We start from the raw sequence: 57671 nt of genomic DNA on the forward strand, positions 1-57671 counted from the left end.
TCGCCGAGAAGACCCTGGTCGCCGCCGGCCAGTGCACCAAGGTGGACTCGACCGCCTCCGCCGCCGCGGCGGGACTGCTCGGCTGCGGCGTGATGGCCGGGTTCGGCGCCGCGGTCAACACCGGCGGCGTCGGCCGCGGGGACTCGATCGCGGTGATCGGCTGCGGCGGCGTGGGCATGGCCGCCATCGCGGGCGCCAAGGTGGCCGGCGCCAGCCGCATCATCGCCGTCGACGTCGACGAGCGGAAGCTGAGGTGGGCCGAGGGATTCGGCGCCACCGACACCGTCGACTCCTCCAAGACCGACGCCGTCGAGGCCATCCGCGCCCTCACCGGCGGCTTCGGCGCCGACGTCGTCGTGGACGCGGTGGGCCGTCCCGAAACCTACAAGCAGGCCTTCTACGCCCGCGACCTGGCCGGCACCGCCGTCCTGGTCGGCGTTCCCACCCCGGAACTGACCGTCGACCTGCCCCTGTTGGACGTCTTCGGCCGCGGCGGGTCAGTGAAGTCCAGCTGGTACGGCGACTGCCTGCCCTCCCGCGACTTCCCCGCCCTGATCGACCTCTACCTGCAAGGCCGCTTCGACCTGGCGGGATTCGTCAGCGAGAAGATCGCCCTCGACGAGGTGGAAGCGGCCTTCGCCAAGATGCACCGCGGTGACGTCCTGCGCTCGGTGGTCGTCCTGTGACGGCGCGGATCGAGCACCTGGTCACCTCCGGAACCTTCCAGCTGGACGGGGGCGGTTGGGAGGTGGACAACAACGTCTGGCTGATCGGCGACGACCGGGAGGTCCTGGTCATCGACGCCGCGCACGACGCAGCGGCGATCGCGGCCGCTGTCGGCGACCGGCGCCTGGTCGGCATCGTGTGCACCCACGCCCACAACGACCACATCAACGCCGCCCCTGCCCTCGCCGCCCGCACCAAGGCGCCCATCCTTCTCCACCCGGCCGACGCAGTCCTGTGGAAGGAGGTGCACCCCGACCGGGAGCACGGGCACTGGGAACTCGTCGACGGCGAGCTGCTGACCGTGGCAGACACCGGACTGTATGTGCTGCACACTCCCGGGCACTCTCCCGGGGCGATCTGCCTGTACGTACCCGAGCTGGGAGTCCTGTTCTCCGGCGACACCCTCTTCCAGGGCGGTCCCGGAGCCACCGGCCGCTCCTACTCCGACTTCGACACCATCATCGCCTCCATCCGCGACCGGCTGCTCACGCTCCCCGCCGACACCACCGTCCACCCCGGTCACGGCGCCACCACCTCGATCGGGGCCGAAGCCCCCCATCTCGACGACTGGATCGCCCGAGGGCACTGACGCGCCCGTCACAGAACACGAATCTGGAGGAAGGCCATGGCGGCACAGCCGAAGGTGGTCATCATCGGTGCAGGCATCGTCGGGTGCGCACTCAGCGACGAACTCGCCGCACGCGGCTGGACGGACGTCACCGTCCTGGAGCAGGGCCCGCTCTTCACCACGGGCGGCTCCACCTCGCACGCCCCCGGTCTGGTGTTCCAGACCAACGGGTCCAAGACGATGACCGAGTTCGCCCGCTACACGGTCGAGAAGTACAGCGCGCTGACCCTGGACGGGCAGTGGTGCTTCCAGCAGGTCGGCGGGCTGGAGGTGGCCACCAGCCCCGAGCGGCTGGCGGAGATCCAGCGCCGGCACGGCTGGCTGAGCTCCTGGGGCGTCGACAGCCGCCTGCTCACCCCCGAGGAGTCCGCCGCACTGCGCCCCCTGCTGGACGCCGAGCAGATCCTCGGCGGATTCCACATCCCCAGCGACGGCCTGGCCAAGGCCCTGCGGGCGGGCGAGGCGCAGGCCCGCCTGGCGATGTCCCGCGGCGCCCGGTTCCTCGGCCACCACACGGTGACCGGGATCGAGACGAGCGGGGACCAGGTCAGCGCGGTGGTCACCGACCAGGGGACCTTCCCGGCGGACATCGTGGTCTCCTGCGCCGGCTTCTGGGGCCCGAGGATCGGAGGCATGGTCGGGCAGGACGTGCCGCTGGTACCACTGGCCCACCAGTACGCCCGCACCACCGCACTGCCCGTGCTCGCCGGACGCAACGACGAGCGCACCGAGGCGTCCCTGCCCATCCTGCGCAACCAGGACGCCGGCCTGTACTACCGCGAGCTCGTCGACCGGATCGGCATCGGCTCCTACGCCCACCGCCCGATGCCCGTCTGCCTGGACGACGTCGCGCACCCGCGCGACACCGTGATGCCGTCCTCGCTGGAGTTCACCGAGGCCGACTTCGAGGGCGCCTGGGCCGACTCGGTCACCCTGCTCCCGTCTCTGGCCGACGCGAAGGTCGAGGAGGGCTTCAACGGCATCTTCTCCTTCACCTCCGACGGCATGCCGCTGATGGGCGAGTCACCGACCGTGCAGGGCTTCTGGCTGGCGGAGGCCGTGTGGGTCACCCACTCCGCCGGCGTGGCCAAGGCGATGGCCGAGTGGCTGGTCGACGGCCGGCCCGGCACCGATGTCCACGAGTGCGACGTCAACCGCTTCGAGGAGGTGCAGCTGGCTCCCTCCTACGTGCACGAGCGCAGCTGCCAGAACTTCGACGAGGTGTACGACATCCTCCACCCGCTGCAGCCGGTCGAGGCCCCTCGCCCCCTGCGGATCAGCCCCTTCCAATCCCGCCAGGAGGCACTCGGCGCAGTCTTCCTGGAAGGCGGCGGCTGGGAGCGGCCCCACTGGTACGAGGCCAACGCCGACCTGCCCGAAGTGGCCAAGATCCCCCACCGCAACGACTGGGCCTCCCGCTACTGGTCGCCGATCGCCGGCGCCGAGGCCCTCGTCACCCGCGAGCGTGTGGCCCTGTACGACATGACCCCGCTGAAGCGGCTCGAGGTCACGGGCCCCGAAGCGCTCTCCCTCCTCCAGGTGCTGACGACCAATCAACTCGACAAACCGGTCGGCTCGGTCACCTACACCCTGCTGCTCGACGACGCCGGCGGCATCCGCAGCGACCTGACCATCGCCCGCCTGGACACCGAGCGCTTCCAGATCGGCGCCAACGGCAACCTCGACCTGGACTGGCTGCGCCGCCATCTGCCCGGCGACGGCTCCGTGCAGGTGCGCGACATCACCGCCGGCACCTGCTGCCTGGGCGTGTGGGGTCCGCTCGCCCGCGACCTGGTGCAACCGCTGACCGAAACCGACTTCTCCCACCAGGGCTTCGGCTACTTCAAGGCCAAGCAGGCCTACCTCGGCGACGTCCCGGTCACCGCGATGCGACTCAGCTACGTGGGCGAGCTCGGCTGGGAGCTCTACACCACGGCCGATGTCGGAGCCAAGCTGTGGGACACCCTGTGGGAGGCCGGGCAGGAGCTGGGGATCATCGCTGCCGGCCGCAGCGCCTTCAACAGCCTGCGCCTGGAGAAGGGCTACCGCTCCTGGGGCCATGACATGACCACCGAGCACAACCCCTACGAGGCCGGCCTCGGCTTCGCCGTCCGCCGCAAGAAGCCGCACTTCACCGGACGGCCCGCACTGGAGGGAGTCAGCGAGGAGAATGTCGGCCGCCGGCTCACCGCCCTGGTGATCCGGGACCAGCAGGCCGTGGTGATGGGGCACGAGCCGGTCTACGTAAACGGCCGGCCGGTCGGCTACGTGACCAGCGCCGCCTACGGCTACACGATCGACGCGCCGATCGCCTACGCCTGGCTGCCCGCCCAGCACACCGCCCCTGGAACGCCGGTGGAGATCGAGTACTTCGGCACCGGAGTCGCGGCCGTCACGGCCGCCGAGCCCCTGTTCGACCCCGAGATGTCACGCATCCGGCGCTGAACCGGCCGCGGGCACGCGCAGAACCAACTCAACGACAGCAAGATTCCCAGGAGATGGACACATGGCCACTTCGTACGACGTGATCGTCGTCGGTCTGGGCGGGATGGGCAGCGCAGCCGCCTACCACCTTGCCGCCCGCGGTCAGCGAGTGCTCGGCCTGGAGCGCTTCGGCCCGGCCCACAACCTCGGCTCCAGCCACGGCGGATCCCGCATCTACCGGCAGGCCTACTTCGAGGACCCCGCCTATGTTCCACTGCTGCTCCGCTCCCACGAGCTGTGGGAGAAGCTGGCCGTCGACTCCGGCCACGAGGTCTTCACCGAAACAGGGGGCCTCATGATCGGACGCGAGGACAGCCTCGCCTTCGCCGGCACACTCGGCAGCGCCCAGCAGTGGGGCCTGGACCACGAGGTCCTTGGCGCCGCCGACATCCGGCGCCGCTTCCCCACCTTCAACCCGGCCGCCGAGGACGTCGGCTTCTACGAGCGCAAGGCCGGCGTCGCCCGGCCGGAGGCGACCGTCAACGCCCACCTGGACCTCGCCCGCGAACACGGCGCCGAGCTGCACTTCGCGGAAATGGTCCTCGGATGGGAGGCCGACGGCCCGGGCGGCAAGGCCTGGGCGGTGACCGACCGCGGCGCCTACATCGCCGACCGGCTGGTCATCGCCCCCGGCGCCTGGGCTCCGAAGCTCCTGTCCGACCTCGGCGTGAGTGTGACGGTGGAGCGGCAGGTCATGTACTGGTTCCAGCCAGAGGGCGGCGTCGGCCCGTTCACCGCCGACCGGCACCCCGTCTACATCTGGGAGGACCCGGACGGCACCCAGATCTACGGCTTCCCGTCCCTCGACGGCCCCGACAAAGGCGCCAAGGTCGCCTTCTTCCGCAAGGGCGTCCCCAGCGACCCGGACACCCTCGACAGGGAAGTCCACCCCGAGGAGGTCGCGGCCATCGCCGAGTACCTGCGTCCGCGGATCCCCTCACTGCCCGGCCGCTTCCTCAAGGGCGCGGCCTGCATGTACAGCAACACTCCGGACGAGCACTTCGTCCTTTCTCAACACCCCGAGCACCCGCAGGTAACGGTGGCCTGCGGATTCTCCGGCCACGGCTTCAAGTTCGTGCCCGTGATCGGCGAGATCATCGCCGACCTCGCCACGGAAGGCTCCACCGAACACCCCATCGCCCTGTTCGACCCCCGCCGTGTGCGCGTCTGACCTCTTTTCGAAGGTGACACGATGACCATCACGAATCTGCCGCCCAGCCTGATTGCCACGCTGGCCGGTGAGTACTACACCGATCCTGGGGTTTTCGCTCGGGAGCAGGAGCGGGTTTTCGAGGCCATGTGGTTCTGTGTGGCCCGTGCCGCCGATCTGGCCAAGCCGGGTGCTTTCCGCACCTTTCAGGTGGGGCGGGAGAGTGTGCTGGTCTCCCGTTCCCGGGACGGTTCGGTGAGGGCGTTCTTGAACATCTGCCGGCACCGTGGGGCGAAGTTGTGCACGGAGGAGTCGGGTGAGGTGAAGCGGGCGTTCCAGTGCCCGTATCACGCCTGGACCTATGGTCTGGACGGCAAGCTGGTGGCGGCGCCGAATCTGACGTCGATGCCGGACGTCGACCGGACCGGGTACGGCCTGGTCAATGTCCATGTGCGGGAGTGGCTGGGGTATGTGTGGGTGTGCCTGGCCGAGACGCCGCCGTCGTTCGAGGCGGATGTGCAGGGTGCGGTGGTCGAGCGGTTGGGGGATCTCGAGTCGATCGAGCGCTACGGGATCGACGATCTGCAGGTGGGCCGACGGATCACGTATGACGTGCAGGCCAACTGGAAGCTGATCATCGAGAATTTCATGGAGTGCTATCACTGCGCGACCATTCATCCCGAACTCACCGAGGTGCTGCCGGAGTTCGCGGACGGTTATGCGGCGCAGTACTACGTCGGGCACGGGGCGGAGTTCGGTGAGGAGGTGAAGGGGTTCACGGTCGACGGGTCGGAGGGTCTGGATCGTATTCCGGGTGTCGCGGAGGAGCAGGACCGCCGTTATTACGCGATCACGGTGCGGCCGCAGGTGTTCATCAATCTGGTGCCGGACCATGTGATCTTCCACCGGATGTATCCGATGGCGCCCGGCCGCACGATCGTGGAGTGCGACTGGCTGTATCTGCCGCATGTGGTGGAGAGCGGCAAGGACGTGGAGCGTTCGGTGGAGTTGTTCCACCGGGTCAACCAGCAGGACTTCGACGCGTGTGAGCGCACGCAGCCGGCGATGAGCTCGAGGGCGTATGCCAAGGGCGGTGTCCTGGTGCCCAGCGAGCACCACATCGGCGAATTCCACACCTGGCTGCAGGACAAGCTCGACGCGCGGCCCACTGACTGACCCGCCCCACCCAGTACAGCCCGTCCACCTGCCGTGCGGCCCCTCCGGCAGGTGGACGGGCCCATCAGCCACCCGCTCCGGCGATCGCCGAGGTGCGGCCGCACCTTGCCGTGAGGGCGCCGGATCCGCAGCCACCACGGTTCGGTCGCGCAGCGGCCGTGCTGGCTTACCGTGGCCATCAGTACTAGAAGTATTGATATGCGCACATTTTGGCGATCCTCCGTATCGTCTTCCCGGCTTTTCGCCGGGTGGCGTACGCGGGATCGGCGTGAGGCCCGGCGCCCGGGGCCGGGCAGCCGGCCGGATCCGAGGGCGACCACGAGGCCCCGCCCCCGCCGGTCCGTCTCCCCTCCGTGCTGAGCGTGCACAGCGTCGCAGGCCAGGTCTTCGTCCTGCAGCTGGCAGTCGTCATGCTGCTCGTCGTCGCTGCGGTGGTGGCCCTCGTGCTGCAGGCCCGCAGCGCAAGCCTGCAGGAGGCCCGTGAGCGCTCGCTCGTCGGCGCCCAGACCTTCGCGCACGCCCCGGGGACGCTGGCGGCCATGGAATCCGCCGACCCCAGTGCGCTCCTGCAGCCGCGTGCGGAGAAAGCCCGCAAGGAGTCCGGGGTCGACTACATCATCGCGTTCAGTCCGGCAAGGCTTCCGCTGGACCCACCCGGACCCGGACCTGATCGGCAAGCATGTCGTCGGCTCCTACGCGGACGCGCTCGCCGGCAATGTGCACCAGGAGACCTACGACACGCCGGGCGTCGGCCGTGCGGTGGACACGATGGTTCCCGTCTTCGACGCCGGAGGCTCGGTCGTCGGGCTGAACTGGTCGCCGACATCGACCAGAGAGAGGCCGCCGAGGGCGAGAGCGCAGGCGTCACGGGCGCCACCTGTCTGGTCGCGATTTACGACCCGGTCTCCGGTCATTGCAGCATCGCCCGGGCCGGCCATCCCGGGCCCGCCCTTGTGCACCCGACGGCATCGTCACCTTCCCCGACGTGCCCGTCTCCCCGCCCCTCGGCCTGGGTGCGGGCCTGCCCATCGAGACCGCCGAACTGCAGCTGCCCGAGGGCTCCCGGCTGGTCCTGTACACCGACGGGCTCGTCGAGAACCGCGACCGCGACATCGACACCGGCCTCGAACTTCTGCGAGACGCCCTGGCGCACCCCGACCATTCTCCGGAACAGGCATGTCAGGCGGTACTCGACGCCCTGCTGCCCGCCCGCCCCAGCGACGACATCGCCCTGCTGGTGGCCCGCACCCGGCTGCTGGAACCGGACCGGGTCGCCGGGTGGGACGTGCCCTCCGATCCTGCCGCGGTGGCCTCTGTCCGCGCTGCCTGTGTCCGTCAGGCCTGGACGAGCTCACCTTCACCACTGAGCTCATCCTCAGCGAACTGGTCACCAACGCCATCCGCTACGGCACCGACCCGATCCGGCTGCGCCTGCTGCACGACCGGGACAGCCTGATCTGCGAGGTCGCCGACGGCTCCAGCACCTCCCCGCACCTGCGCCGGGCGGCCACCACTGACGAGGGCGGCCGGGGACTGTTCCTCGTCGCCCAGTTCGCCCAGCGCTGGGGCACCCGGTACACCGCCCGCGGCAAGGTCATCTGGACCGAACAGTTCCTGGACGATCACGCGGCCGAACCTGGTTCCGGCGTGGGCGACATCCTGCTGGACGGGGGCATCTCCCAGGCGGAGCTCTGAGGGAGGGACGAGCCGGACCTGTGACCGCAGGCCGTCACCTCCTGGGCCGGACCGTCCCACGTAGCCGCCTGCTGGATGCCGACGGTGGCAGCCCCGTGCCTTCCCCCAAGCCTCTGCCGCGGCGGCTCGAAGGACCGGATCGCGATCACCTGCAGTGTTGAGCATGGCGCAACGCCATGCACCATGGGGGACTGATGTGGCCCTCTCTCTTGACAACCCCTGGGGCCAACCGAAAGCATGTTGCGCATAGTGAATTCGGTTGTGTTATTCGAGATAGCCTTGTCGCTCCCGCTCCGTCGACGAACCGGGTGTCACCCCCGGCCGACGGCTTCCCAACCCAGTCGGGCACCGCAACCCGGAGGTTCCCCATGATCACGGTGTGCCGGATCCAAGACCTGCCGCCTGGCGAGTCCAGCCGCGTCACCCGCCCGCCGGTGAAGGGCCCGGTGGGTACCCGCCAGGTCCTCCCGGCAGGCGGCCATGTCCAACTCCACGTCACCGTCGGGGAGCCGGCATGAAGAGCATCACCGTCGTCGGAGCGTCGCTGGCAGGCCTGAGCACGGTCCGCGCGCTGCGCGCAGAAGGCTACGACGGCGACCTCGTCGTCATCGGGGAGGAGCGCCACACCCCCTACGACCGCCCGCCGCTGTCCAAGGACTTCCTCAAGGGCGACCTCGACGCCGAAGCGCTCGCGCTCGGCGACGCGGACGAGTACGAGGACCTGAACGTGCAGTGGCTGCTCGGCGAGCGCGCGATGCGGCTCGACACCGCGGCCCGGTCCCTCACCCTGGCCGGAGGGCGGCAGTTGCGCACCGACCGGGTCGTCGTCGCGACCGGCGCCAGTCCCCGGACGCTCCCCGGCACGCAGGGTCTGGCCGGTGTCCACACCCTGCGGACCCTGGACGACGCCAAGGCCCTGCGCGCCGAGCTGTTGGACGGCCTGCCCCGGGTCGTCGTCATCGGCGCCGGCTTCATCGGCGCCGAGGTGGCGTCCACCGCTCACCAGCTCGGGCTCCACGTCACCGTCGTCGAGGCGCTCGACGTACCACTGGAACGCCAACTGGGGCGCGAGATGGGGCTGGTGTGCTCCTCGCTCCACACCGATCACGGAGTGCGCCTGCTGTGCGGAACCGGCGTGGCCGGACTCGACGGCGACGGCCGGGTCACCGGCGTACGGCTGGCCGACGGGCGCCTGCTGCCCGCCGACATCGTCGTGGTAGGGGTGGGGGTACGGCCCGCCACCGACTGGCTCGCCGGTTCCGGCGTTCAGGTGGACGACGGAGTGGTGTGCGATGCCGGCTGCGCGACCAGCGTCCCGGGCGTGGTCGCCGTCGGTGACGTCGCCCGCTGCCCCAGCCTGTTCACCGGGCGGCACGCCCGCATCGAGCATTGGAGCAACGCCACCGAGCAGGCGAAGACCGCCGCCCGCACGCTGCTCTCCGGCGTGTCGGCCCCCGCCCCGTGCACCGCGCCGTACTTCTGGTCCGACCAGTACAACGTGCGCATCCAGCTCGCCGGACACGTCGCCCCCGGTGCCGAGCCGCAGGTCGTCGAGGGCGACCTCGACAGCCGCTCCTTCACGGCCGTCTACCGGCACGAGGGCAACCCCGTCGCCGTGCTCTCCCTGAACCAGCCGAAGCTCTTCAACCGGCTCCGCCGCACCCTCACCCCGGCCGTCGCGGCCGCCGCCTCATGAGCTCCCCGCCCCGACTGCCTCTGCGGTCCTCGGGAGATCTCCATGAGCGTTCCGCAGCACCTGCGGTACACCTGGGACCACGAGTGGCTGGTCGTGGACAAGGGCAACGCCACCGTCGGCATCACCGCGTTCGCGGCCGACGCGCTCGGCGATGTCGTCCACCTCCGGCTGCCCGAAATCGGCACCCACGTCGAGGCCGGGGAGAGCTGCGGGGAGATCAGGTCACCCACAGCCGTCAGCGACCTGTACGCACCTGCCTCCGGTGAGGTCCTGGAAGTCAACACCGCGCTGGCCGACGACCCGGGCGCTGTCAACGCTTCTCCCTACACCGTCGGTTGGCTGTTCAAGCTGCGGGTCGAGAACATCGCCGGCGCACTGTCCGCCGATGCGTATGCCGCGTACTGCGCCCACACACAAGGAGACCGCCGATGACCCTCTTCCACCAGCCCCTTGACGAGCTGGACCCGGATGTGGCCGCCGCCGTCGACGCCGAGCTCCACCGTCAGCAGTCCACCCTGGAAATGATCGCGTCGGAGAACTTCGCCCCGGTCGCGGTCATGGAGGCCCAGGGCTCCGTCCTGACCAACAAGTACGCCGAGGGCTACCCCGGCCGCCGCTACTACGGCGGCTGTGAGCACGTCGACGTGGTCGAGCAGATCGCGATCGACCGCATCAAGGAGCTGTTCGGCGCCGAGCACGCCAACGTGCAGCCCCACTCGGGCGCGTCCGCCAACCAGGCCGCGCTGTTCGCGATCGCGCAGCCCGGCGACACGATCCTGGGCCTGGACCTCGCGCACGGCGGCCACCTCACCCACGGCATGCGCCTGAACTTCTCCGGCAAGCAGTTCGACGTCGTCGCGTACCACGTCGACGAGGCCGGCTTGGTGGACATGGCCGAGGTCGAGCGTCTCGCCAAGGAACACCGCCCGAAAGTGATCATCGCCGGCTGGTCGGCGTACCCGCGGCAGCTGGACTTCGCGGCGTTCCGCCGGATCGCCGATGAGGTCGAGGCGTACCTCTGGGTCGACATGGCGCACTTCGCCGGCCTGGTGGCCGCCGGTCTGCACCCGAACCCGGTCGAGTACGCGGACGTGGTCACCTCCACCACGCACAAGACCCTCGGCGGCCCCCGCGGCGGCATCATCCTGGCGAAGAAGGAGTTCGCGAAGAAGCTGAACTCCGCGGTCTTCCCCGGCTTCCAGGGCGGCCCTCTCGAGCACGTCATCGCCGCCAAGGCCGTCTCCTTCAAGGTCGCGGCCTCGGAGGAGTTCAAGGAGCGCCAGCGGCGCACCCTGGAAGGCGCCCGCATCCTCGCCGAGCGCCTGGTCCAGGCCGACGTCACCGAGCACGGCGTCTCCGTCCTGTCCGGCGGCACCGACGTGCACCTGGTCCTGGTGGACCTGCGCAACAGCGAGCTGGACGGCCGGCAGGCCGAGGACCGCCTCCACGAGGTCGGCATCACGGTCAACCGCAACGCCATCCCGAACGACCCGAGGCCCCCGATGGTCACCTCCGGCCTGCGGATCGGCACCCCGGCACTGGCCACCCGCGGCTTCACGGCCGACGACTTCCGCGAGGTCGCCGACATCATCGCCGAGGCCCTGAAGCCCGCCTACGACGCGCAGGCCCTGCGCGCCCGGGTCACCGCCCTCGCCGAGAAGCACCCGCTCTACCCAGGCCTGTAACCGACAACCCTCGCAAGGGACATGCCCACGGCACGGTCGGCATGTCCCTCCAATCCCACGGAGTATGGCGTGGCAATCAGCGTCTTCGACCTGTTCTCCATCGGCATCGGCCCCTCCAGCTCGCACACCGTCGGCCCGATGCGCGCCGCCCGGATGTTCGCCGTCCGGCTGAAGAAGGACGGCCTGCTCGCCCAGACCGCCGCGGTGCGGGCGGAGCTCTTCGGCTCCCTCGGCGCCACCGGCCACGGCCACGGCACCCCCAAGGCCGTCCTGCTCGGGCTGGAGGGCAACGAGCCGCACACGGTCGACGTCGCCCAGGCCGAGCTGGACGTCGAACGGATCCGCACCACCAACCGCATCCGCCTCCTCGCCGCCGAGATCGGCCCGGCCCACGAGATCGACTTCGACGCCTCGACCCAGCTGGTCCTGCACCGCCGGCGCTCGCTGCCGTACCACGCCAACGGCATGTCCCTGTTCGCGTACGACGCGCAGGGGCTGCCGCTGCTGGAGAAGACGTACTACTCGGTCGGCGGCGGCTTCGTCGTCGACGAGGAGGCCGTCGGCGCGGACCGGATCAAGCTGGACGACACCGTGTTGAAGCACCCCTTCCGCACCGGCGACGAACTGCTAAGCCTCACCCGGGAGACGGGTCTGTCGATCTCCGCGCTGATGCTGGAGAACGAGAAGGCCTGGCGCACCGAGGACGAGATCCGCACCGGCCTGCTGGACATCTGGCGGGTCATGCAGGCCTGCGTCTCCCGGGGCCTGTCCCACGAGGGGATCCTCCCCGGCGGCCTGAAGGTCCGCCGCCGGGCCGCGGCGGCGGCCCGGGCGCTGCGCAGCGAGGGCGATCCGGCGGGCCGCGCGATGGAGTGGGTGACCCTGTACGCGATGGCCGTCAACGAGGAGAACGCCGCCGGCGGCCGGGTCGTCACCGCCCCGACCAACGGCGCCGCCGGGATCATCCCGGCCGTCCTGCACTACTACCTCAACTTCGTGCCGGGCGGGGCCCGCCCAGGAGACAAGGACGACGGCATCGTCCGCTTCCTGCTCACGGCAGGTGCGATCGGCATGCTGTTCAAGGAGAACGCCTCCATCTCCGGCGCCGAGGTCGGCTGCCAGGGCGAGGTCGGCTCCGCCTGCTCCATGGCCGCGGGCGGCCTGGCCGAGGTGCTCGGCGGCAGCCCGGAGCAGGTCGAGAACGCCGCCGAGATCGGCATGGAGCACAACCTCGGCCTGACCTGCGACCCCGTCGGCGGCCTCGTCCAGATCCCCTGCATCGAACGCAACGGCATGGCAGCGGTGAAGGCGGTGACCGCCGCCCGCATGGCCATGCGCGGCGACGGCCGCCACCACGTTTCCCTCGACAAGGTCATCAAGACCATGAAGGAGACCGGCGCGGACATGAAGGTGAAGTACAAGGAGACCGCCCGCGGCGGCCTCGCCGTCAACGTCATGCAGAACGGTGCTCAACGACACGTTCGGTCGCGTCGCCACCGACCTGCGGGTCTCGCTCACCGACCGGTGCAACCTGCGCTGCACGTACTGCATGCCCGGACAGGGCATGCAGTGGCTGGCCAAGCCCGACCTGCTCACCGACGACGAGATCGTCCGGCTGATCCGCATCGCGGTCACCGGCCTCGGCATCACCGAGGTCCGCTTCACCGGGGGCGAACCCCTGCTGCGGCCCGGCCTCGTGGGCATCGTCGAGCGCTGCGCCGCCCTCGAACCCCGCCCCCGGATGTCGCTGACCACCAACGGCATCGGGCTGCAGCGCACCGCCCAGGCGCTGAGGGACGCGGGCCTGGACCGGGTCAACGTCTCGCTGGACACTCTGCGCCCGGACGTCTTCAAGGCCCTGACCCGACGTGACCGCCACCGGGACGTGCTGAAGGGTCTGGAGGGGGCCCGCGACGCGGGGCTCACCCCGGTCAAGGTCAATGCCGTGCTGATGCCCGGTCTCAACGACGACGAGGCGCCCGACCTGCTCGCCTGGGCCGTGGACAACGGCTACGAGCTCCGCTTCATCGAGCAGATGCCGCTGGACGCCCAGCACGGCTGGAAGCGCGATGGCCTGATCACCGCAGGCGATGTCCTGGAGAGCCTGCGCACCCGCTTCACCCTCACCCCCGAGCCGGACGAGGCCCGCGGCTCCGCGCCCGCCGAGCGCTGGATCGTCGACGGCGGCCCGGCCCGGGTGGGCGTCATCGCCTCCGTCACCCGGCCCTTCTGCCGCGCCTGCGACCGCACCCGGCTCACGGCCGACGGCCAGGTGCGGACCTGCCTCTTCGCCACCGAGGAGACCGACCTGCGGGCCGCTCTGCGTTCCGAGGCGCCCGACGAGGAAATCGCGCGGCTGTGGCAGACGGCGATGCGGGGCAAGAAGGCCGCATCCGGGCTCGACGACCCGTCCTTCCTGCAGCCCGAGCGGCCGATGTCGGCGATCGGCGGCTGACGCGCCGGGGCGGCGAGCGGCACGACTGCCCGGACGAAGCGGACGCCCACAGGATTCGAGACTTCGGCCACCAGCACGTACAGAAACCGGGAGCAACGCATGGGACGGGTCACCGGGCGACGGCGCGTGCTGCGCATCCGGGACGGTGCGCTGAGCACCCGCCCGGACACACTGGTCGCCGAGGAACCACTGGAGATCCGGCTGAACGGCAAGCCGCTGGCGATCACCATGCGCACGCCCGGCGACGACTTCGCCCTGGCTGCCGGATTCCTGGTGAGCGAGGGCGTCCTCGGCCGGGCCGAAGACGTGGCGAACATCGTGTACTGCGCGGGCGCCACCCTGGGGGCACCCCCGGCGGTAGCTGGGGGAGGCTCGAACACGTACAACGTCGTCGACGTGCGGCTCGCCCCCGGCGTGCCGGTGCCCGACATCACGCTCGAGCGGAACGTGTACACCACCTCCTCCTGCGGGCTGTGCGGCAAGGCCGGCCTGGAGGCCGTGCGGACCACCGCCCGCGGGCCGATCTGCGACGACCCCCCGGTCCGGGTCGGCCCCGAGCTGCTGGCCGCCCTGCCCGACCGACTGCGGGCCGCGCAGCGGGTGTTCGACCGGACCGGGGGCCTGCACGCCGCCGGACTGTTCTCGCCCGAGGGCGAACTGCTGGACCTGCGGGAGGACGTGGGCCGTCACAACGCCGTCGACAAGCTGATCGGCCGCACGCTCCAGTCCGGCCGACTGCCGCTGTCCCGGAGCATTCTGCTGGTGTCCGGGCGGGCCTCCTTCGAGCTGGCCCAGAAGGCCGTGATGGCAGGCATCCCGGTGCTGGCCGCGGTCTCGGCACCGTCCTCCCTCGCGGTCGACCTGGCGTCGGAGACCGGGCTCACGCTCATCGGCTTCCTGCGCGGCGCCTCCATGAACGTGTACGCGGGCGAGCAGCGCCTCGACCTGCGGGCCGCGGCCGCAGCGGCGGGGCTCGCACCGGCGACACCGACGTCCTCGACGCAAGCCGCACCACAGAAGCAGAACCCGGGCGTACGCCCGGCGTACGGCAAGCCAGGGCAGCCGCAAGGGGGACTGGCGACATGAGCCAGTACACGACCCGGCCCGGCAGGCACCGCGGCCCCGCCTCCAAAACCCTCGCCGCCCCGCCTCGAACGCCGCTTCCCGGCTCCCACCGCCGCCCCCGCCGCGTCGCGATGCTCAGCGTGCACACCTCGCCGCTGCACCAGCCGGGCACGGGCGACGCGGGCGGCATGAACGTCTACATCGTCGAGCTCGCCAAGCGGCTCGCGGCCATCGACATCGAGGTCGAGATCTTCACGCGGGCCACCACCGGCGGTCTGCAGCCGGTCGTCGAGCTCGCGCCCGGCGTCCTCGTGCGGCACGTCGACGCGGGCCCCTACGAGGGTCTGGCCAAGGAGGACCTGCCGCCCCAGCTGTGCGCGTTCACGCACGGTGTCATGCAGGCGTGGGCGGGCCACCGGCCCGGGCACTAGCCTCGTCCACTCGCACTACTGGCTCTCCGGCCACGTCGGCTGGCTCGCCGCCGAACGCTGGGGCGTTCCCCTCGTCCACGCCATGCACACCATGGCCAAGGTCAAGAACGCCGCGCTCGCCGAGGGCGACACCCCCGAACCCGCCTCCCGTGTCCTCGGCGAGACGCAGGTCGTCCGGGCCGCGGACCGGCTGATAGCCAATACCGAGAAGGAGGCGGAGGAGTTGCTCCGCCACTACGACGCCGACACCGGCCGGGTCGCCGTCGTCCATCCGGGGGTCAACCTGGAGCGCTTCCGGCCCGACGCCTCGGGCGTCGAGGCCGGCCGGGCCGCGGCCCGCGCCCGCCTCGGGCTGCCGCAGGACGCACTCGTCCCCCTCTTCGCGGGCCGTATACAGCCGTTGAAGGCGCCGGACGTCCTGCTGTTCGCCGTGGCCCGGCTGTTGGAGGAGCGGCCCCGGCTGCGTGAGCGGCTCGTGGTGCCGGTCATCGGCGGGCCGAGCGGCAGCGGACTCGCCAAGCCGGAGGGGCTGCAGAAGCTGGCGGCCAGGCTCGGCATCGGCGATGTCGTGCTGTTCCGGCCGCCGGTGGGCCAGGAACAGCTCGCCGACTGGTACCGGGCGGCGTCGGTCCTGGTCATGCCGTCCCACAGCGAGTCCTTCGGCCTGGTGGCGATCGAGGCACAGGCCTGTGGCACCCCGGTGATCGCGGCCGAGGTCGGCGGCCTGCCGGTGGCCGTACGGGACGGGACGAGCGGCGTGCTCGTACCGGGGCACGATCCGGTGGACTACGCGCGGGCGTTGCACGGCTTCGCCGACGACCCGGCGCTCTCCGCCCGGATGGGCGAGGCCGCTGCACGGCACGCCCGGTCCTTCGGCTGGGACTCGGCTGCGGCGGCGACGGCGGACCTGTACACGCAGGCGATACACGAGCGTCACCTGCGGTCGCTGCACGCCGGCGCCCTCGCCTCCGAGCCGTAGCCGGACATCACCGCGGGCGGGCTCGGTCGAGACCGAAACGATGGGTGTACGGGGCTTGACGTACCGGGGTCCGGAAGGGACTGTGTTGCACATCAAGCTGACAGTTGCGTGTCACGCACCAATGTGCGGTGGTTCCCGCAGGGCAGAGGCCCTCCCTCCGCCCCATGTCCTCTTTCGGAAGGCTTCGGATGAGTACCGCAACGACGAAGAAAGCAAGATCGGCTCTGGGTCGAGTGGATCCGGCCGTCCTCTACATATCCGTGACGCTGTCCGCCCTGTTCGTGGCGTGGGGAGTGTTCTTCACCGACAATCTCGCTTCGGTGGCCGAGGTGACGCTCGGCCGGATCATCGGGAACTTCGGCTGGCTGTTCGTCCTGGCGAGCTCCGGATTCGTGCTGCTGGCGGCCGTGTTGGCGTTCAGCCGGTTCGGCTGTATCCGGCTCGGCAAGGACCACGAGCGACCCGAATTCAGCACCGCCTCCTGGGTGGCGATGATGTTCAGCGCCGGCATGGGCATCGGCCTGATGTTCTACGGGGCGAGTGAACCCATCATGCATATGTCCAGCCCCCCGCCGGGTACGGCCGAGGCGGGGAGCGAGGACGCGGCCAAGGTGGCGTTGGAGTACTCGTACTTCCACTGGGCGATCCATCCCTGGGCGATGTACGCCGTCGCCGGCCTGGCGCTCGCCTACTTCGGGTTCCGCAAGAGCGGCAACAGCCTGATCAGCTCCGCCTTCCGTCCCCTGCTCGGTGACCGGGTCGACGGACCGCTGGGCAAGTCCATCGACATCCTGGCGATCTTCGCCACCCTCTTCGGCTCCGCCGTCTCCCTCGGGCTCGGCGCGCTGCAGATCAACAGCGGCCTGAAGACGCTCTGGGGCGTCGACGACTCGACCGCGCTCGCCGTCTCGATCATCGCGGTCCTCACCGTCATGTTCGTGCTCTCCGCCCTCTCCGGGGTGCATCGCGGCATCCAGTGGCTGAGCAACGGCAACATGATCCTGGCCGGCCTCCTGCTGCTGTTCGTCTTCGTCGTGGGCCCCACGGTGTTCATCCTGAACAGCCAGACCGAGGCGCTGGGGGGATACCTGGCCGCGCTTCCCAAGATGAGTTTCACGACCGGTGCCTTCGGCGGCGGCGAATGGCTCTCCGGCTGGACGGTCTTCTACTGGGCGTGGTGGATCTCCTGGACGCCGTTCGTGGGCACGTTCATCGCACGGATCTCCCGCGGCCGTACGATCCGGCAGTTCATCGTCGGTGTGATCATCGCGCCGAGCCTGGTGAGCGTCGTGTGGTTCGCGATCCTCGGCGGTACCGCGCTGAACCAGGAGATGCACGGCGGTCACCTGTCCGAGGCGGTCGCCAAGGGCGAGGAAGCGGGCCTGTTCGCCACCTTGCAGACTCTGCCCTGGTTTCCCCTCACCTCGGTAGTGGTGATCGTTCTGGTCGGCCTGTTCTTCGTCAGCGGTGCCGATGCGGCCTCCGTGGTGCTGGGCATGCTCTCCTGTCGCGGCTGTACGAGCCCGAGCCGCCCCGTCGTGATCCTCTGGGGCACGCTCACCGGCCTGGTCGCGGCCGTCCTGCTGCTGGCCGGCGGCCTGGAGGCGGTCAAACAAGTGGCCATCATCGCCGCCTTCCCGTTCCTCTTCGTGATGATCGGCCTGTGCGTCTCCCTGGTGAAGGCGCTGCGCGCCGAGCCGAGGACGAAGCCGGCTGCCGCAGGTGAGAAGACGGCTGACGCCGACGGCGAAGCGGAGCCGGACGACGGTGTGCGGACGGCCGAGGCCATGGCGGATCCGCAGGCCGCGCGCTGAACTGCCGGAGGGAGCGATTTCCGGGGCGAAAGCCGGGCGCGGGGCAAGGGCCGCATCTGGGCCTCCCCGTGGTCGCGTGGGCGGATCCGGCCGAGCCGACGCCGCCGGTCCGACCTCTTGACCGCCGGCGCTCCCTCCCTGATGATCAGTTGCGCATAGCGGTACGTGTATCTAATTAGGCAACATGTGCGGGAGGTTTCCCGCTCGAGGAGTAATTCATGGCTCATGAGGTTCGTGCCGTCGTCGCCCTGAAGAAGGGCGCACCGGTCTCTGTCGAGACGATCGTCGTCCCCGACCCCGGTCCGGGTGAGGCGCTGGTCAAGATCGAGGCGTGCGGCGTCTGCCACACCGACCTCCACTACCGGGAGGGCGGGATCAACGACGACTTCCCCTTCCTGCTGGGGCACGAGGCGGCCGGCCGCGTCGAGGCCGTCGGCGAGGGAGTCACCGGCATCGAGCCGGGCGACTTCGTCATCCTCAACTGGCGTGCTGTCTGCGGCCAGTGCCGGGCCTGCAGCAAGGGCAAGCCCTGGTACTGCTTCTCCACCCACAACGCGACGCAGCCGATGACGCTGCTCGACGGCACCCCCCTCTCACCCGCTCTGGGCATCGGCGCCTTCGCGGAGAAGACGCTGGTGGCCGCGGGCCAGTGCACCAAGGTGGACCCGGCGGCCCCTGCGGCCGCCGCCGGCCTGCTCGGGTGCGGCGTCATGGCGGGCTTCGGTGCAGCCGTGAACACCGGCGCCGTCGGCCGCGGGGACTCCGTCGCCGTCATCGGCTGCGGCGGAGTGGGAATGGCCGCCGTCGCGGGCGCGAGGCTCGCCGGCGCGAGCAAGGTGATCGCCGTCGACGTCGATCAGCGCAAGCTGGAGCGGGCCCTGAGCATGGGCGCCACCCACACCGTCGACGGCACGACGGCAGACGTCGTGGAGGCGGTGCGGGAGCTGACCGGAGGCTTCGGTGCGGACGTGGTCGTCGAGGCAGTCGGCCGCCCCGAGACCTACAAGCAGGCCTTCTACGCCCGCGACCTGGCCGGCACGGTCGTCCTGGTCGGCGTGCCCACCCCGGAGATGACGGTGGAACTGCCACTGCTCGACGTCTTCGGGCGCGGCGGCTCGCTGAAGTCCAGCTGGTACGGCGACTGCCTGCCCTCGCGCGACTTCCCGGCCCTCATCGACCTGTACCTGGGAGGGCGTTTCGACCTGGACGCCTTCGTCTCCGAGACCATCGGTCTCGGCGACGTGGAGGAGGCGTTCGAGAAGATGCACCGCGGTGAGGTGCTGCGTTCCGTGGTGGTGCTGTGATGGCCGGCGCACCCCGTATCGAACACCTCGTCACCAGCGGGACGTTCAGCCTGGACGGCGGCACCTGGGACGTCGACAACAACGTCTGGATCGTCGGCAACGACGACGAGGTCGTCGTCATCGACGCGGCGCACGACGCCGGCGCCGTCCTGGCGGCCGTCGGCGATCGCCGCCTGTCGGCAGTCGTGTGCACCCACGCGCACAACGACCATGTGAACGCGGCGCCGGACGTCGCGGACGCCACGGGCGCGCCCATCCTCCTGCATCCCGACGACCAGGTGCTGTGGGCGATGGCGCACCCGAACCGGCGGCCCGACGGCCCGCTCGCCGACGGCGACGAACTCAAGGTGGCGGGCATCGGCCTGCGCGTCCTCCACACGCCTGGGCACGCTCCGGGCGCCGTGTGCCTGTACGCACCCGAACTGGGAGCAGTGTTCAGCGGCGACACGCTGTTCGCGGGAGGGCCCGGCGCGACCGGACGCTCCCACAGCGACTTCGGCACGATCATCTCCTCGATCGGCGACCGGCTGCTGACACTCCCCGGTGAGACGGTCGTCCACACCGGACACGGCGAGACGACCACCATCGCCGCGGAAGCACCGCACCTGCAGGAGTGGGCGGTTCGCGGCTGGTGAGGCGGGCACGGCCATGCCCCGCCGGGGCTCTCGTCCGCGACCGCGCTCTTACGGGCGGACCCGCGGACGAGAGCCCCGGCCCTGCCGTCCCCGCCGCCGAGGAACATCCGACCCGCTTGTCTCACTGGACGAACCGCTGTGTACGACGCCGCCCCGCTGGCCCGCTTCGGCTCCCTCGTCGCCGCCGATCTGCGTGATGTGACCAGCGATCCCGCAGCCCTGGACTCCGCCGGCTTCTGGGCGGTGGTCGCCGACTTCGACGGCGCTCTGGTGTGCGCCCGCTTCGGGGAGGTACGCCGGGCACCCGTGCCCGCGCCCCGGGCCTGGCAGGGCCCGCCGCCCGCCGCCTGGACCTCCTCCCTGGACCGCACCGCCTACACGGCGGGGGTGCGGCGCATCCGCGAGCACATCGCCGCGGGCGAGGTCTACCAGGCCAATCTGTGCCGGGTGCTGTCCGCGCCGCTGCCCGACCCCGAGACGGCCGATGTCGACGAGCTGACCGCCCTGCTGGCCCGTGGCAATCCCGCTCCGTACGCCGGTACGGTCCGGCTGCCGGCCCACGGCGTCGAGGTCGCCACGGCCTCGCCCGAGCTGTTTCTGCGGCGCGACGGCCGGAGCGTCGAGTCCGGACCGATCAAGGGCACCGGCCGCACGGCGGACGACCTGCTGGAGAAGGATCACGCCGAGAACGTGATGATCGTGGACCTGGTCCGCAACGACCTCGGCCGGGTCTGCGCCACCGGATCCGTGACCGTCCCGGCACTGTGCACGCGCGAGCAGCATCCGGGCCTGGTCCACCTGGTCTCCACTGTGCGGGGCGAGTTGGACCAGGGGGCGGGCTGGCCGGAGCTGCTGGCCGGCACGTTCCCTCCCGGTTCCGTCACGGGCGCGCCCAAGTCCAGCGCGCTGCGCATCATCGAGGCGCTGGAGACGGCGCCCCGCGGGCCGTACTGCGGCGGCATCGGCTGGGTCGACGCCGACCGCGGGGCCGGCGAACTGGCCGTGGGCATCCGCACCTTCTGGATCGACCGCTGCGCCCCCGAAGGCCCGGCGCTGCGCTTCGGCACCGGCGCCGGCATCACCTGGGGATCCGACCCGGAGCGGGAGTGGAGGGAGACCGAGCTGAAGGCCTCCCGGCTGCTGGCTCTGGCGTCGGGGCCGCATCGGGAGCCCGTGCCGCCGGACACCAGCAAGTTGCTTGATGTGCATGAGATTGCATAAAGAGCAACGTTGAAAAGAGTCGTGACTGTCCTGCGGGCGCCTTGACAAGGGTTCACGGCCGCACGCAAACTGGCGTTGCGCTCATCGCAATCCGTTTCGTTATACGCACCGAGGTGTCATGATGATTCCCGTGTGCCGTCTCGTGGATCTGCCGCGAGGCGAGGCCTATCGGCTCGACATCGATCCGCCGGTTTCGGTGTTCCACAGCGACGACGGCGAGGTCTTCGCCATCGATGACACCTGCACCCACCAGGACGCCTCGCTCGCCGACGGCTGGCTGGAGGGCTGCGAGGTGGAATGCCCGCTGCACGCCTCCAAGTTCGACCTCCGGACCGGAGCCGTCGACGCTCCGCCGGCGAAGCGCCCGGTCCGCACGCACGAGGTCGTCATCGAGGACGGCATGATCCATGTGCGCCTGTCCACCGATGCCCCCAACCTGCCGCCCTGCATCGCGTCTCGGCTCGCGGGGGGTCCCGCGTGAGGACAGTGGCGGTGGTGGGCGCCTCGCTGGCCGGTTTGTCGGCGGCGCGCTCGTTGCGGAAGCAGGGGTACGACGGGCGGCTGGTCATTATCGGCGACGAACCGCACCGCCCGTACGACAGGCCGCCCCTGTCCAAGGAGTTCCTGGCCGGCGGCATCGGTGAAGCCGATCTCGCGCTGGAGCCGGACGGCGAGGACCTGCGGGCGGAGTGGCTGCTCGGCGCCCGCGCCACCGGACTCGACAGCGCGGACCGAGCCGTCCGGCTCGCCGACGGCAAAGAGGTCCGGGCCGACGGGATCGTCATCGCGACCGGAGCGGCCGCGCGGATGCTGCCAGCCACGGAGGGTCTGGCCGGCGTGCACACCCTGCGCACACTGGACGACGCCCGCGCCCTGCGGGACGAACTGGCCCTGGGCGGACGGCTGGTCGTGATCGGCGGCGGATTCATCGGTGCCGAGGTCGCCTCCACCGCATACGCTCTGGGACTCGACGTGACCGTTGTCGAGGCGGCGCCGACGCCGCTGGCCGGGCCGCTCGGTGAGACCATGGGCGGCATCGTCTCCGCCCTCCACGCGGACCACGGCGTACGGCTGTTGTGCGGCGTGGGTGTCAAGGGGCTGAGCGGAAAGACCCGGGTCGACGCCGTCCTGCTCGAGGACGGCCGCAGCATTCCCGCCGACACCGTGGTCGTCGGTGTGGGCGCCCGCCCGTGCGTCGAGTGGCTGGAAGGATCCGGCGTCGTGCTCGACAACGGCGTCGCGTGCGGTGCGGACGGCCGCACCAGCCTGGCCTCTGTGGTCGCGGTCGGTGACTGCGCCTCCTGGTACGACCCCTGTGCGGGAGTCCATCGACGCGTCGAACACTGGACCGGTGCGCGGGAGCGGCCCGACGCGGCCGTGGCCACGCTGCTGTCGTCGGGCGCGGCGGAACCGGGCGTGCCTCGGCCGCCGTACTTCTGGTCGGACCAGTACGGCGTGAGGATCCAGTTCGCCGGCCATGCGGCCGGTGCCGACAGTGTGACCGTCGAGGAAGGCGCTCCGGACGACCGCAGTTTCCTGGCCGTCTACCGGCGTGCCGGGCATCCGGTCGCCGTGCTCGCGATGAACCGGACAAGGCCGTTCATGCGCTGGCGCAAGCAGCTCACCGGCGCATCGTGAGGGCGTCCTTCGTTCAGGAGTGCCCGGGGACAGGGCAGTCGCGGCAGCGGCGGGTCTGCGGGCGTCGGACGCCGTGGTCGTCGACCGCGGCGCGCGGTCTCACCCCAGGTACCCCATGCGATGGCTGATCTCGTCCGCGCCCAGGACCAGCGCCGGTGCGAGTTCGTGCATGCGCTCCTCGGTGAGCCGGTACACGGGTCCGGAGGCGCTGAGTGCCGCGATGACCTCTCCGTCGCGGTTGCGGACCGGCGCGGCCATGGCGTGGAGCCCCACCTCCAGCTCCTCCAAGGTCCAGGAGTAGCCGCGCTTGTGCACCTCGGCGAGATTCTTCTCGAGCCTCGTCCTCGCGGTGAGAGTGTGCGGGGTCATCTTTTTCAGCCCGGCCTCGGACAGCAGCGCGGCGCGCTCCTCGGCGGGCATGTGGGCCAGCAGGATTTTGCCGCTGGAGGTGGCGTGCAGCGGGGTCAGCTGGCCGACCCAGTTGTGAGCGGTGACGGCACCTCGGCCGCGCACCTGATAGAGGTTGATCGCGTAGTGCTCCTGCATCACGGCGAGGTTGACGGTCTCACCGATCTCCTCGGCCAGACGCTCGCAGACCGGGCGGCTCTGCTGGATGACGTCGATCCGCCCCGTGGCCGCGCCGGCGAGGCGCACGATGCCGAAACCGAGGCGGTACTTGCCGCGCTCGCCCGCCTGCTCCACCAGGCCCCGGGCTTCCAGCGCGCCCAGCAGGCGGAACGCCGTGGACTTGTGCACCTCTATCTCGGCGGCCACCTCGCTGACCCCGGCCTCGCCACGCTGGGCCAGGATTTCCAGCACGCTGATGGCGCGGTCGACGGACTGCACCCCACCGGGCTGCGAACCCGCCGTTTCATTATCCGGACTGTAGTTGCTCATGGCGAAACCATACCGGTCGGTAGACAACAACAGCAGCGGCAAACGTCACAGGGTGACGCCCACCCTCCTTGGTTGCGTGGATTGCAACATAATGCGTATAACGATACTCCTGCGAGCATGCCGCGCGTATCACGGCGCGAGCGAGACGAGGCATCATGACTCCTCTGCAGCACGACTTCGCCGTCGGCGGCCGGTCGCCCGGCAGCCCACCCGGCCGACCGGCTCTGCGTCGAGACCGCCCTGCATCCGTCCTGCACCGGCGCGACGGCGCTGTCCGGATGCCCGTCGCCGCCCCGGCCGACAGGCGCATGCATGGAGCGCAGAGGCCGCGTGCGGTGCCCGGAAGCGGGCCGGGCACGTGGTGAGCGGTGACCAGTTCCGTGCGCTGCTGCGCACCGTCCGTTACGAGGTGCTGCCCGCGAAGGGGACCGAGGACAAGGTCATCGCCCATGTCCCGCGCGACGTCGACGTCACCGTGACGGCGTCGCCGGTCAAGGGCCTGGAGCCGACGCTCGACCTCGCCACCCGGCTCGCGGCCCACGGCTACCGTGTCGTCCCGCACGTGCCCGCGCGGCTACTGCGGGACGACGCGCACCTGAAGGACGTCGTCGACCGGCTCCGCGGGGCCGGCGTCGACGACGTCTTCGTCCCCGCGGGCGACGCGGATCCGCCGGCCGGGGCCTACGACGGGGCGCTGCCGGTGCTGCGAAGGCTGAGCGAGTGGGGCAGTCCCTTCCGGCATGTCGGCATCACCGGATATCCCGAGAGCCACCCGCTCATCCACGACGACCTCACCATTCAGGCGATGTGGGACAAGCGGGCGCACGCCACCTACATCGTCAGCAACATGTGCTTCGACCCGCGCCTGCTGGGTGACTGGGTCGGCCGGATACGCCGCCGCGACGTCACCCTGCCCGTCCACATCGGCGTCGCGGGGCCCGTGCAGCGGGCGAAGCTGCTGTCCATGGCAGCGAAGATCGGCGTGGGGGAGTCGACCCGCTTTCTGGCCAAGCACACCTCGTGGTTCCTGCGCTTCGCGGCACCCGGCGGCTACTCGCCCGAGCGACTGCTCGCCCGCAGTGCCGAGGCGCTCACCGCACCCTCGGCGGACGTGGCCGGCCTGCACCTGTTCACCTTCAACCAGATCGCCGAGACCGAGCGGTGGCGCTGTGCCCTGCTCGACCGGCTGAGCGGCTGAGCGTCGCCTCGGCGGCAACCGGGGGCGGGTGGCGGTCGCGCCGGGGGCTCGCTCCTGCCTCTCGAACAGCCTGCGCCCTCATGAGCCGGCACTCTCTGTCCACGACAGGACCGACGCCTGGACCGAGCAGGGCGCAGGACGGTCCCTCTCCGGCTTCCGCGCCGCCGGTGAGCGCCTGGCACACAAGCGACCCGGGAGACCCCGCCGGACGGGGCCCGGCAGGCTGCTTCGGCAGCCCGCCGGGCCCCGCCTGCGTTCCGGCCTGTTCCCCGACGTCGCGACCCCTTGACACCCCTCCTCGCGACAGGCACATTGAGTTGCGCAACCTGAATCATGTTGCGTAGACAGCAACTGACTTTGAGTCGGAGGTGCGGCGATGGCGGGACCACGGGTGGTCATCATCGGAGCGGGCGTCGTGGGAGCGGCACTCGCCGATGAGATCTCCGCGCGAGGCTGGACCGAAGTGACCGTGGTCGACCAGGGTCCGCTCCCTGCCACCGGGGGATCGACGTCACACGCCCCGGGCCTGGTCTTCCAGACGAACTCCTCCAAGACCATGACCGAGTTGGCCCGCTACACCGTCGAGAAGTTCTGTTCGCTCGACGTCGACGGCCGGCCCTGCTTCCTGCAGGTCGGCGGCCTCGAAGTGGCCACCACCCCCGAGCGCGTCGCGGAACTCCAGCGCCGCCACGGCTGGCTCACCGCCTGGGGCATCCAGAGCCGGCTGCTGAGCCCTGAGGAGTGCGTCGAACAGCACCCGCTCGTGAACCCCGACAAGGTCCTCGGAGGTCTCCTGATCCCGACCGACGGCCTCGCCAAGGCCGTCCTCGCCGTCGAGGCGCAGATACGGCGGGCCACCGAGCGCGGCGTGCGCTTCCTCGCCCGCCACGAGGTCCTCGACATCCGCACCGAGGACGACCGCGTGACCGCAGTCGTCACCGACCAGGGCGAGATCCCCGCCGACATCGTGGTGTGCTGCGCCGGCATCTGGGGCCCGAAGGTCGCCCGCATGGTCGGCATGGACCTCCCGCTGACCCCGCTGGCCCACCAACTGGCCTGGACCGGCCCGGTACCGGCCCTTGCGGGCCAGACGCAGGAGGCGGTGCGACCGATCCTGCGCCACCAGGACGCGGACCTGTACTACCGCGACCGCTTCGACGGGCTCGGCATCGGCTACTACGGCCACCGTCCGATGCCCGTCGACGTGGACGACATCCTGTCCGTGGACGAGGCCGACGAGATGCCGTCGGTGCTGAAGTTCACCGAGGACGACTTCGCCGAGGCGTGGACCGAGACACAGTCCCTGCTGCCCGCGACGAAGGAGGCCGAGGTCGAGGAGGGCATCAACGGCCTCTTCTCCTTCACCACCGACGGACTGCCCCTGCTGGGCGAGTCACCGGACGTCAAGGGCTTCTGGGTCGCGGAGGCCGTGTGGGTCACCCACTCCGCCGGCGTGGGACGGGCCATGGCCGAATGGCTCGTCGACGGTCACTGCTCCTCCTTCGACCTGCACGAGTGCGACGTCAACCGCTTCGAACCGCACCAGCTGGCTCCCGAGTACGTCCTGGCCCGCGACTGCCAGAACTTCGTCGAGGTCTACGACATCCTCCACCCCCTCCAGCCGACCGCGGACCCGCGGCCGATCCGCACCAGCCCCTTCTACTCCCGCCAGCAGGAGCACGGCGCCTTCTTCCTGGAGGCGAACGGCTGGGAGCGCCCGCACTGGTACGAGGCCAACGCCGGGCTGGTGGAAGGCCGCACCATCCCCACCCCGAACGACTGGGCCGCGCAGTACTGGTCGCCCATCGTCGGCGCCGAGGCCCAGGCCACCCGCGAAACGGTGGCCATGTACGACATGACGGCCCTCAAGCGCCTCGAGGTCACCGGTCGCGGCGCCGCCGCCTTCCTGGAGCGCCTGTGCACGGGCAAGGTCGACAAGTCCGTCGGCTCGGTGACGTACACCCTCCTCCTCAACAAGGACGGCGGCATCCGCAGCGACATCACCGTCGCCCGGCTCGCCCGCGACCGCTTCCAGATCGGAGCCAACGGCAACCTCGACCTCGACTGGTTCACCCGTCACCTGCCCGCCGACGGCTCGGTCCAGGTCCGAGACATCACGGCCGGCACCTGCTGCATCGGCCTGTGGGGTCCGCTCGCCCGCACGGTCCTCCAGCCCCTCACGGACGAGGACTTCTCAGGCGACGGCCTGAAGTACTTCCGCGCCAAGCGCGCCCACATCGGCAGCGTCCCGGTCACCGCGTGGCGCCTGTCGTACGTCGGTGAACTCGGCTGGGAGATCTACACCACCGCCGACATGGGCCAGAAGCTGTGGGACACCCTGTGGGCGGCGGCCGAGCCGCTCGGCGGCATCATCGCCGGCCGCGGCGCCTTCAACAGCCTGCGCCTGGAGAAGGGCTACCGCTCCTTCGGCACCGACATGACCTACGAGCACGACCCGTACGAGGCCGGCGTCGGTTTCGCGGTCAAGCTCGACAAGGACGACTTCATCGGCAAGGCGGCGCTGGAACGGCGCGAGGCCGACGTCCGGCGCAAGCTGACCTGCCTCACCATCGACGACCCGCACGCCCTCGTCATGGGCAAGGAGCCGGTGTACGACGGCGACCGCCCCGTCGGCTATGTCACCAGCGCCGCCCACGGCTACACGATCGGCAAGGGCATCGCCTACGCGTGGCTCCCCGCGGAACTCGCCGCACCGGGCCGGACCCTGCACATCGGCTACTTCGACCAGCGGGTCGAGGCGGCCGTCGCCGAGGAGCCCCTGTTCGACCCGACCATGTCCCGCCTCCGTGGCTGACCGCAGGGAAGGAACACCGCCGGTGAACGCACAACTGCTCGACGGGAAAGCGACATCTGCCACGATCCGTCGCGAACTCGCCGAACGGGTAGCCAAGTTGACCGCCACCGAGGGACGCCCGCCAGGGCTCGGCACCGTCCTGGTCGGCGACGACCCCGGCAGCCGCGCCTACGTCGCCGGCAAACACCGCGACTGCGCCCAGGTGGGGATCGCCTCGATCCGCCGCGAACTGCCCGCCGACGCCACGCAGCAGCAGGTCGAGGACGTGATCGACGAGCTCAACGCCGACCCGGCCTGCACCGGCTACATCGTCCAGCTCCCGCTCCCGCGCCACCTGGACGCGGGCGCCGTCCTGGAGCGCATGGACCCGGCCAAGGACGCCGACGGCCTGCACCCCGTCAGCCTCGGCCGGCTCGCCCTCGGTGTCGAGGCCCCGCTGCCCTGCACCCCGCGCGGCATCGTCGAACTGCTCCGCCGCAACGATGTGCCCCTCGCGGGAGCGCGGGTGTGCGTGATCGGACGGGGCATCACGGTCGGACGTCCCCTCGGACTGCTGCTCACCCGCCGGTCCGAGAACGCCACCGTGACCTTGTGCCACACCGGCACCAAGGGCCTGGCCTGGCACGTACGCGAGGCGGACATCGTCGTCGCGGCCGCCGGCTCGCCCGGGCTGATCACCAAGGACATGCTGCGCCCCGGCGCGGCGGTCCTGGACGTGGGCATCACCCGCACCGATGACGGCCTGGTCGGCGATGTGCACCCGGACGCGGCCACGGTCGCCGGGTGGCTCGCGCCGATGCCCGGGGGAGTGGGACCCATGACCCGAGCCATGCTGCTCGCCAACGTCGTCGAGGCCGCCGAGAGGAACGCAAGCACCGTATGAACACGCTGAACACCCCCCTCGCGGAGCTGGACCCCGAGGTCCACGAAGCCCTCCGCGCCGAACTGCACCGCCAGCAGTCCACGCTCGAGATGATCGCCTCCGAGAACTTCGCGCCCACCGCCGTGATGGAGGCGCAGGGCTCGGTCGCGACCAACAAGTACGCCGAGGGCTACCCCGGCCGCCGCTACTACGGCGGCTGCGAACACGTCGACGTCACCGAGCGGCTGGCCATCGAGCGGATCAAGTCCCTCTTCGGCGCCGGGTTCGCCAACGTCCAGCCGCACTCGGGCGCCCAGGCGAACACCGCCGTCTTCTTCGCGCTGCTCCAGCCGGGCGACACGATCCTCGGGCTCGACCTCGCCCACGGCGGGCACCTCACCCACGGCATGCGCATCAACTACAGCGGCAAGATGCTCAACGTCGTGCCGTACCACGTGGCCGAGGCGGACAACCTCGTCGACATGGACGAGGTCGAGCGCCTCGCCAAGGAACACCGCCCCAAGATGATCATCGCGGGCTGGTCGGCGTACCCGCGGCAGCTGGACTTCGCAGCCTTCCGCCGGATCGCCGACGAGGTGGGCGCCCTGCTGATGGTCGACATGGCCCACTTCGCCGGCCTGGTCGCCGCCGGACTGCACCCCAACCCGGTGCCGCACGCCCACGTCACCACCACCACGACGCACAAGACGCTCGGCGGCCCCCGCGGCGGGGTCGTCCTCACCAACGACGCCGACCTCGCCAAGAAGATCAACTCGGCAGTGTTCCCCGGCATGCAGGGCGGACCGCTGGAGCACGTCATCGCCGCGAAGGCGGTGTCGTTCAAGGTCGCCGCGTCGCCCGAGTTCGCCGAACGTCAGGCCCGCACCCTCGCCGGCTCCCGCATCCTCGCCGAACGGCTCACCCGCCCCGACGCGGCGGCTGCCGGAGTGAAGGTCCTCACCGGCGGCACGGACGTCCACCTCGTCCTGGTCGACCTGCGCGCCTGCGAACTCGACGGCAAGCAGGCCGAAGACCTGCTCCACGAGATCGGCATCACCGTCAACCGCAACGCCGTCCCCTTCGACCCGCGCCCGCCCATGGTGACCTCGGGACTGCGCATCGGCACCCCGGCACTGGCCACCCGCGGCTTCACCGAAGAGGACTTCGCCGAAGTCGCCGACATCATCGCCCTGGCCCTCCAGCCCCGGCCCGACACCGCCGCCCTCCGCGCCCGCACCGAGGCGCTGGCCCTCAAGCACCCGCTCTACCCGCACCTGTCAGGAGACCCGCGATGAGCCCCCGCACCCCGGGCGCCGACCTGCCCGACCACCCCGACTGGCTGTGGCGCACGCCCGAGCCGAAGCGGTCGTACGACGTGGTGATCGTCGGTGGAGGAGGCCACGGCCTCGCCACCGCCCACTACCTGGCGAAGAACCACGGCATCACCAATGTCGCCGTGCTGGAGAAGGGCTGGCTGGCGGGCGGCAACATGGCCCGCAACACCACCATCATCCGCTCCAACTACCTGTGGGACGAGAGCGCCGGCATCTACGAGCACGCCCTCAAGCTGTGGGAGGGACTGGCGGACGAGCTCGACTACCCCATCCTGTTCTCCCAGCGCGGTGTGCTCAACCTCGCCCACAGCCTTCAGGACGTGCGCGACAGCGTGCGCCGGGTGGAGGCCAACCGGCTCAACGGCGTCGACGCCCAATGGCTCTCCCCGCAGGAGGTCAAGGACGTCTGCCCGATCGTCAACATCTCGCCCGACGTGCGCTATCCGGTGATGGGCGCCACCTACCAGCCCCGGGCCGGTATCGCCAAGCACGACTACGTCGCCTGGGGCCTGGCCCGCTCGGCGGATGCGGCCGGCATCGACATCATCCAGAACTGCGAGGTCACCGGCATCGACATCGAGGGCGGCCGGGTGGTCGGAGTCCAGACCACAAAGGGCCCGATCGCGGCGGGCAAGGTGGCGCTGTGCTCCGCCGGCCACTCCTCCGTCCTCGCCGCCATGGCAGGGTTCGAGCTGCCGATCCAGAGCCACCCGCTGCAGGCCCTGGTCTCCGAACTGCTGGAGCCCGTGCACCCGACGGTCGTGATGTCCAACGCGGTGCACGTCTACGTCAGCCAGGCGCACAAGGGCGAGCTGGTCATGGGCGCGGGCATCGACGCGTACAACTCCTACACCCAGCGCGGCGCCTTCCACATCATCGAAGAGCAGATGTCCGCCGCGCTGGAGCTCTTCCCCGTCTTCGCCCGCGCCCACGTCCTGCGCACCTGGGGCGGCATCGTCGACGTCAGCCCCGACGCCTCGCCGATCATCGGCCTCACCCCCGTCGACAACCTCTACCTCAACTGCGGCTGGGGCACCGGCGGCTTCAAGGCCACCCCCGGCGTCGGCTCGGTCTACGCCCACACCATCGCCCACGACACGCCTCACCCCCTCAACGCCCCCTTCTCGCTCGACCGTTTCACCACCGGCGCGCTCGTCGACGAGCACGGCGCGGCCGCGGTCGCTCACTAGGAGCCTGCCGATGATGCTCATTTCATGCCCCTGGTGCGGACCTCGTGACGAGGCCGAATTCCACTACGGCGGTCAGGCGCACGTGCCCTACCCCGAGGACCCCGCGGCCCTGACCGACGAGGACTGGGCGCGTTACCTGTTCTTCCGCGACAACCCCAAGGGCCCGTTCGCCGAACGGTGGAGCCATGCCGACGGCTGCCGCCGCTGGTTCAACGCCGTCAGGGACACGGCGACCAACGAGATCCTCGCCGTGTACCGGGCCGGCGAGCCGAGGCCGACCACCACCGAGCCGCGTCCGGTGCCCTCGGCCCGACCGGCGGCCGACGACAGGCCCGCCGCCGGCGGTCCGGGAACGCAGCCCTCGGCATGGGCCGGCAGCCGGCCCGCGGCTTTCGCACCGGCCGGGGAGGCGGACCAGGCCACACCCGCGACCTCTCAGCCCTTCCGCCTGCCCACCGGCGGCCGGGTGTCGCGGGACCAGCCGCTGACCTTCCGCTTCGACGGGGTGGAGTACGAGGGCTACCGGGGCGACACCCTCGCCTCCGCCCTCCTCGCCAACGGCGTCATCCATGCAGGCACGAGCATCAAGCTCGGCCGCCCGCGCGGCATCTTCTCCGCCGGCGTCGAGGAGCCCAACGCCGTCGTCCAGATCGAGGCCCCCTTCCCCGAGCCGATGCTCCCCGCGACGGCGGTCGAGTTGTACGACGGCCTGGTCGCCGGCAGCCTGCCCGGCCAGGGACGGCTCGCCACCGAACCGGACCCCGCCCGCTACGACGCCGTCCACGCGCACTGCGACCTGCTCGTCGTCGGCGCCGGACCGGCCGGACTCGCCGCCGCGTCCGCCGCCGCCCGCAGCGGAGCCCGCGTCATCCTCGCCGACGACCAGCCGGAACTCGGCGGCAGCCTGCTCAGCACGGGAGAGCTCCTCGACTGGGCGGACGAGGTCGGCCGCGAACTCGACGCCGCTGTCGACGTACGCGTGCTGCGCCGCACCACCGTGTTCGGCTACTACGACGACAACCACCTCCTCGCCGTCGAGCGCCGCACCAACCACCTCGGCGCCGACGCCCCCGAGCACGTCTCCCGCGAGCGCGTCTGGCGAATCCGCGCCCAGCGCGTCGTCCTCGCCACCGGAGCCCACGAGCGCTCACTCGCCTTCGCGGACAACGACCGCCCCGGCGTGATGCTGGCCGCCTCGGCCCGCGCGTACGCGGGCCGCCACGGCGTCCTTCCCGGCCGCCGCGCCGTCGTCTTCACCACCAACGACAGCGCCTACGCCGCCGCCCTCGACCTCTCCGAGGCGGGCCTGCACATCGCCGCGATCGTCGACACCCGGTCCCAGCCGGGGGAGTGGGCGCGCCATGCCCGGGAAGCCGGGATCGAGGTGCTGACCGGACATGCCGTCACCGGCACGCAAGGCGGCACGCGTCTCACCGCGGTGAACGTCGCCCCCTACGGGGAGTCCACCGCGCGCCGGGAGTTCGCCGTCGACCTGCTGCTGGTCTCCGGCGGCTGGAACCCCGTGGCCCACCTCTTCAGCCAGGCCGGCGGAAAGCTGCGCTACGACGAGGCGCTCGGCTCCTTCGTCCCCGACACCTGCCGCCAGGCCGTCGAGGTCGCGGGCAGCGCGAACGGCGTCCTCGACCTGGCCGGGTCCCTCGCACAGGGCGCCGCCGCCGGTGCCCGCGCCATCGAGGCCGGGGGCTACACCGCCCAGGCGCCCCGCCTTCCCGACGTGGCCGCCGAACCGCAGTCCCCGTCCATGCAGGTCTTCACCGTCCCCGGCGCCCCCGGGGCACCCCGCTTCGTCGACCTGCAGCGCGATGTCACGGTCGACGACCTGACACGCGCGACCGGCGCCGGTCTGCGCTCGGTCGAGCACACCAAGCGCTACACCACGGCCGGCACCGCGGGCGACCAGGGCAAGACCTCCGGAGTCCTGGCGAGCGGCGTCGTCGCCGAACTCCTCGGCGTCGACATCTCCGCCCTCGGCACCACCACCTTCCGGCCGCCCTACACGCCGGTCTCGTTCGCCGCGCTCGCCGGCCGTGGCCGGGGCACGCTGCTCGACCCGATCCGTACGACGCCCCTGCACGACTGGCATGTCGCGCACGGCGCGCTGTTCGAGAACGTCGGACAGTGGAAGCGGCCGTGGTACTACCCGCACGACGGCGAGGACATGCACGCGGCGGTGCTGCGCGAGTGCCGCGCGGCCCGCGAAGGCGTCGCCTTCATGGACGCCTCCACCCTCGGCAAGATCGACGTACAGGGCCCGGACGCCGGCGCCTTCCTCGACCTGCTCTACACCAACATGATGAGCACCCTGAAGGTCGGCATGATCCGCTACGGCGTGATGTGCCGCCCCGACGGAATGGTCTTCGACGACGGCACCGTCATCCGCCTGACACCGGACCGTTTCCTGGTCACCACGACCACGGGCAACGCCGCCGCCGTGCTGGACTGGATGGAGGAGTGGCTCCAGACCGAGTGGCCGCAGCTGCGCGTGCACTGCACCTCGGTCACCGAACAGTGGGCAACCGTGGCACTGGTCGGCCCGAGCTCCCGGGCGGTGCTGGGTGAGCTCGCGCCGACGCTCGCTGTCGACAACGACAGCTTCCCGTTCATGGCATGGCGGGACACCACGGTCGCGGGCATCGGGGCCCGGGTGTGCCGGATCAGCTTCTCCGGCGAACTCGCCTACGAGATCAACGTCTCGCCGTGGCACGCGACCGCGCTGTGGGAGGCGCTGTACGAGGCGGGCCGGCCGTTCGGCATCACCCCGTACGGCACGGAGACGATGCACGTCCTGCGCGCCGAGAAGGGCTACCCCATCGTCGGCCAGGACACCGACGGCACAGTGACCCCGCAGGACCTCGGCATGAGCTGGGTGGTGTCCAAGAAGAAGCCCGACTTCATCGGCAAGCGCTCCCACGCCCGTGCCGACACCCACCGCCCCGACCGCAAGCACCTGGTCGGTCTGCTCCCCGAGGACCCCGGCACCTTCCTCCCCGAGGGCACGCACCTGGTCGCCGACAGCGTGCTGCCCGCCCCACCCGTCCCGATGCTCGGCCACGTCACCTCCAGCTACCACAGCGCCGCCCTCGGCCGGACCTTCGCCCTCGCCCTCGTCAAGGGCGGCCGGGACCGCATCGGAGAGCGGCTCCACGCCTCCGTGGGCGACCGACTGGTCCCGGTGACCGTCGCCAGTCCTGTTCTCTACGACCCCGAGGGAGCCCGCCGCGATGGCTGACACCGCACTTCCCGCCCCGCTCCGCAGCCCCCTGACGGATGCCGCCGACCGCCTGGCCGCCGCGACCCGCGCTTCCCAGGGCGCGGTCCGGCTCGCCGAACTCCCCTTCCTGGCCCAGATCGACGTCCGTCTCGACGCCAAGGGAGCGGCAGCGGACGCCGTCGGGCTCGCGCTGGGTCTCCAACTGCCCCTCGAACCCAACACCGTCGTACGCGCCGGGGAGCTGACGGCTCTGTGGCTCGGCCCCGACGAGTGGCTGGTGGTCGGCCCGCCGGGCAGTCAGCAGGACCTTCAGAGCCGGATCCGCGGAGCCGCCGGTGAGGAGCCCGTATCCGTCACCGACGTCTCCGCCCAACGGACCACCCTCCTCGTCGCAGGCCCAGCCGCCCGCGACCTGCTGGCACACGGCTGCCCGCTCGATCTCCACCCGCGCACCTTCGAGCCCGGACGCTGCGCCCAGACCACTCTGGCCCGCGCCCAGATCGTGCTGGTCGCCCGGGACGAACCCAGGGCCGGTTTCTGGGTGCTCGTCCGTTCGTCCTTCGCCGGCTACCTGACGGACTGGCTGCTGGACGCGGCCGCGGAATGGACGGCCTGAGGCCGGCGGGCTCGCACGGCGGACGCCGCCGGCCGGCGCCGGGTCCAGCGACCTGATGCTGATCCCTACCGGCGGCGTGCCGCCACGGGCGGCGACGCGAGGCGCTCGGCGGGGGTGTCCCGCCGAGCGTTCTGCGTGGGTGGCTGCTGAATTCGGGGGCCCACAGCCTCCGGTCGCGTGCCTGACGGTGCCCCGCAGTCCAGAGCAGACTGCGGGGCACCGTCAGGCGCGTACCAGATGAGGCCGCACCCTACCGGCCACGCTGGAGGGGTGCGGCGAGCCGCGGCAAGAGGCCAACCACAACCACCCACACGCGAGGCCGGACATACCTCCCTAGAGCACCGACGCGAACGCCGCCAGACGGCACTGCATGCCTGGAAGGAGGATCACAACACCCACCGCAAGGTCCGCGCACGCGTCGAGCACGTCTTCGCCCGCATGAAAGAGCTGGAAGATCCTCCGCGACTGCCGTCTCGAAGGCGACGGCGTCCACCACGCCATGCTCGGCATCGCCCGCGCAAGTCATCCAGTAAGTCAAAGATCATTTACGACAACGCTCAGGCGCGGGTGCCTTCAGAGAAGGCGGTCGTGCTGCGTGCCTGGCAGTCACTCGGATTCCGCGCCGTCCGCGACCGATATAAGGCGGCGCGCCGTGGAGCAGCGCGTTGCGGGCCGTTCTCGCGGACGTCGGCAATCCTTGTGCAGCCATGTGGATGCTGCTCTTGGCCGTCGTGGTGCTCGCGGCCGCGAACGCGCTCAACGTTCTGCTCGCGCCTGGTTGGTACGTGCCGGTCTGTGTAGTCGCGGCCGTGCTGCTTGTGTTGATCGCCCGCCGGTCCGGCCTCACTTGGGACGATCTGGGGCTCGGCAGGGCCGCGGCCCGCCGCGGTCTGCGCTGGGGCCTGATCCTGGTCGGAGCCGTTCTCGTGGTCTATCCGGTGGGCCTGGCACTGCCGTTCACCCGGGAGGCATTCCAGGACGAGCGGGCCGCGGGCCTGTCTCCCGAGGAACTGGTGTACCGCGTACTGGTCCGCGTACCGCTCGGCACGGTGATGCTTGAGGAGATCGCATTCCGAGGCGTGCTGTGGGCCATGGTTCGGCGACGGTGGGGGCCTGTATGGGCCACCGTCGTTTCCTCGGTGCTCTTCGGGCTCTGGCACGTACAGCCGTCACGCGGGCTCACACGCGCGAACGCGGCGGCCCAAGCGGTCTTCGGGGCCGGCCAGGTCGGCGTCGCCCTGTCCGTGACGGCGGCGGTCGTCGGCACCGCCCTCGCCGGTGTGCTTCTCTGCGAGCTCCGCCGCCGCTCCGGCAGCCTCATCCCACCCGTGGCGCTGCACTGCGCCCTCAACAGTGCGGGTTACGCACTCGCCTGGGCGGCGAGTCGCTGGTGGGGCTGATGGGCGCACGTCGGCGTCGTCAACGGCGCATCGACGCCCGTAGGAATGCGAGGCTGCGCGATGGCCGCTCCCGTCCGACAGAAAGCCACGGGGTGGCGGGCGGTCGATTATCCGGACGCCGCGCCGCTTCCTGTGCCGCCCGCACAACGGGCAGAAGCCTCATGGGGGCGCGGCGGCGGAACGCCGGGCGCAGTGTCCGCCCAGGCGCGGCATCGTGGGGCGCAGCGCGCTGTTCCATTCCCCGGGGAGTGCCCCCATGTCTTTGGTCAAGGGAAACGGGGGTGCGTTGGGTCGGGGAGCCGGGCAGCATGGCGGGGTGGCTGATCTGCTGTGGGATGACGTGGGCTGTTTCTTCGACCCGGATTTGATGCGGTCGCTGCCGGACGTGCGTGTCCCGAATGCGTCGGTTCAGGGGCACTCTCGCTCATGGAGTCCTCGACCGTCATGAACTGCTCCCCGCCCGCCTCGACGTCACGGTCGCTGCGGCTGAGGGCGGGCAGGACGAGAGCGGTCCGTCCGCACACGCGTGGGAACGGTTTGGCGGCGGCGACGACGGTGGCGACGGGGTGGCATGAGAGCGGGAAGCCATGATCTCCCTGGGGCGGGAGTCGCGCGGTTCAACGACACCGCGGTGTCGGCCTCCGCTTGCGGGCCTGTTTCACTTCCTGGTCAATGGCCCAGGCGTCGGCGACCGGGCCCAGGTGGCCGAGCTTGTCGGGGTTGATGACCGAGCGGATGGTCTGGATCTGCCCGTCGAGCACGTCGAGGGCGAGGATGTGGAGGACCTTGCCGTCGCGGTCGAGGAAGACCGCGCCCGGCTGACCGTTGACCTCGTGCGGTTCGAACGTGATGTCGACCCGGGCCATCAGAGGGTAGACGGTGGCGAGCAGCCGGGCCACGTTCTCCGCGCCGGCGACGGCCTTGGCCAGCTGCGGGGCCTTGCCTCCGCCGTCCCCGATGAGCTGGACGTCGGCGGACAGCAGACTCTGCAATCCGTCCACATCGCCCTGCGCCAGTGCCTCGAAGAACCGACTCGCGAGCTCCTGCCGCTCCTGGCGGTCCGCTTCGAACCGGGGCCGCCCCTCGTTCATGTGGCGGCGTGCCCGTACGAGCAGCTGCCGGCACGCCGCTTCCGAGCGCCCCACCGCGGCGGCGATCTCGTCGAAGCCGAAGGCGAAGACCTCCCGCAGCACGAACACCGACCGCTCCAGCGGGCTGAGTCGCTCCAGGAGCAGCAGCGCCGCCATCGACACCGAGTCGGCCAGCTCCGCCGCGCGGGCCGGGTCCTCGTACGGATCGTCCAGCAGCGGCTCGGGCAGCCACGGTCCGACGTACTCCTCACGCCGCATACGGGCGGAGCGCGGCACGTCGATCGCGATCCGCATCACCGTGGCAGACAGGAACGCCTTGGCCGACACGGGCCGGGTGGTCGAGGCGTCGTAGCGGAGCCAGGCCTCCTGCACCGCGTCCTCCGCCTCGCCGACGCTGCTCAGGATCCGGTACGCGATCGAGAACAGCAGCGGCCGCAGCTCCTCGACTCCTCGACCTTGCCCACGCCGACTCCCCCCTTGGGTCCGTGTACCTGGCCGGACCCGCGCCGGCGAGGCATCCTTCGAAGATCATCCGATGTGTGAGCGGAGCAGACAGCGCTCGGCGCCGCGACCGCCCTGCCCGCCTTGACCCCGGCGCCCTGGCCCCGGTGGGCCTGAGCCGGGCCAGGGCGCCGTGGCGGTTCAGTGGAACTGGCCGACCTGGTAGTTGCCGGCCGGCTGCCGGGTGATGATGTTCAGCCGGTTCACCGTGTTCATGAACGAGACCAGCAGCACGAGAGCGGCGAGCTGCTCCTCGTCGTAGTGCTGGGCGGCACGCGCCCACACCTCGTCGCTGACCCCGGTGGCTGCGTCCGCGACCCGGGTCCCCTGTTCCGCCAGTTCCAGCGCGGCGCGCTCGGCCTCTGTGAAGACCGTTGCTTCCCGCCAGGCCGCGATCAGGTTCAGCCGCACTGGGGTCTCGCCGGCTGCGGCGGCTTCCTTGGTGTGCATGTCGATGCAGACCGCGCATCCGTTGATCTGACTCACGCGCAGCGCCACCAGCTCCTGCGTCGTGGCCGGCAGCGGTGCATCCCCGTCACCTGCCTGCTGTCCGACCGCATCGTCACCCGAGCGGCGGACGAGCCGTCGCCGGTGGCTGCCGGATGAAGAGCCTGGTGCAATGGTCGTTCAGGGGGCGGGGCGAATCGAGTGGAATGAGGAGCGCCTGTGCCGGATGTCACCGTCGTCGTCATCGTCTACAACGATGCCGATCGCCTGAGCCGCGCAGTGCTGTCGGTACTCCATCAGTCGCTGCGGAATCTCGAAGTGATCATTGCTGACGACTGCTCGACCGACAGTACGCCGGCCGTGGCCCGGTCTCTCCAGGATGCGGACCCGCGGGTCCGCTACGTCCGGTTGGACAGCAACAGCGGTGGATGCAGTGCGCCACGCAACGCGGGCATGGCGGCTGGGCGGGCGCCTTACGTCATGTTCCTCGACAGCGACGATGAACTGCCCAAGCACGCCTGCAAATCGATGCTGCTCGTCGCGGAGCGGACCGGGGTGGATTTCGTCACCGGCGAAGTCACCCGAGTCTTCGAGGAGACCCGTGCCACCGGGCTGTGGTATCCGGCCCTCTTCGACGAGGTCCGGATCGTCGAAGGGGTCCGCCAGGCGCCAGAATACTTCCACGACCATCTCGCGACGAACAAGCTCTACCGAGCCGACTTCATCGCCGCTCACGGCCTGCGCTTTCCGGAGGGCATTCACTACGAGGACCAGCTGTTCACCGCCATGGCCTACACCATGGCCCGCAGCTTCGCCGTCGTTCCGTGGCCCGTCTATACATGGCGGCTCTCGGCCGACCCGGCCAACCTGTCCATCTCCTCCAGTCGCCACAAGCTGAGGAACGTGGCCGACCGGATCGCCGTGGCCCGGCGCATCGACCAGTTCCTCGTCCAGAGTGGCAACGCCGACCTGCGCCCGTTCAAGGATGAGAAGTTTCTCCGCCACGACCTGCGCCTCTACCTCGGTGATCTCCCCTTCCGGCACAGGGAGTGGACCGAACGGTTCGCCGAGCTGGTGACGCCCTACCTCGACGAGCTCACCACCGAGGCGATGGGCTCGGTGTGCCGGGAACAGCGCATCTGTCACTACCTGCTCCGCTCCGGCCGCCTCGACGAGGCGAAGGAGGCTGCCCGAAGTCTGGGCAGACCGCGGATCGCCCCACGACGCGTGAGCAGAGCATCCGGGCGGACGTACTGGGGACGCCCCACCCCGGAACACGACTCCGACGGCAGCCGCGAACTGGACATCAGCGAGTGGCATCTGGACGAGCAGCCCTTCTCGTCCGCCCCCCTGCGGCACGAGGTGCACGCTCTCACTCCGGCGGGTCGCGTGCTGCGCCTCCATCTGCGCACATACGACCCGGCGCGGCTGATCTCCGACCCCGAGCAGGTGACCGCGCAGTTGTGGCTCGGCGCGGGGGGCGCGCCGTTGAAAGTCCCGTTCCAGTATCTGGTGGGCGGAGGAGGCCCGGATGTGTACAGCGCCTGCATCGAGCTCGATCTCCGGCGCGTCCCGCTGAGTGCCAAAGGCTTCAAGGGCCGCCGTCACCCTGTGGTGGTCCTCGAACGGCTGGGGATGAAGCGCACCGATGTCGTGCTTGCGCCGCCTGACCTGCTTCCGCTATGCGCTCACCTGACGCTGCACGGCACGCTCGCCGGCCAGGACGTTCGCGTGGCGTGTGAAGGCAAGGGAGCCGGGCGGCTGGAATTCACCTGGTCACGATCCGGCGCACTCGCCCACGCGGAAACGCTGGTGCCGCAGGTACGGCCCCTGCGCCGGAAGGTCCGGCAGGTGCGGCGCAAGTTCACCGGGGCGCACGCCAAGGCGCTCGCCTATCGCGAGCTGCAGAAACTGCCGGTGGACAACGCACTGGTGGTGTTCGAGGCCCTGGAGGGCCGTGGCTACACCGACAGCCCGCGCTACATCTACGAGGAACTGGTCCGACGTGGGCTGCCGCTACGCGCCGTCTGGTCCTATTCGGGTGATCCTGCCGCTTTCCCGAAGGGCGTGAACCTGGTCAGGCGCGGCAGCTGGGAGTACGTCCTGGCCCTCGCCCGCGCCCGCTACTGGGTGGACTCGCACGGCTTCCCCTCGGTCTACCCGAAACGCCCGGGAACCCGCTATCTCCAGACCTGGCACGGACAGGCCGTCAAGCACATGGGATTCGACCTCGCCGCGCTGCGCTTCGGCAGTCCTGAGCGGCAGCAGAAGCATCGCGACATGATCTCGCGCTGGGACGTCCTCATCTCGCCCAGCGAAGAGTTCGAACGCACCTTCGTCCGGGCGAACGAGTTCACAGGTCGGCTGCTGACGTGCGGGCTCCCCCGAAACGACGTGCTGGTCCGCTGCGACGAGCCCGAACAGCTCGAACGGGCCCGGGCCGCCCGAGCCGCACTGCAGATCCCGTACGGACGCAAAGTGCTGCTCTACGCGCCGACCTTCCGGGACGGGAACAACTCAGGCGGTTCGATCCGGGTGGACCTGGCCGAACTGGTGGAGAAGACCGCCCACGAATGGATCACCGTGGTGCGCCCCCATTACTACGACCGCTTCACCGTGCCACGCGAACTGGGACACGCCGTGCGCGACGGCCGCGCGTTCCCCGACATCAACGACCTGCTGCTCGCCTCGGACGCGCTGCTCACGGACTACTCATCGGTGATGTTCGACTACGCGAACCTCCGGCGTCCCATCCTGCTCTTCACCGACGACTACGACGAGTACAGCACCCGTGCTCGTGGCACCTACTACAACCTCCCGGATATCGCCCCCGGCCCCATGCTGACCACCACCGGGGAACTCGTGGAGGCGATGCGGGACCTGGACCAGGTACGGATGAAGTGGGCCGACGCATACGCCGCCTTCAACGCCAGGTTCAACGCCCGCGAGACCGGACGGGCCAGTGAATCCGCCGTCGACATGTTCTTCGGAGGTGGCGGCAGATGAGCACTGGAGCGCAGACCACCGGGCACCGCCGGAACCTCTTCCTGGTGGGCATCGACGTCGACTCGATGGGCGGATCACAGCGGGTACTGCACACCCTCGCCCAGGGTTTTGGGCAACGCGGACACCACGTCGACCTGATCGGTATCAGACCGAGCGCAGAACCGTACGAGTATTTTCGCGAACCGGCCTACCGGCACACCACTCTCTACAGCAGGCCGTCGGCCCCGCTCCGGCAGGCCCAGCGCCTCAGCGAGCGGCTCAGCCCCGTCCGAATGCGCGCGGCACGCGCTGCCCGGGCCGAGCGGGCGCGGGCCAAGAAGAAACTGGCGCAGCGGTTCGCCTCCGTGGACGACGGCTACGTCATCATCGGCTCCCCCTGGGCGGTCGACTGGCTCGCATCCGTGGAGTGGTCGCATCTCAAGGGCATCGGGCAGTACCACGAGTCGTTCGACCAGGCCCAGGGCACACACCACCTCCGCCTGATCCGGCGTCACTACCCGCTGCTGGAGAAGTCGGTCTTCCTCAGCGAGGGGGACGTCGCCGCATTCCAGCGTGACCGGCTGCCGAACACGACCGCCATGCCCAACCCGCTGCCTTTCGCGTCCACGGCCCCGGCACCGCTGGACACCCGGCGCATCGGTGCGGTCGGCCGGCTGGACGCTGTCAAACGGCTGGACCGCCTCATCGACGCCTTCGCGCTCACCTGCGCCGATCTCCCGGACTGGGAGCTGCACCTCTTCGGCGACGGCCCTCAGGAACCGTATCTGCGAGAGCAGGCGGCACGCCTCGGGATCGGTGACCGGGTGCGATTCCGTGGCAGCGTGTCCGACGTGGCGGCGGCGTACCAGGAACTGGCCGTGGTTGCCCTCACGAGCGAATGCGAGGGACGTCCGATGGTGCTGGCGGAAGCGGCCGGCTGCGGCGTACCGTGCGTGAGCTTCGACCTGTCGGCAGGGGTGAGAGAACTCATCGACGACGGACGTACGGGCACTCTCGTGCGGCCGGGAGACATCGCTGCTCTGGCCGGCGCCCTGCGGCAGCTCGCCGATGACACGGAGCTGCGCCGCCGCTACGGCCTCGCTGCCCGGTCCCACGTCGCCCCGCTCGAGCTGTCCGTCGTACTGGACAGATGGGAGCGTCTGTTCGACGAGATAGACCGCTGACACGAGGCAATCGGAACGGGGCCGTCCCTGGTCGTGCCGTCCCACCGCCGAGGCGGGTCCAGAGAAGAGAGCAGCGGCAAGAAGAGAGCAGCGTCGCTCACCGAAACGGATCTTGCGCATATGGCAGCAGAAACAGACCCTCATCGGCCCACGGGCAAGGTCAGCGTCATCGTGATCGGTTACAACGATGCGCGGCACATCAAGCATGCTGTGCTGTCCGCGGTGCGCCAGGGCCCGGCCGTTGCCGAGGTCCTTGTGGTCGACGACGCCTCGACCGACGACACTGCCGCGGTGGTCGCGGATCTCGCGCGTCGGTATGCCCCTGTCCGAGTCGTGCGCCGCACGGTCAACAGTGGCGGTTGCGGTACCCCCCGCAACAACGGTCTACGCGAGGCCACGGCCCCCTATGTGATGTTCCTGGACAGCGACGACGAGCTTGCGCCCGGCGCGGTCGACGCCCTGCTCGCGGCCGCGGTACGTCATGGCGCACCCGTCGTCGCGGGTGCGTGCCTGCGCCGTGAGCTGCCCGAGATGCGCGACACCCCCTGGCAGAACGCGCTCTTCCAGCGGGCAGGCGTCCACAACTCTCCCGCTGAGTTGCCCGCTCTGGTGCGCGATACGTTGTGCGTCAACAAGCTCTACTCGCGCGCCTTCCTGTCCGAGCACGGTGTCACGTTTCCTGAAGGAGCCTTCCGCTACGAGGACTTCGTCTTCACCGCGCGGCTGCTGGCCGCGTCACCCCGTATCGCTCTGATCCCCGACATCGTCTACCTCTGGCATGTTCGCCGCTCGGCCGTACAGCCGTCGATCTCACTGGCCCGCAGCGGCGTCGACAACTGGCTCAGCAGACTGCAGGCACACCGCAGTGCGGTCGAGGTCTTCGAGCGGGCCGGCCAGAAGCAGTTGGCCCATGCCGCCCGGGTGAAGTTCCTCGACCACGACCTGCGGATGTACGTCCACGAGCTTGGCACTCACGACAGCCGTCACCACGCCGAGTGGTGGCGGCTCACCCGCGAACACCTCGCCTCCTTCGACGAGTCGGACCTGCGCGCCGCCGATGCCCCCGCCCGTTGGCTCGCCAGGGTCGTCACCGGGGCCGACCGTCCACGCGACCTGGCGAGGCTCATCGGACTGGGCAGCAGCCCGGCCCGGCTGCTCCCGCCATACGCGTGCGTGAACGGGCGTGCCGTCTGGGCGGCGAACCTGCCCGAGGTCGTGCTGGACAGTATCGAGAGCGAGCCGCTCAGCCGACTGCCGGTCAGCATCGACGCCGAACTGCACGTATGGGGGTGGCCCAGGGCCCTGCAGATCACGGTGCACGAGCTCTACGGACGGCTTGCCGCAGCGGTTCCGAAGACCTTGGACATCGAGCTGCGGCGCCGAACCGACGGACGCGTGGGCCTGAGCCGCAGCAGCGTCCTGAAATGGCACCAGGGACCGGACGGCCTGACGTGGAATGGCACGGTCCTCCTGAACGGTCTCGACAGTATGGCGGGCCAACACGCCCACGGGCTCGATGCATGGGATGTATGGGCCCGGCTGCACTGCGCCGACGGCTCCTCGGTCTACACCTGCGTCCGCGCCACCGGGTCCGGACTGCGGCGTACGGTCATCCCGGGCCGACGCCGCGGGGTGACGCTGGTCCAGCCCTACGCGACGGCCGGCGGCTCGCTCGCCCTCCGCATCGCACCCGGCCCCGGGGCTGCGGCGGTCGTGGTGAAGCGCAGGCTTCGGCGGCTGATGAGCAGGGACGTGGAGTAGGAGGCTCGCGTCCGGCCGCCGGGCCGCCTCCCCCGCGCCCCAGGCCGGCCCGTTCGGTAGTTTCTCGACCGTCAGCGAGGGCCGGGTGGGCGGCGAGCACCGGAAGTGGGGCCCCATCGGCCTTGGCTGGAACTGGCCAGCCACGGCTAAGTGGTCGCCGCCCTCGACCACCCGTACGACTCCGCCACCGTCGTCCTCACCGACGGCCGAACGATCAACACCAAGCTCGCCTTGACTTACGACCCGGTGCAAGCGACGAGGGTTCGGGCCGCCGACCTCAGCTTCGTCCCCACTCCGCTGGGCCGTCTGAACCGAGGTGAGATCGCGGGCCCGCTGAGCGGACGTCTGGAAACCGGCCGGGTCGCGGTGACCGGCCACTCCGTGAGCGGTGCCGCCCTGCACGCAGCCCGCCAGGACCGCCGGTTCGATGCCGCCATCGATCTGGACGGCTACCCCCACGACCCCACCCCGCGTTCCTTCCACCAGCCCGTGCTCGCGCTCACCCAAGCCATCACCCCGGAAACCGACCCCCGGCGCGTCCGGCGACGCGCCCACGGCACCATCCTGCCTCGGCGTCCATCGACCCCATGCCCCTGAGCCATGCCGGGACCTCGTCGGCCGGACCGTATGCGTGGGTCATCGACGACCAGACGATGCAGCCGAGTTCGTTGATCACGCGCGGCATTGTGCGGGAGGGCACTGACACCAGTCCGGGTCCACATGAGCGCTCTGACAGGCCGTACTCCGCGCGACGGTGATTGAGCGTGCCCCCCGGATCCGGTGGACCGCGACTTCGTCGCCGCCGCACCGAACCCGTACTGGGTGGCGGACTTCACCCGCGTCGCGGCCCGGGCCGGCACCGTCTACGTCGCCTTTGTCGTCGACACCTCCACCGGCTCGCTCGGCGACGCCTACGACAATGCCTTGATGGAGCCCACGATCGGCCTGTTCGAGATCCCCGTCGTACCGGACAGGGGGAACGTGCCGCCCTGTGTCGGCGCGCTCAGCCGCATACCCGGTCCCGCCAGTAGAGGAATGTGCCGACGGGATCGGGGACGAGGTCCCAGGGCTGACTGGTCATGCGGCGGCCGATGCGACGGAAGACGAGCGCGGCCTGATCCCTGCGGTGGGTGCGAGTCAGGGCGAAGGCGAGGAGATTGAGGTCGGCGAGCGCCTCGGCGTGCGGCGGGGCGTCGGCGTGGAACCACTTGGCCAGGGCGGTGTCGATCTCCGCGGCGGCCTGCGGCTCGTTCCAGTGGGCGGCGACTCCCACGACGCTCGTCGAGCGCAGGCCTTCCCGGTGCGCGACGAGTTCGGCGCGGGCAGCGAGTGGCAGCAGGGCGATGGGCGAGCCGTGGGGGGCCCGAGCCGCGCTGTGGCGGGCGAAGTCGAGCATCTCGGCCAGCGTTCCGTGCCCGCGCGGGGAGAGATGGCGCAGCAGCCGGTGGTAGGCGGTCCGGTTCCACGGGTCGCGGTTGACGGCCTCGGTCCACAGAGGGACGAGCGCATGGGACTTGGCTCCGCAGGCGTACATCAGGTCCAGCAGAGCCAGCCAGGGTGAGGGGTCCTCCGGCATGGCCTCCGCCGCGCGAATGCAGTCGTTGTACGCCTCCGAGGACTCCGACCGGATCGCTCCGTCCGCCCGCGCCACCCGTGCGTACGCCCGCACGACGAGGGCATCGGGGTCCTTCGGGCGGTCCGCAATCCACCGGTTGGTGACCAACGGCGGCAGGGCGGGGGCCAGTACGGAGATCCGGTGCACCCGCCGGTCCCAGTCCCGGCCGGTCGCACGCAACAGCTTCGCGACGGGCTCCCACGGCGGGCGGCTCGCACCGGCCCCGAGACCGTGCAGCTGCTTGGCGGGGCGCAGCTCCGTCAGGGTCCGGCGCAGTTCGCGGTCGTCGAGCTCGGGGCCCGTGATCACGGGTGTTCGGCGTTGCAGCATCTGGTCGCTTCCAGTAGAGGCGCGGCTGACGAGTGGGCGGCTCGTGCGCGGCTGAGAAGCGGAGCGGGCGCCGGCAGTCAGGGCCAGGACGGTGGCGCCCGCCCCGCGGTTCGGGGGGCGATGTCCGGGCGGGATGGTGGTCCCGGCCGGCTCTGGGGCTGCGATTCGGTCTTGGGGTTTGTCCCGACCTTCGCGGGTTCGGTGAGTTGTGCTCGGTCGTGACGTCGGTGGCAGCCGGATGACGGGGGCCGGGTCGCGAGCGCAGTGTGCCGGCAGCCAGGGGTGCAGCGGTGCAGCCAGGGCCCCGTCGGCAGGGGCCGGGCCCGGTGGGTCTCCCCCGGACGAAAAGCCGGGGGAGACCGGGGCGTTCCGGGGCGGGATACGCCTCAGCAGCAGCGGCTGGGGGTGTCCTGCTCGCGGTGTTCTGTGCGCATCCGCTCGTACTCGCGGCGGGTGGGCAGTGGCCCATGGGGATGGTGGCGGCGGTGGCGTTCGCAGTAGCGGTCGTACTCGGCCTCGCCGGTCAGTTCCCGCGCGTACCAGAGCACGGCGCCCAGTGCCTTCCGGACGGTTCTCATGAGCCCGCCCCCACCAGGGACTCGGTGCTGCGCTGCTCCGGCACGTCGATACGGGATGCGACGTACGGCGCCTCGGTCGTCGGTAGCGGCTCGGTGGAGCGGACGGCGCGGACGCACACCACGGCGCAGTTGACAAGGACCGTGAGGACCAGCAGAAGGAAGACGGCCATGATCACCCCGTCGACCGTGTTGTTGAGCACGATGGTGTGCATGTCGTCCATGGTCTTGGCGCCCGGCAGCAGTCGGCCGTCCTCGATGGCCTGCGCGTACTTCTCCCGCAGGGCGAAGAAGCCGATGGCCGGGTTGTCGGAGAAGATCTTCTGCCAGCCGGCGGTGAAGGTGACGGCCACGTCCCAGGCCAGCGGGATGCCGGTGACCCAGGCCCAGCGCAGTTTGCCGTGCTTGATCAGCAGCGTCGTGGTGACGGCCAGGGCGACCGCGGCCAGCAGCTGGTTGGCGATGCCGAAGAGCGGGAACAACTGCTTGATGCCGCCGAGCGGGTCGGTGACGCCGGCGTAGAGGAAGTAGCCCCACGCGCCCACGACGATGGCGCTGGTGATCCAGATGCCCGGCTTCCAGGTGACCCGGCCGATCGGCTTCCAGACGTTGCCCAGCATGTCCTGGAGCATGAACCGGCCGACCCGGGTGCCGGCGTCCACCGTGGTGAGGATGAACAGCGCCTCGAACATGATGGCGAAGTGGTACCAGAAGGCCTTCATCCCCGCCCCGCCGAACACCGTGGCGAAGATCTCCGCCATGCCCACGGCCAGGGTGGGCGCGCCACCGGTCCGCCCGACCAGCGTCTCCTCCTCGACGGCCTCGGCCGCCGCGGCGAGCTGGTCCGGGGTGATGGCGAAGCCCAGGTTCTTCACCGCCTCGGAGGCGCTCTCCACGGTCGGCCCGAGCAGCGCGGCCGGGGAGTTCATCGCGTAGAAGAGACCCGGCTCCAGCACGCAGGCGGCGATCAGGGCCATGACGGCGACGAAGGACTCCGTGAGCATGGAGCCGTAGCCGATCACCCGGACCTGGGACTCCTTCTGGATCAGCTTCGGAGTGGTGCCGGAGGAGATCAGGGCGTGGAAGCCGGACAGGGCACCGCAGGCGATGGTGATGAACAGGAAGGGGAACATCGACCCCGCGAACACCGGACCGGCTCCTGTGGAGGCGAACTCGGTCACCGGCTCGGCCTTGAGCACGGGGGCGGCGATCACCACGCCGACGGCCATCAGGGCGATGGTGCCGACCTTCATGAACGTCGACAGGTAATCGCGGGGGGCCAGCAGCATCCACACCGGGAGCACGGAGGCGACGAAACCGTAACCGACCAGGCAGAAGACCAGGGTCTCCGGGCTCCAGACGAAGTACCCGGCCAGCGAGGAGTCCGCGACCCAGCCGCCGCCGAGGATGGCGAGCAGCAGCAGCACCACACCGATGACACTGGTCTCCACGACCTGGCCGGGCCGCAGGTAGCGCAGGTAGAAGCCCATGAAGAGGGCGATGGGGATGGTCATGGTGACCGAGAAGGTGCCCCAGGCGGACTCCGCCAGCGCGTTGACGACGACCATGGCCAGGACCGCGAGCAGAATGATCATGATGGCGAAAACGCCGATCAGCGCGGCGGCACCGCCGACCTTGCCGATCTCGTCCCGGGCCATCTGTCCCAGGCTCTTGCCGTCCCGGCGCATGGACAGGAACAGGACGATCATGTCCTGCACCGCGCCCGCCAAGATCACGCCCACGATGATCCAGACGGTGCCCGGCAGATACCCCATCTGCGCGGCCAGGACCGGGCCCACCAGAGGGCCGGCACCCGCGATGGCCGCGAAGTGGTGGCCGAACAGCACCCGCTTGTCGGTGGGGTGGTAGTCGACACCGTCCTCCAGCCGCTCCGCCGGAGTGGCACGCGTGTCATCGACCTCCAGTACCCGGCGGGCGATGAACCGCGAATAGAAGCGGTACGCGATCGCATACGAGCCCAGGGCCGCCACCACCAGCCAGACGGCCGAGATCTCCTCGCCCCTGGACAGGGCCAGCACGCCCCACCCGATCGCTCCGGCCACGGCGATAGTGCCCCACAGCAGGATGTTGCGCGGGGTCAAGCGGTTGGCCCGGTTCTGTGACCGGGGGGCTTCGGGCAGGGCGGATTTTGACATGGCGGCTCCTCACCTCTGGTGTGTTCGGTGACGACGTGCTGTGTTGCGGATCAGGGCCCGGGCCGGCGATGCCGGCGACCAGGATCGGGACGGCGATGCGAGTTCCTGGTCAGCAGATACGCGCCGAGCAGGGCGAGACCGCATCCAGGAACCCAGGCCAGCTGGTACCAGTAGAAGAACGGCACTCCTGCCAGCCTCGGGCGTGCACCCCCGTACCAGGGAACCCACAACAGCCCGGCCGCTGGGGCGAGGAGCAGCACGGCTGCCGTGACGCGCCGCAGCCGGTGTGGGACGAGGGGTGTCATGCCGTGTACTCCTATCGCGCCATCGGTGGGTTTTCCAAAGAGTTGCCGAGCGGCGGCGACCGGTTGACAGCGAATATCCAGAATGTTTCCCGCTGATTTCTGTCATCCGAATCGACCATCCGCGCAACCGGCTTGATCCGCTGTGGCGGACATCCGAGAGGGCCGTTGACGAGTGATGGTCCGTTTCGAAGGTGGGGTTGGGTGAGGCGACCTGGTCGCGTGCCGAGTCACGGTCGGGCCAAGTGCCAAGTGCCAAGTGCCAAGTGCCAAGCCGGCCTTGGGCGCGGCGGTGCCGCAGCCGACGAGACGCTGCGACGAACCGGAGCTACGGCGATGCCTCGGAACGAGCTACGCCACGGGATGGCCGGGCACCATCGGATTCACGCCCACGTCCACTCATTCAGCCCGCTCTGTATCCCGACATCGCGGCAAGATCTTGGGTGATCGGACAGCTGCCGTCGACGCGGTCTCACCGGGGCAGCCTGGGGCACCCTTCACCGTCTCCAAGGCGCCCCCCGGACCGGGCCGGAGGGCGCCGGTCTCGGTCGGCTGCAACTGTCGTGCCCGAGGAGTGGCGTGGAAGAGGCGGCGGGCCGGGGTGGCCATGGCTTGGCGAACGCCAACCCGGACCTTCTCGCCGGCGGCCTGTTCCGGGCCGGTCCACCCAGGCGGCCATCGCGCGGCCCGGTACCGGCTGTTGCGGTAAACACTGTGCGGCGGCTGCGTTGGGGTGCCGGTGCGGACGTCGGCGACCAGGCGGTGAGCTTGCAGCCACAGCACAAGGCAGGAGGAGGGAGAGCCGGTTCAGGCGCCAGGACCGACTACGGGATCCGGAATGGTTCGGAGGAAACCATGGCAGCGGGGTTGTGCCCATGGCTGAAGATCGCACTGGAGCCGGAAGGCGCCTGGTTCAGGACCCAGAGGCCGATCAGTACGGCGAGGGCGAAGACGACCGTGATGAGGACCGTGAGGACCAGGCGGCGCCTGCGCTCCCTCCTGAGCCAGCTCCCACGGGCGGTGCGAAAGGCATCGGGGGCGGGGTGCAGTTGGCCGGCGAGGGCTTCGAGGGCCTCGCTGAGCTGCTCTTCGGTACCCCGGGCGTTGGGAGTGCTGTTCATCGCCGGGCCTCCAGCGCCTGGGTGAGAGCGGCGATGCCGCGTGAGGTGTGGGTCTTCACCGATCCTGCGGAGATGCCCATCGCCGCGGCAATCTCGCTTTCCTTCAAGCCCAGCCAGTGGCGCAGTACGAGAGCTTCGCGCTGCCGGGCGGGCAGTTGCTGCAGAGCCTGGACCAGGGTCCGCTGGTCGTCACGGAGCAGCGCCGAGTTCTCGGCCGAGGCGATCCAGTCGGCGGGTGGCGCCTCGGTGTGCCGCCGGGCGACCTGGAGATGACGTATACGCATACGAGTCAGGTTGCAGACGATTGTGCGCAGATAGCCCGCCGCGGACTCGACGTCCCGTAGCTTCCGCCATTTTCGGTACATCTGGTAGTAGGCCTCGGCCACGATGTTCTCCGGGTCGTCGGCGCCCAGCAGCGCGGCGAGGCGGAGCATCGAGGGATAGTGCTCGTCGAAGAGCCGGACGACGGCCGCCTCCCGTTCCGGGTCGGCGGGACCGCGCGGCGCGGGCGGTGCGGGCGGTGCGGCCTGAGTGGGCTTGTCGGCCGCCCCATGCTGCACAGGTGTGCCATCGGTTCCGTCATCGCCGGCGACCGGCGGTCCCGCAGGCTGCGGGACACTGGTCGGGGTGGTTCGTGTCATGAGCTGCTCTCTCCCGTCCCAGGAAGACGTCTGTCCGGTCGGTATGGGGGCCGCACGGTGGTGTCCGCGCCCCGGGCTGTGCCCATCCGGTTCAGTAGGGCGGTGCCGGCCAAGGTGATCGTCAGATTCAGGAGCAGGGCTGCCAGCCCCGCATAGATCTCCAGGGGCGGACCGGAAAGGCCGAGCCCAGGGAGGGACACGAGGGGGGAGAACCCCTCTCGAACGACCATGATCGTGCCGGACGCCATGCCGGCGGCCCATCCGGCGATCAGCGCTCGGTGGTGCAGTCTGGCTGTGAACAGTCCGATGGCCACCGCGGGGAAGACCTGGAGAATCCATACGCCGCCGAGGAGCTGGAGGTTGATCGCAGCCTGGTCCCGGAGCCCCAACACGAAGGCGATGGCTCCCGCCTTCGCGATGAGGGTGACCGCTTTGGCGATCCTCACCTGGCGCTTGGGCGTGGCGGTGGGATGGAAGTACTCGGCGTACACATTACGCACGAATGAGGTCGCCGCCGCGATCGACATGACGGCAGCGGGCACGAGCGCGCCCACGGTGATGGCACCGAAGACCAGGCCGGCCAGCGGCGCCGGCATGAGGCGGTCCACCAGGACGGGGACGGCGGCCTCGGCGCCCCCGTCGGGGGCCTGCACGCCCGCGGCGAGCGCGGCGATGCCGAGCAGTCCGAACACGGCGAGTACAGCGGTCCAGGCGGGCAGGGCGATGGCGACCTTGCGCAAGGTGTCCGGTCCGGAGGCGGCGAATGCCGCGGTGAGGACATGCGGGTACATGAGCAGTGCCAGTGCCGATCCGACGGCAAGGGTGGCGAAGGCCGGTTGCTGACCGGGGCCCAGAACGAGGGAGACGCCGCCGGAGCCCGGTCCGGCGAGCCGACTGGCCGCCTCGTCGAAGACCGCGCCTGGCCCGCCCAAGCGGGCCAGGACAAGCCATGTGATGGCCATTACCGAGCCGTATACTCCCACGGCCTTGAGAGCCGAGATCACGGTAGGTGCGCGCAGGCCGTGCCGGTAGGTCGCCACTGCGAGGCCGGTGAAGATCGCGGCCATGACGAGGTCCCCGGTGGCGGCATTCGGGTAGAGACCGCCTGCACTGAGGACGGCGCGGATACCCAGGAGTTGCAGGGCCAGGTAGGGCATGGTCGCGAGAATGCCGGTGACTGCGACCGCCAGGGCAAGTGGCGCCGAGCCGTAGCGTCCGCGGACGAAGTCGGCGGGGGTGACGTAGCCGTTGGTACGGGCCACGCTCCACATCCGGGGCAGCAGGACGAAGGCCAACGGGCAGACGATCACGGTGTAGGGGAGGGCGAAGAAGGCCAGCGCTCCGGTTCCGTACACAAGGCCGGGGACGGCGATGAAGGTGTAGGCGGTGAATACGGTCCCGCCCAGCAGCAGCCACGTCCAAACGGTCCCAAGACTGCGATCGGCCAGTGCCCATCCTTCGAGGGAGGGCAAGGCGTCGTTGCTGTGCAGGCGGCGGGCGGTGAGGGCAACCACGGACGCGCCGCCGATGACGGCGAGGAACGTCGCGGCCATGGGGCCTTCGGTCATCGGTCACCGTCCTTGGCGTCCGTCTGGGGGTCTGGCTGGGTGCACGGCCCCTGTTGCCTACGAGTTGCGTTCGGCGCGGATCCCGATGACAGGAATGTGGCGGAAATCTTCTGGACACTCGCTGTCAACCACAATGCGGCGGGGATGGCACCGCTCCCACAGGACCGTAGAAATGAGGAGATTACAGTAGGAACGAGGTGATTACTGGCAAGTAATGAGGCCCCCGCAGTCGGCCGGCATCGACCCGGCGAAGGGTCACAGCCGCGAAGAGCCCGCCTTGTCGCCGGCCGGTCACCGCGGGGGACCGCATCAGCCAGGTGGCGCGCCGGTCGGTGAGCTGCCCAGCCCGGTCCACACGCAGCCGCAGGCGGCGATCGGGAGGGCGGGGGGCGGGTCTTGATTTTGTCCTGGTCGACGACGAGCTTCACACCGCCGGAGGCGGCGGCGGAGATGATCCGCAGGTTCTTGCCCTCGGACTGCACTTACGCGTTGATCGACGGCCAGGGGCGATGAAGCCGATGTCGAGCGAGCCGCCGGTGAGGGCCTCGATCTCGCAGGGCCTGCGTTGAAGGTCTGCGGCTTGATCGTCGTGCTGCCCCGCATGGGGATCGTTGAGCGGAGCCTGGCGTGGATCATGCACACCCGCCGTCACGCCCGACTCCCGAACGACTCGTCCGGCACTCCAAGACCCTGCTCGCCAGGGCCGCCATTATGCACAGGACCATGCGACTCGTGTGCCAGTCAGCCCCGCCGGTCGCACCGCCATCGACCGGCCCCTGGTAGTCGCGCCCAGGGCGCGGGGGCTCATCGTCCAAGAGCGTGACAAAGGCCGGCCGGCCCAGCGGGTGAAGTACGGATCAACGGGATCGTGCACCTGCGCACGGCGCTGCCCCGCGGACGCGATGGTTCCCATCGGCTGGGTGGCCGTGGGGGACCCGGCGCGGGTGCTTCCGCCCCAGGAGCACGAAGCGATCTGGGCCGTGCAGAAGGAACTGGACTTCCCCGGCTATGTGTTCGGCCTGGATCGGCCTGCGGAAGGCGAAAGCCTCATGCCGGCGATCTCGGAACGGTTCGGCCGTGCCCTCGGCCGTCACCGGGACGACCGCTTGCTCTGACCGTGGATAAACCCGCCGAAGACGATCAAGCCCAGTGGCCGCTTTGGCGGCGCGTGCTCAGAGCAGGCGCTGAGGACGTCCTCCCGGCCGGGTCCGGGCAGGCCACGTCCCGCAGGCCGACCCCGCACTTCGGCCACGTGCCGCCAGCCAATTCAGGACCGTGGTGAAGTCGTCGGTCGAAAGTGGGCTAACGACAGCTGCAAGGACGGTGACCCGCCGGTATGTCCATAGCAGAGCCGGCCGGCCCGGCACTCACGTGCTCCGGCACTGAGAGGCGATGGGGCGTCTGGCCCCGGCCCGTCGAGTCAGGGGCCAGCGCCGCTACCTGCCCGAGCACATCATCCGGGTCGCGATCACCCTCTATGGCAAACAGACCGGAGTACGGCCAGCCGCTCCACCTGCTCCGGGCGGTCCAGCGCCCAGCGGTGCGCAACGCGGGCGCCGCGGTCATGACCCACGACAGCGGCCCGCTCGAAGCCGAGCGACTCCACGAGGCCGGCCATGTCGGCGGCCATCCGCCGCTTGTCGTAACCGGTCACCGGTTTGTCGCTCAGCCCGTATCCGCGCAGGTCGGGAGCCACGACGGTGTAGTCGGCGGCGAGGTCTTCGAGCATGACGCGAGGGCCGGCAGCGGATCGTGCGGGCACCGGCCGGTGCTGGTGCGCTCGCATGATCGTGGAGTCCACCGAGATGTCCCAGTCGATCTCACCGGCGGCGTCCGCCGCGGTCTGGACTTGCTGCAGCAGACGCTCCCAGGTCCCGTCGCCGGCCACAGCCCGTTACTCACCGGCAGGAATGGCCGCAGTCGGCCGGCACGCGTTCGAGCCTGTCGATGCCATGGGCGGCGAAATGGGCGGCGGTTCGGCGTAGGGAGTCCGCGCAGGTGGCGGCCTCCTCGTGGGTGTCTCCGCGTCGTGGGACTGCTTGCCACCATGACGTACTTGAGGCAGTCGAGGGCGTCATGGATCTTCACGCTCCTGAGGAGGAAAGCGCGCCTCAGGGGTGCCCTGCGTCGGCCGGACGGGTCAACGGGTCAGCCGGTGGCCGGCTGGGCGAGGGCGTGCGGCGCGTGTGGTGCGGGTGGCGCGGAGGCGAGCGGGGCGTGGGTGCCGTTGAAGACCACGCTGGAGCCGGAGGGGGTCTGGTTGAGAACCCAGAGGCCGATCAGGACGGCGAGGGCGAAGACGACGGTGGCCAATACGGCCAGAACCAGGCGGCGCCTGCGTTCGCGGCGGTGCCAGGCGCGGCGAGCGGTGCGGTAGGCCTCGGAGTCGGGTTGCACCTGAAGGGCAAGGGTTTCGAGGGCCTCTCGGAGCTGCTTCTCGGTGCCTGCACCGTCAGGGTGAGTGTTCATCGGCGGGCCTCCATTGCTTGGGTGAGGGCGGCAAGGCCGCGAGCGGTGTGCGTCTTGACCGATCCTGTCGAAATGCCCATCGCCGCCGCGATCTCCCCCTCCTTGAGGCCCAGCCAGTGGCGTAGGACGAGAGCTTCGCGCTGCCGCGCGGGCAGTCGCTGGAGGGCATCGACGAGTACCCGTTGGTCGTCGCGGAGCAGCGCCGAGTTCTCGGCAGAGGTGACCAAGTCGGCCGACGGCGCCTCGGCGTGTCGGCGGGCAACCTGGAGGTGACGTATACGCATCCGGGTGAGATTGCAGACGGTGGAGCGCAGATACGCCTCCGCTGACTGAGCGTCGCGCAGCTTTCGCCACTTTCGGTAGATCTGGTAGTAGGCCTCGGCCACAACGTTCTCGGGGTCGTCGGCGCCGAGGAGCGCGGCGAGCCGGAGCATCGAGGTGTAGTGCAGGTCGAAGAGGAGGGCGACGGCCGCATCCTGTCCGTACTCAGCCGGGTCGGCCGTCGGACCCGCAGCCACATCGGCGGCGGGATGACGCGGCTTGGCCATGCCGTCGGCCACGGGTCTGGTGGTTTGTCTCATGGGTTGCTTTCTCCCGTCCCAGGCCGGTGCCTGGCTGCACGGCAGGTGGTGGGCAGTGCGGTGGAATCCGCGCCTTGGGGTATGCCGATCCGCTTCAGTACGGCGGTGCCGGCCAACGCGACAGTCAAGTTCAGGAGCAGGGCCACCAGCCCCGCGTAGATCTCCACGGAGTGACCGGGCAGGCCGAGCGGCACGAGAGGGGAGAAGCCCTCGCGTACGACCATGACCGTGCCGAACACCATGCCGGCGGCCCAGCCCGCGAGCAGCGCCCGGTGGTGAAGCCGACAGGTGTACAGCCCAATGACCACGGCGGGGAAGATCTGCAGGATCCACACGCCGCCAAGGAGCTGGAGATTGATGGCGTCCTGGTCCCGCAGTCCGAAGACGAAAGCCACCGCTCCGGCCTTCGCCGTGAGGGAGACCGCCTTGGCGATCCGCACCTGGCGCTTGGGGGTGGCGGTGCGGTGGAAGTACTCGACGTACACATTGCGTACGAAGGAGGTCGCGGCCGCGATGGACATGACGGCGGCCGGGACCAGTGCCCCCACGGTGATGGCACCGAAGACCAGGCCGGCCAGCGGCGCCGGCATGAGGCGGTCCACGAGGATGGGGACGGCGGCCTCGGCGCTGCCGTCGGGGGCCTGCACGCCCGCGGCGAGGGCGGCGATGCCGAGCAGCCCGAAGAGTGCGAGAACAGCGGTCCAGGCGGGCAGGGCGATGGAGACCTTGCGCAGGGTGTCCGGTCCGGAGGCGGCGAAGGCCGCGGTGAGGACGTGCGGGTACATCAGCAGGGCCAGCGCCGACCCCACGGCCAGGGTGGCGAAGGCCGGCTGCTGGTCGGGAGCGAGTACGAGGGAGGCGGTGGCGTCCGCCGGGACGGCGCCCGGCTCGGCGAGCCGGGCGGCCGCCGCGTCGAAGACCGCGCCAGGTCCGCCGAGGCGGGCCAGGACCAGCCAGCTGACGGCGAGCACCGAACCAAAAACGGCCATGCCCTTGAGCGCGGATATGACGGTGGGCGCGCGCAGCCCGTGCCGGTACGTCGCCACCGCCAGCCCGGCGAAAATCGCGGCCATCGCCAGGTCACCGGTGGCCGCGCTCGGATAGAGCCCGCCGGCGGTGAGTACCGCCCGGATGCCCAGGAGCTGCAGGGCGAGGTACGGCATGGTGGCGAGGATGCCGGTGAGGGCGACGACCAGGGCGAGCGGCGGCGATCCGTAGCGTCCGCGGACGAAGTCGGCGGCGGTGACGTATCCGTGGTCCCGCGCCACCTGCCACATCCGGGGAAGGAGCACGAAGGCCAGCGGGCAGACGATCACGGTGTACGGGAGGGCGAAGAAGGCGGGCGCCCCACTGCCGTATACGAGGCCCGGCACGGCGGCGAAGGTGTAGGCGGTGAAGATCGTTCCGCCCAGCAGCAACCATGTCCAGACGGTGCCGAGGCTCCGGTCGGCCAGCGCCCAGCCGTCCAAGGAGGGCAGCGTGTCTGCGGCGTGCAGACGGCGGGCGCTGACGGCGAGCAGGGAGGCACCACCGATGACGGCGAGGAATGCCGCAGCCATGGGGCCTTCCGTCATCGGTCACCGCCCTTGGTGTCCTACGTGTGCCGTCCTGTCGCGTACAAGTTGCATGGGCGGCCGGTTCCGAGGACACGAAACCCGCAGAAACTTTCTGGACATCCACCGTCAACCGAATGGCGGATTCTGGCAACTCTTACAGACGAACAGGAGAGAGGAGAGCACTGTGGTTCGGATCGCGTTCCCTCACCACGGTTGGCGCCGCTTTGCGGCCAGTGCCTGCCTGCTCGCCCCGGTCGTCGCACTGCTCTGCGTGCCCTGGTACGCGCAGGACCGGCCACAGCTGGCCGGGGTGCCGTTCTTCTACTGGTATCAGCTTGCCTGGGTGCCGGCGTGCAGCCTCGGGATGCTCACGGCGTACCTACTCACCCGACGCCCGCCGAAGCCCTGATCACGCACAGTCAACCCCCCATGCACAGGTCAGCGGGTCGCAGTCGCCTTCTC

42 protein-coding genes and 9 pseudogenes (1 of these 51 only partly in view) are annotated in these 57671 nt (G+C 70.3%); 36 read left to right on the plus strand and 15 right to left on the minus strand.

The window, feature by feature from the left end; genetic code table 11:
* From QFZ82_RS37420 to QFZ82_RS37515, 21 genes and pseudogenes are all read left to right on the plus strand, one after another.
* Window positions 1–686 carry the 3' portion of an S-(hydroxymethyl)mycothiol dehydrogenase gene (locus QFZ82_RS37420; RefSeq protein WP_307717349.1) on the plus strand. The gene continues 403 nt to the left of window position 1, outside the view, so 686 of the gene's 1089 nt are visible here — the last part of the coding sequence; the start codon falls outside the window, past its left edge; it ends in the stop codon at window positions 684–686.
* Window positions 683–1315: an MBL fold metallo-hydrolase gene (locus tag QFZ82_RS37425; RefSeq protein ID WP_307717350.1), complete on the plus strand. Its 633-nt coding sequence runs from the start codon at window positions 683–685 to the stop codon at window positions 1313–1315. The genes QFZ82_RS37420 and QFZ82_RS37425 overlap by 4 nt, the downstream gene beginning before the upstream one ends.
* A gap of 36 nt (window positions 1316–1351) precedes the next feature.
* Window positions 1352–3799 (plus strand): FAD-dependent oxidoreductase, encoded by a 2448-nt coding sequence (locus tag QFZ82_RS37430; protein WP_307717351.1) that lies wholly within the window; start codon window positions 1352–1354, stop codon window positions 3797–3799.
* Between the two features lie 61 nt (window positions 3800–3860).
* The gene (gene solA / locus QFZ82_RS37435) at window positions 3861–5009 is read left to right on the plus strand and encodes an N-methyl-L-tryptophan oxidase (RefSeq protein WP_307717352.1); all 1149 of its coding nucleotides are present in this window, start codon (window positions 3861–3863) and stop codon (window positions 5007–5009) included.
* Between the two features lie 21 nt (window positions 5010–5030).
* Window positions 5031–6164 carry an aromatic ring-hydroxylating dioxygenase subunit alpha gene (locus QFZ82_RS37440; RefSeq protein WP_307717353.1) on the plus strand — a complete coding sequence of 378 codons (1134 nt, stop codon included), beginning with the start codon at window positions 5031–5033 and terminating at the stop codon, window positions 6162–6164.
* Between the two features lie 576 nt (window positions 6165–6740).
* A pseudogene (locus tag QFZ82_RS39900) lies at window positions 6741–6914 on the plus strand (hypothetical protein); the annotation flags it as partial.
* Between the two features lie 59 nt (window positions 6915–6973).
* Window positions 6974–7859, plus strand: a pseudogene (locus QFZ82_RS37445) (ATP-binding SpoIIE family protein phosphatase); the annotation flags it as partial.
* A 514-nt stretch (window positions 7860–8373) separates the two neighbouring features.
* Complete coding sequence (locus QFZ82_RS37450; RefSeq protein ID WP_307717354.1) at window positions 8374–9555, plus strand: NAD(P)/FAD-dependent oxidoreductase; 1182 nt, start codon at window positions 8374–8376, stop codon at window positions 9553–9555.
* 42 nt (window positions 9556–9597) lie between these two features.
* A complete protein-coding gene (gcvH, locus tag QFZ82_RS37455) occupies window positions 9598–9987 on the plus strand; it encodes a glycine cleavage system protein GcvH (RefSeq protein ID WP_307717355.1) in 390 nt (129 codons plus the stop codon).
* Window positions 9984–11240 (plus strand): serine hydroxymethyltransferase, encoded by a 1257-nt coding sequence (gene glyA, locus QFZ82_RS37460; protein WP_307717356.1) that lies wholly within the window; start codon window positions 9984–9986, stop codon window positions 11238–11240. Before gcvH ends, glyA (QFZ82_RS37460) begins: the two co-directional genes overlap by 4 nt.
* 69 nt (window positions 11241–11309) lie before the next feature.
* Window positions 11310–12701, plus strand: a pseudogene (locus QFZ82_RS37465) (L-serine ammonia-lyase); the annotation flags it as partial.
* Window positions 12702–12705: 4 nt separating this feature from the next.
* Complete coding sequence (gene moaA, locus QFZ82_RS37470) at window positions 12706–13695, plus strand: GTP 3',8-cyclase MoaA (RefSeq protein WP_307717357.1); 990 nt, start codon at window positions 12706–12708, stop codon at window positions 13693–13695.
* 99 nt (window positions 13696–13794) lie between these two features.
* Window positions 13795–14658: pseudogene (gene fdhD / locus QFZ82_RS37475) on the plus strand (formate dehydrogenase accessory sulfurtransferase FdhD); the annotation flags it as partial.
* 119 nt (window positions 14659–14777) lie between these two features.
* Window positions 14778–15191: a glycosyltransferase gene (locus tag QFZ82_RS37480; protein ID WP_307717358.1), complete on the plus strand. Its 414-nt coding sequence runs from the start codon at window positions 14778–14780 to the stop codon at window positions 15189–15191.
* Complete coding sequence (mshA, locus tag QFZ82_RS37485) at window positions 15151–16170, plus strand: D-inositol-3-phosphate glycosyltransferase (protein WP_307717359.1); 1020 nt, start codon at window positions 15151–15153, stop codon at window positions 16168–16170. The genes QFZ82_RS37480 and mshA overlap by 41 nt, the downstream gene beginning before the upstream one ends.
* Before the next feature lie 188 nt (window positions 16171–16358).
* Window positions 16359–17984 carry a BCCT family transporter gene (locus QFZ82_RS37490; protein ID WP_307717360.1) on the plus strand — a complete coding sequence of 542 codons (1626 nt, stop codon included), beginning with the start codon at window positions 16359–16361 and terminating at the stop codon, window positions 17982–17984.
* A gap of 218 nt (window positions 17985–18202) precedes the next feature.
* Window positions 18203–19288, plus strand: coding sequence for an S-(hydroxymethyl)mycothiol dehydrogenase (locus QFZ82_RS37495; protein WP_307717361.1), 1086 nt, complete (start codon window positions 18203–18205; stop codon window positions 19286–19288).
* Window positions 19288–19923: an MBL fold metallo-hydrolase gene (locus tag QFZ82_RS37500; RefSeq protein ID WP_307717362.1), complete on the plus strand. Its 636-nt coding sequence runs from the start codon at window positions 19288–19290 to the stop codon at window positions 19921–19923. Before QFZ82_RS37495 ends, QFZ82_RS37500 begins: the two co-directional genes overlap by 1 nt.
* Before the next feature lie 138 nt (window positions 19924–20061).
* Window positions 20062–21144 carry a chorismate-binding protein gene (locus tag QFZ82_RS37505; RefSeq protein WP_307717363.1) on the plus strand — a complete coding sequence of 361 codons (1083 nt, stop codon included), beginning with the start codon at window positions 20062–20064 and terminating at the stop codon, window positions 21142–21144.
* Between the two features lie 118 nt (window positions 21145–21262).
* Window positions 21263–21625: a bifunctional 3-phenylpropionate/cinnamic acid dioxygenase ferredoxin subunit gene (locus QFZ82_RS37510; protein WP_307717364.1), complete on the plus strand. Its 363-nt coding sequence runs from the start codon at window positions 21263–21265 to the stop codon at window positions 21623–21625.
* The gene (locus QFZ82_RS37515) at window positions 21622–22782 is read left to right on the plus strand and encodes an NAD(P)/FAD-dependent oxidoreductase (RefSeq protein ID WP_307717365.1); all 1161 of its coding nucleotides are present in this window, start codon (window positions 21622–21624) and stop codon (window positions 22780–22782) included. The genes QFZ82_RS37510 and QFZ82_RS37515 overlap by 4 nt, the downstream gene beginning before the upstream one ends.
* A gap of 99 nt (window positions 22783–22881) precedes the next feature.
* Here the strand turns inward: QFZ82_RS37515 and QFZ82_RS37520 are convergent, their stop codons facing one another.
* Window positions 22882–23679: an IclR family transcriptional regulator gene (locus QFZ82_RS37520; protein ID WP_307717366.1), complete on the minus strand. Its 798-nt coding sequence runs from the start codon at window positions 23677–23679 to the stop codon at window positions 22882–22884.
* A 361-nt stretch (window positions 23680–24040) separates the two neighbouring features.
* Between QFZ82_RS37520 and QFZ82_RS37525 the strand changes: the two genes are divergently transcribed.
* From QFZ82_RS37525 to QFZ82_RS37565, 9 genes and pseudogenes are all read left to right on the plus strand, one after another.
* The gene (locus QFZ82_RS37525; RefSeq protein WP_307717367.1) at window positions 24041–24877 is read left to right on the plus strand and encodes a 5,10-methylenetetrahydrofolate reductase; all 837 of its coding nucleotides are present in this window, start codon (window positions 24041–24043) and stop codon (window positions 24875–24877) included.
* A 376-nt stretch (window positions 24878–25253) separates the two neighbouring features.
* Complete coding sequence (locus tag QFZ82_RS37530) at window positions 25254–27692, plus strand: FAD-dependent oxidoreductase (protein WP_307717368.1); 2439 nt, start codon at window positions 25254–25256, stop codon at window positions 27690–27692.
* 22 nt (window positions 27693–27714) lie between these two features.
* Complete coding sequence (locus tag QFZ82_RS37535) at window positions 27715–28575, plus strand: bifunctional methylenetetrahydrofolate dehydrogenase/methenyltetrahydrofolate cyclohydrolase (protein WP_307717369.1); 861 nt, start codon at window positions 27715–27717, stop codon at window positions 28573–28575.
* Complete coding sequence (gene glyA / locus QFZ82_RS37540; RefSeq protein WP_307717370.1) at window positions 28572–29849, plus strand: serine hydroxymethyltransferase; 1278 nt, start codon at window positions 28572–28574, stop codon at window positions 29847–29849. Before QFZ82_RS37535 ends, glyA (QFZ82_RS37540) begins: the two co-directional genes overlap by 4 nt.
* Window positions 29846–31078, plus strand: a complete 1233-nt coding sequence (locus tag QFZ82_RS37545; protein ID WP_307717371.1) for a sarcosine oxidase subunit beta family protein — start codon at window positions 29846–29848, stop codon at window positions 31076–31078. Before glyA (QFZ82_RS37540) ends, QFZ82_RS37545 begins: the two co-directional genes overlap by 4 nt.
* A gap of 10 nt (window positions 31079–31088) precedes the next feature.
* Window positions 31089–34328 (plus strand): sarcosine oxidase subunit alpha family protein, encoded by a 3240-nt coding sequence (locus tag QFZ82_RS37550; RefSeq protein WP_307717372.1) that lies wholly within the window; start codon window positions 31089–31091, stop codon window positions 34326–34328.
* Window positions 34321–34926: a sarcosine oxidase subunit gamma gene (locus QFZ82_RS37555; RefSeq protein ID WP_307717373.1), complete on the plus strand. Its 606-nt coding sequence runs from the start codon at window positions 34321–34323 to the stop codon at window positions 34924–34926. Before QFZ82_RS37550 ends, QFZ82_RS37555 begins: the two co-directional genes overlap by 8 nt.
* Window positions 34927–35259: 333 nt before the next feature.
* Window positions 35260–35443 (plus strand): annotated as a pseudogene (locus tag QFZ82_RS37560) (transposase); the annotation flags it as partial.
* 148 nt (window positions 35444–35591) lie between these two features.
* Window positions 35592–36326 (plus strand): CPBP family intramembrane glutamic endopeptidase, encoded by a 735-nt coding sequence (locus QFZ82_RS37565; protein ID WP_307717374.1) that lies wholly within the window; start codon window positions 35592–35594, stop codon window positions 36324–36326.
* Window positions 36327–36943: 617 nt separating this feature from the next.
* Here the strand turns inward: QFZ82_RS37565 and QFZ82_RS37570 are convergent.
* A complete protein-coding gene (locus QFZ82_RS37570) occupies window positions 36944–37855 on the minus strand; it encodes an RNA polymerase sigma-70 factor (protein WP_307717966.1) in 912 nt (303 codons plus the stop codon).
* Between the two features lie 204 nt (window positions 37856–38059).
* Window positions 38060–38449, minus strand: a pseudogene (locus QFZ82_RS37575) (carboxymuconolactone decarboxylase family protein); the annotation flags it as partial.
* 135 nt (window positions 38450–38584) lie between these two features.
* Between QFZ82_RS37575 and QFZ82_RS37580 the strand changes: the two are divergent.
* From QFZ82_RS37580 to QFZ82_RS37595, 4 genes and pseudogenes are all read left to right on the plus strand, one after another.
* Window positions 38585–41371, plus strand: a complete 2787-nt coding sequence (locus QFZ82_RS37580; RefSeq protein WP_307717375.1) for a CDP-glycerol glycerophosphotransferase family protein — start codon at window positions 38585–38587, stop codon at window positions 41369–41371.
* Complete coding sequence (locus tag QFZ82_RS37585; RefSeq protein WP_307717376.1) at window positions 41368–42534, plus strand: glycosyltransferase; 1167 nt, start codon at window positions 41368–41370, stop codon at window positions 42532–42534. Before QFZ82_RS37580 ends, QFZ82_RS37585 begins: the two co-directional genes overlap by 4 nt.
* Window positions 42535–42654: 120 nt before the next feature.
* Window positions 42655–44295 (plus strand): glycosyltransferase family 2 protein, encoded by a 1641-nt coding sequence (locus QFZ82_RS37590; RefSeq protein WP_307717377.1) that lies wholly within the window; start codon window positions 42655–42657, stop codon window positions 44293–44295.
* A 78-nt stretch (window positions 44296–44373) separates the two neighbouring features.
* Window positions 44374–44841: pseudogene (locus QFZ82_RS37595) on the plus strand (hypothetical protein); the annotation flags it as partial.
* A 457-nt stretch (window positions 44842–45298) separates the two neighbouring features.
* On the opposite strand, the gene QFZ82_RS37605 reads toward QFZ82_RS37595, so the two are convergent.
* From QFZ82_RS37605 to QFZ82_RS37640, 8 genes and pseudogenes are all read right to left on the minus strand, one after another.
* Window positions 45299–46240, minus strand: coding sequence for a hypothetical protein (locus QFZ82_RS37605; protein WP_307717378.1), 942 nt, complete (start codon window positions 46238–46240; stop codon window positions 45299–45301).
* Between the two features lie 386 nt (window positions 46241–46626).
* Window positions 46627–46818: a YbdD/YjiX family protein gene (locus tag QFZ82_RS37610; protein ID WP_307717379.1), complete on the minus strand. Its 192-nt coding sequence runs from the start codon at window positions 46816–46818 to the stop codon at window positions 46627–46629.
* The gene (locus QFZ82_RS37615) at window positions 46815–48971 is read right to left on the minus strand and encodes a carbon starvation CstA family protein (RefSeq protein ID WP_307717380.1); all 2157 of its coding nucleotides are present in this window, start codon (window positions 48969–48971) and stop codon (window positions 46815–46817) included. The genes QFZ82_RS37610 and QFZ82_RS37615 overlap by 4 nt, the downstream gene beginning before the upstream one ends.
* Window positions 48972–49021: 50 nt before the next feature.
* Window positions 49022–49276 carry a DUF3311 domain-containing protein gene (locus tag QFZ82_RS37620; RefSeq protein WP_307717381.1) on the minus strand — a complete coding sequence of 85 codons (255 nt, stop codon included), beginning with the start codon at window positions 49274–49276 and terminating at the stop codon, window positions 49022–49024.
* Window positions 49277–50097: 821 nt separating this feature from the next.
* Window positions 50098–50394 (minus strand): hypothetical protein, encoded by a 297-nt coding sequence (locus QFZ82_RS37625; RefSeq protein WP_307717382.1) that lies wholly within the window; start codon window positions 50392–50394, stop codon window positions 50098–50100.
* Window positions 50391–50954, minus strand: a complete 564-nt coding sequence (locus QFZ82_RS37630) for a SigE family RNA polymerase sigma factor (protein WP_307717383.1) — start codon at window positions 50952–50954, stop codon at window positions 50391–50393. Before QFZ82_RS37630 ends, QFZ82_RS37625 begins: the two co-directional genes overlap by 4 nt.
* A 77-nt stretch (window positions 50955–51031) precedes the next feature.
* Window positions 51032–52603: a sodium:solute symporter gene (locus QFZ82_RS37635; protein WP_307717384.1), complete on the minus strand. Its 1572-nt coding sequence runs from the start codon at window positions 52601–52603 to the stop codon at window positions 51032–51034.
* Window positions 52604–52995: 392 nt separating this feature from the next.
* Window positions 52996–53200 (minus strand): annotated as a pseudogene (locus QFZ82_RS37640) (sulfate ABC transporter substrate-binding protein); the annotation flags it as partial.
* Window positions 53201–53505: 305 nt separating this feature from the next.
* On the opposite strand from QFZ82_RS37640, the gene QFZ82_RS37645 reads away from it, so the two are divergent.
* Window positions 53506–53718, plus strand: coding sequence for a hypothetical protein (locus QFZ82_RS37645; protein WP_307717385.1), 213 nt, complete (start codon window positions 53506–53508; stop codon window positions 53716–53718).
* A 377-nt stretch (window positions 53719–54095) separates the two neighbouring features.
* Here the strand turns inward: QFZ82_RS37645 and QFZ82_RS37650 are convergent.
* The 4 genes and pseudogenes from QFZ82_RS37650 to QFZ82_RS37670 form a co-directional block, all read right to left on the minus strand.
* A pseudogene (locus QFZ82_RS37650) lies at window positions 54096–54338 on the minus strand (alpha/beta fold hydrolase); the annotation flags it as partial.
* Window positions 54339–54751: 413 nt separating this feature from the next.
* Entirely contained in the window at window positions 54752–55072 is a 321-nt protein-coding gene (locus QFZ82_RS37660; protein WP_307717386.1) for a hypothetical protein, read from the minus strand.
* Window positions 55069–55620 (minus strand): RNA polymerase sigma factor, encoded by a 552-nt coding sequence (locus QFZ82_RS37665; protein ID WP_307717967.1) that lies wholly within the window; start codon window positions 55618–55620, stop codon window positions 55069–55071. The genes QFZ82_RS37660 and QFZ82_RS37665 overlap by 4 nt, the downstream gene beginning before the upstream one ends.
* 29 nt (window positions 55621–55649) lie before the next feature.
* On the minus strand, window positions 55650–57227 hold the full coding sequence (locus QFZ82_RS37670; protein ID WP_307717387.1) for a sodium:solute symporter: 1578 nt from the start codon (window positions 57225–57227) through the stop codon (window positions 55650–55652).
* Window positions 57228–57393: 166 nt separating this feature from the next.
* Between QFZ82_RS37670 and QFZ82_RS37675 the strand changes: the two genes are divergently transcribed.
* On the plus strand, window positions 57394–57618 hold the full coding sequence (locus tag QFZ82_RS37675; RefSeq protein ID WP_307717388.1) for a DUF3311 domain-containing protein: 225 nt from the start codon (window positions 57394–57396) through the stop codon (window positions 57616–57618).
* The last annotated feature ends 53 nt before the right edge of the window (window positions 57619–57671 follow it).

Origin of the sequence: Streptomyces sp. V4I23, from assembly GCF_030817975.1 — a bacterium.
Classification (GTDB): domain Bacteria; phylum Actinomycetota; class Actinomycetes; order Streptomycetales; family Streptomycetaceae; genus Streptomyces.

Bases quoted from the DNA above. Each gene is read 5' to 3' on its own strand.
- QFZ82_RS37520 (WP_307717366.1), bottom strand. From the start codon at position 23,679: ATGAGCAACTACAGTCCGGATAATGAAACGGCGGGTTCGCAGCCCGGT.
- QFZ82_RS37490 (WP_307717360.1), top strand. From the start codon at position 16,359: ATGAGTACCGCAACGACGAAGAAAGCAAGATCGGCTCTGGGTCGAGTG.
- QFZ82_RS37430 (WP_307717351.1), top strand. From the start codon at position 1,352: ATGGCGGCACAGCCGAAGGTGGTCATCATCGGTGCAGGCATCGTCGGG.
- QFZ82_RS37555 (WP_307717373.1), top strand. From the start codon at position 34,321: ATGGCTGACACCGCACTTCCCGCCCCGCTCCGCAGCCCCCTGACGGAT.
- QFZ82_RS37510 (WP_307717364.1), top strand. From the start codon at position 21,263: ATGATGATTCCCGTGTGCCGTCTCGTGGATCTGCCGCGAGGCGAGGCC.
- solA (WP_307717352.1), top strand. From the start codon at position 3,861: ATGGCCACTTCGTACGACGTGATCGTCGTCGGTCTGGGCGGGATGGGC.
- glyA (WP_307717370.1), top strand. From the start codon at position 28,572: ATGAACACGCTGAACACCCCCCTCGCGGAGCTGGACCCCGAGGTCCAC.
- QFZ82_RS37450 (WP_307717354.1), top strand. From the start codon at position 8,374: ATGAAGAGCATCACCGTCGTCGGAGCGTCGCTGGCAGGCCTGAGCACG.
- QFZ82_RS37545 (WP_307717371.1), top strand. From the start codon at position 29,846: ATGAGCCCCCGCACCCCGGGCGCCGACCTGCCCGACCACCCCGACTGG.
- QFZ82_RS37670 (WP_307717387.1), bottom strand. From the start codon at position 57,227: ATGACGGAAGGCCCCATGGCTGCGGCATTCCTCGCCGTCATCGGTGGT.
- QFZ82_RS37645 (WP_307717385.1), top strand. From the start codon at position 53,506: ATGGTTCCCATCGGCTGGGTGGCCGTGGGGGACCCGGCGCGGGTGCTT.
- QFZ82_RS37665 (WP_307717967.1), bottom strand. From the start codon at position 55,620: ATGGCCAAGCCGCGTCATCCCGCCGCCGATGTGGCTGCGGGTCCGACG.
- QFZ82_RS37590 (WP_307717377.1), top strand. From the start codon at position 42,655: ATGGCAGCAGAAACAGACCCTCATCGGCCCACGGGCAAGGTCAGCGTC.
- QFZ82_RS37605 (WP_307717378.1), bottom strand. From the start codon at position 46,240: ATGCTGCAACGCCGAACACCCGTGATCACGGGCCCCGAGCTCGACGAC.
- QFZ82_RS37440 (WP_307717353.1), top strand. From the start codon at position 5,031: ATGACCATCACGAATCTGCCGCCCAGCCTGATTGCCACGCTGGCCGGT.
- QFZ82_RS37585 (WP_307717376.1), top strand. From the start codon at position 41,368: ATGAGCACTGGAGCGCAGACCACCGGGCACCGCCGGAACCTCTTCCTG.
- QFZ82_RS37660 (WP_307717386.1), bottom strand. From the start codon at position 55,072: ATGAACACTCACCCTGACGGTGCAGGCACCGAGAAGCAGCTCCGAGAG.
- QFZ82_RS37610 (WP_307717379.1), bottom strand. From the start codon at position 46,818: ATGAGAACCGTCCGGAAGGCACTGGGCGCCGTGCTCTGGTACGCGCGG.
- glyA (WP_307717356.1), top strand. From the start codon at position 9,984: ATGACCCTCTTCCACCAGCCCCTTGACGAGCTGGACCCGGATGTGGCC.
- QFZ82_RS37615 (WP_307717380.1), bottom strand. From the start codon at position 48,971: ATGTCAAAATCCGCCCTGCCCGAAGCCCCCCGGTCACAGAACCGGGCC.
- QFZ82_RS37500 (WP_307717362.1), top strand. From the start codon at position 19,288: ATGGCCGGCGCACCCCGTATCGAACACCTCGTCACCAGCGGGACGTTC.
- gcvH (WP_307717355.1), top strand. From the start codon at position 9,598: ATGAGCGTTCCGCAGCACCTGCGGTACACCTGGGACCACGAGTGGCTG.
- QFZ82_RS37495 (WP_307717361.1), top strand. From the start codon at position 18,203: ATGGCTCATGAGGTTCGTGCCGTCGTCGCCCTGAAGAAGGGCGCACCG.
- QFZ82_RS37530 (WP_307717368.1), top strand. From the start codon at position 25,254: ATGGCGGGACCACGGGTGGTCATCATCGGAGCGGGCGTCGTGGGAGCG.
- QFZ82_RS37625 (WP_307717382.1), bottom strand. From the start codon at position 50,394: ATGAACAGCACTCCCAACGCCCGGGGTACCGAAGAGCAGCTCAGCGAG.
- QFZ82_RS37480 (WP_307717358.1), top strand. From the start codon at position 14,778: ATGAGCCAGTACACGACCCGGCCCGGCAGGCACCGCGGCCCCGCCTCC.
- QFZ82_RS37550 (WP_307717372.1), top strand. From the start codon at position 31,089: ATGATGCTCATTTCATGCCCCTGGTGCGGACCTCGTGACGAGGCCGAA.
- QFZ82_RS37635 (WP_307717384.1), bottom strand. From the start codon at position 52,603: ATGACCGAAGGCCCCATGGCCGCGACGTTCCTCGCCGTCATCGGCGGC.
- QFZ82_RS37620 (WP_307717381.1), bottom strand. From the start codon at position 49,276: ATGACACCCCTCGTCCCACACCGGCTGCGGCGCGTCACGGCAGCCGTG.